This is a genomic window from Mesorhizobium sp. 01N446 (assembly GCF_056399285.1).
The window spans coordinates 57,672-113,992 of sequence record NZ_JBFTRA010000013.1 but is presented as its reverse complement, the minus strand read 5'-3'; the positions used below and the strand labels follow the sequence as shown (position 1 = coordinate 113,992).

Annotated in this window: 54 protein-coding genes and 1 tRNA gene (1 of these 55 only partly in view); 26 read left to right on the top strand and 29 right to left on the bottom strand. The window is 62.1% G+C overall.

Annotated features, from left to right (window positions below; all coding sequences use genetic code 11):
• Positions 1–1,180: the 3' portion of an ABC transporter transmembrane domain-containing protein gene (locus AC1DPX_RS32190; protein ID WP_477241863.1), read on the top strand. The gene continues 65 nt to the left of window position 1, outside the view; 1,180 of the gene's 1,245 nt are visible here — the last part of the coding sequence; its start codon lies off the left edge, out of view; its stop codon occupies positions 1,178–1,180.
• Entirely contained in the window at positions 1,177–2,811 is a 1,635-nt protein-coding gene (locus AC1DPX_RS32185) for an ATP-binding cassette domain-containing protein (RefSeq protein ID WP_477241861.1), read from the top strand. The genes AC1DPX_RS32190 and AC1DPX_RS32185 overlap by 4 nt, the downstream gene beginning before the upstream one ends.
• Here AC1DPX_RS32185 and AC1DPX_RS32180 read toward each other — a convergent pair.
• On the bottom strand, positions 2,793–3,254 hold the full coding sequence (locus AC1DPX_RS32180; RefSeq protein WP_477241859.1) for a 4'-phosphopantetheinyl transferase family protein: 462 nt from the start codon (positions 3,252–3,254) through the stop codon (positions 2,793–2,795). The genes AC1DPX_RS32185 and AC1DPX_RS32180 overlap by 19 nt on opposite strands.
• Before the next feature lie 58 nt (positions 3,255–3,312).
• On the opposite strand from AC1DPX_RS32180, the gene AC1DPX_RS32175 reads away from it, so the two are divergent.
• The 4 genes from AC1DPX_RS32175 (at position 3,313) to AC1DPX_RS32160 (ending at position 6,179) form a co-directional block, all read left to right on the top strand.
• Positions 3,313–3,441: a baeRF12 domain-containing protein gene (locus tag AC1DPX_RS32175; RefSeq protein WP_477241899.1), complete on the top strand. Its 129-nt coding sequence runs from the start codon at positions 3,313–3,315 to the stop codon at positions 3,439–3,441.
• Positions 3,442–3,692: 251 nt separating this feature from the next.
• Complete coding sequence (locus AC1DPX_RS32170; RefSeq protein ID WP_477241857.1) at positions 3,693–4,430, top strand: phosphatase PAP2 family protein; 738 nt, start codon at positions 3,693–3,695, stop codon at positions 4,428–4,430.
• 5 nt (positions 4,431–4,435) lie between these two features.
• Complete coding sequence (locus AC1DPX_RS32165) at positions 4,436–5,344, top strand: diacylglycerol/lipid kinase family protein (protein ID WP_477241855.1); 909 nt, start codon at positions 4,436–4,438, stop codon at positions 5,342–5,344.
• Positions 5,345–5,369: 25 nt separating this feature from the next.
• Positions 5,370–6,179 (top strand): metallophosphoesterase family protein, encoded by an 810-nt coding sequence (locus AC1DPX_RS32160; RefSeq protein WP_202356066.1) that lies wholly within the window; start codon positions 5,370–5,372, stop codon positions 6,177–6,179.
• A 49-nt stretch (positions 6,180–6,228) separates the two neighbouring features.
• On the opposite strand, the gene AC1DPX_RS32155 is transcribed toward AC1DPX_RS32160, so the two are convergent.
• From AC1DPX_RS32155 to AC1DPX_RS32145, 3 genes are all read right to left on the bottom strand, one after another.
• On the bottom strand, positions 6,229–7,629 hold the full coding sequence (locus AC1DPX_RS32155) for a phospholipase D-like domain-containing protein (RefSeq protein WP_477241853.1): 1,401 nt from the start codon (positions 7,627–7,629) through the stop codon (positions 6,229–6,231).
• Between the two features lie 126 nt (positions 7,630–7,755).
• Positions 7,756–8,100 carry a low affinity iron permease family protein gene (locus AC1DPX_RS32150; protein ID WP_202356068.1) on the bottom strand — a complete coding sequence of 115 codons (345 nt, stop codon included), beginning with the start codon at positions 8,098–8,100 and terminating at the stop codon, positions 7,756–7,758.
• 73 nt (positions 8,101–8,173) lie between these two features.
• Positions 8,174–8,413, bottom strand: a complete 240-nt coding sequence (locus tag AC1DPX_RS32145) for a hypothetical protein (protein ID WP_477241851.1) — start codon at positions 8,411–8,413, stop codon at positions 8,174–8,176.
• A 299-nt stretch (positions 8,414–8,712) separates the two neighbouring features.
• Here AC1DPX_RS32145 and AC1DPX_RS32140 point away from each other — a divergent pair, with 299 nt between their 5' ends.
• Both AC1DPX_RS32140 and AC1DPX_RS32135 read left to right on the top strand, forming a co-directional pair.
• Positions 8,713–9,012: a DUF1236 domain-containing protein gene (locus tag AC1DPX_RS32140; RefSeq protein WP_477241849.1), complete on the top strand. Its 300-nt coding sequence runs from the start codon at positions 8,713–8,715 to the stop codon at positions 9,010–9,012.
• Positions 9,013–9,278: 266 nt separating this feature from the next.
• On the top strand, positions 9,279–9,482 hold the full coding sequence (locus tag AC1DPX_RS32135) for a hypothetical protein (RefSeq protein ID WP_477241847.1): 204 nt from the start codon (positions 9,279–9,281) through the stop codon (positions 9,480–9,482).
• A 58-nt stretch (positions 9,483–9,540) separates the two neighbouring features.
• On the opposite strand, the gene AC1DPX_RS32130 is transcribed toward AC1DPX_RS32135, so the two are convergent.
• Together AC1DPX_RS32130 and AC1DPX_RS32125 are read right to left on the bottom strand one after the other, a co-directional pair.
• Positions 9,541–9,750, bottom strand: coding sequence for a hypothetical protein (locus AC1DPX_RS32130; protein ID WP_202356072.1), 210 nt, complete (start codon positions 9,748–9,750; stop codon positions 9,541–9,543).
• 218 nt (positions 9,751–9,968) lie between these two features.
• Positions 9,969–10,244 (bottom strand): hypothetical protein, encoded by a 276-nt coding sequence (locus AC1DPX_RS32125; RefSeq protein WP_477241845.1) that lies wholly within the window; start codon positions 10,242–10,244, stop codon positions 9,969–9,971.
• A 235-nt stretch (positions 10,245–10,479) separates the two neighbouring features.
• On the opposite strand from AC1DPX_RS32125, the gene AC1DPX_RS32120 reads away from it, so the two are divergent.
• Entirely contained in the window at positions 10,480–10,716 is a 237-nt protein-coding gene (locus tag AC1DPX_RS32120; RefSeq protein WP_477241843.1) for a hypothetical protein, read from the top strand.
• 93 nt (positions 10,717–10,809) lie between these two features.
• Here AC1DPX_RS32120 and AC1DPX_RS32115 read toward each other — a convergent pair whose 3' ends face one another.
• The 3 genes from AC1DPX_RS32115 to AC1DPX_RS32105 form a co-directional block, all read right to left on the bottom strand.
• Complete coding sequence (locus AC1DPX_RS32115; RefSeq protein ID WP_477241841.1) at positions 10,810–10,971, bottom strand: hypothetical protein; 162 nt, start codon at positions 10,969–10,971, stop codon at positions 10,810–10,812.
• A gap of 159 nt (positions 10,972–11,130) precedes the next feature.
• Entirely contained in the window at positions 11,131–11,637 is a 507-nt protein-coding gene (locus AC1DPX_RS32110) for a DUF6894 family protein (RefSeq protein ID WP_477241839.1), read from the bottom strand.
• Positions 11,638–11,692: 55 nt separating this feature from the next.
• Positions 11,693–11,977, bottom strand: a complete 285-nt coding sequence (locus tag AC1DPX_RS32105; RefSeq protein WP_477241837.1) for a PRC-barrel domain containing protein — start codon at positions 11,975–11,977, stop codon at positions 11,693–11,695.
• A gap of 232 nt (positions 11,978–12,209) precedes the next feature.
• Between AC1DPX_RS32105 and AC1DPX_RS32100 the strand changes: the two genes are divergently transcribed.
• Positions 12,210–12,392 carry a hypothetical protein gene (locus AC1DPX_RS32100; protein WP_202356076.1) on the top strand — a complete coding sequence of 61 codons (183 nt, stop codon included), beginning with the start codon at positions 12,210–12,212 and terminating at the stop codon, positions 12,390–12,392.
• Between the two features lie 78 nt (positions 12,393–12,470).
• Here the strand turns inward: AC1DPX_RS32100 and AC1DPX_RS32095 are convergent, their stop codons facing one another.
• On the bottom strand, positions 12,471–12,743 hold the full coding sequence (locus tag AC1DPX_RS32095; protein WP_477241835.1) for a hypothetical protein: 273 nt from the start codon (positions 12,741–12,743) through the stop codon (positions 12,471–12,473).
• Between the two features lie 333 nt (positions 12,744–13,076).
• On the opposite strand from AC1DPX_RS32095, the gene AC1DPX_RS32090 reads away from it, so the two are divergent.
• The gene (locus AC1DPX_RS32090) at positions 13,077–14,093 is read left to right on the top strand and encodes a YihY/virulence factor BrkB family protein (RefSeq protein ID WP_477241897.1); all 1,017 of its coding nucleotides are present in this window, start codon (positions 13,077–13,079) and stop codon (positions 14,091–14,093) included.
• A 519-nt stretch (positions 14,094–14,612) separates the two neighbouring features.
• Here AC1DPX_RS32090 and AC1DPX_RS32085 read toward each other — a convergent pair.
• Positions 14,613–14,741, bottom strand: coding sequence for a hypothetical protein (locus tag AC1DPX_RS32085; RefSeq protein ID WP_477241833.1), 129 nt, complete (start codon positions 14,739–14,741; stop codon positions 14,613–14,615).
• 587 nt (positions 14,742–15,328) lie between these two features.
• Positions 15,329–15,664, bottom strand: a complete 336-nt coding sequence (locus tag AC1DPX_RS32080) for a hypothetical protein (protein ID WP_244730556.1) — start codon at positions 15,662–15,664, stop codon at positions 15,329–15,331.
• Between the two features lie 133 nt (positions 15,665–15,797).
• On the opposite strand from AC1DPX_RS32080, the gene AC1DPX_RS32075 reads away from it, so the two are divergent.
• From AC1DPX_RS32075 to AC1DPX_RS32065, 3 genes are all read left to right on the top strand, one after another.
• Positions 15,798–15,962: a hypothetical protein gene (locus AC1DPX_RS32075; protein ID WP_477241831.1), complete on the top strand. Its 165-nt coding sequence runs from the start codon at positions 15,798–15,800 to the stop codon at positions 15,960–15,962.
• A gap of 824 nt (positions 15,963–16,786) precedes the next feature.
• Positions 16,787–17,086: a DUF982 domain-containing protein gene (locus AC1DPX_RS32070; RefSeq protein WP_477241829.1), complete on the top strand. Its 300-nt coding sequence runs from the start codon at positions 16,787–16,789 to the stop codon at positions 17,084–17,086.
• Between the two features lie 23 nt (positions 17,087–17,109).
• Entirely contained in the window at positions 17,110–17,394 is a 285-nt protein-coding gene (locus AC1DPX_RS32065; RefSeq protein ID WP_477241827.1) for a DUF982 domain-containing protein, read from the top strand.
• A 575-nt stretch (positions 17,395–17,969) separates the two neighbouring features.
• Here the strand turns inward: AC1DPX_RS32065 and AC1DPX_RS32060 are convergent.
• The 3 genes from AC1DPX_RS32060 to AC1DPX_RS32050 form a co-directional block, all read right to left on the bottom strand.
• Positions 17,970–18,545 carry an alpha/beta fold hydrolase gene (locus AC1DPX_RS32060; RefSeq protein ID WP_477241825.1) on the bottom strand — a complete coding sequence of 192 codons (576 nt, stop codon included), beginning with the start codon at positions 18,543–18,545 and terminating at the stop codon, positions 17,970–17,972.
• A 214-nt stretch (positions 18,546–18,759) separates the two neighbouring features.
• Positions 18,760–18,836 (bottom strand) — tRNA-His (locus tag AC1DPX_RS32055).
• A gap of 353 nt (positions 18,837–19,189) precedes the next feature.
• Positions 19,190–19,648, bottom strand: coding sequence for a phasin (locus AC1DPX_RS32050; protein WP_477241823.1), 459 nt, complete (start codon positions 19,646–19,648; stop codon positions 19,190–19,192).
• 250 nt (positions 19,649–19,898) lie between these two features.
• On the opposite strand from AC1DPX_RS32050, the gene AC1DPX_RS32045 reads away from it, so the two are divergent.
• Positions 19,899–23,933, top strand: coding sequence for a PAS domain S-box protein (locus AC1DPX_RS32045; RefSeq protein ID WP_477241821.1), 4,035 nt, complete (start codon positions 19,899–19,901; stop codon positions 23,931–23,933).
• 246 nt (positions 23,934–24,179) lie between these two features.
• Here the strand turns inward: AC1DPX_RS32045 and AC1DPX_RS32040 are convergent, their stop codons facing one another.
• Entirely contained in the window at positions 24,180–26,138 is a 1,959-nt protein-coding gene (locus tag AC1DPX_RS32040) for an acetoacetate--CoA ligase (protein ID WP_477241819.1), read from the bottom strand.
• Positions 26,139–26,335: 197 nt separating this feature from the next.
• Between AC1DPX_RS32040 and AC1DPX_RS32035 the strand changes: the two genes are divergently transcribed.
• Positions 26,336–28,189 carry an AsmA family protein gene (locus AC1DPX_RS32035; protein WP_477241817.1) on the top strand — a complete coding sequence of 618 codons (1,854 nt, stop codon included), beginning with the start codon at positions 26,336–26,338 and terminating at the stop codon, positions 28,187–28,189.
• Positions 28,190–28,201: 12 nt separating this feature from the next.
• Here the strand turns inward: AC1DPX_RS32035 and AC1DPX_RS32030 are convergent, their stop codons facing one another.
• From AC1DPX_RS32030 to AC1DPX_RS32005, 6 genes are all read right to left on the bottom strand, one after another.
• A complete protein-coding gene (locus AC1DPX_RS32030; protein WP_019860323.1) occupies positions 28,202–29,020 on the bottom strand; it encodes an ABC transporter permease in 819 nt (272 codons plus the stop codon).
• Positions 29,017–29,985, bottom strand: a complete 969-nt coding sequence (locus AC1DPX_RS32025) for an ABC transporter permease subunit (RefSeq protein ID WP_202356086.1) — start codon at positions 29,983–29,985, stop codon at positions 29,017–29,019. The genes AC1DPX_RS32030 and AC1DPX_RS32025 overlap by 4 nt, the downstream gene beginning before the upstream one ends.
• Positions 29,986–29,994: 9 nt before the next feature.
• Positions 29,995–31,137, bottom strand: coding sequence for an ABC transporter ATP-binding protein (locus AC1DPX_RS32020; protein ID WP_477241815.1), 1,143 nt, complete (start codon positions 31,135–31,137; stop codon positions 29,995–29,997).
• Positions 31,138–31,219: 82 nt separating this feature from the next.
• Complete coding sequence (locus tag AC1DPX_RS32015) at positions 31,220–32,317, bottom strand: polyamine ABC transporter substrate-binding protein (RefSeq protein WP_202356088.1); 1,098 nt, start codon at positions 32,315–32,317, stop codon at positions 31,220–31,222.
• 326 nt (positions 32,318–32,643) lie between these two features.
• On the bottom strand, positions 32,644–33,597 hold the full coding sequence (locus tag AC1DPX_RS32010) for a DMT family transporter (RefSeq protein WP_202356089.1): 954 nt from the start codon (positions 33,595–33,597) through the stop codon (positions 32,644–32,646).
• 136 nt (positions 33,598–33,733) lie between these two features.
• Entirely contained in the window at positions 33,734–35,182 is a 1,449-nt protein-coding gene (locus AC1DPX_RS32005) for a helix-turn-helix domain-containing protein (protein ID WP_202356090.1), read from the bottom strand.
• Between the two features lie 237 nt (positions 35,183–35,419).
• On the opposite strand from AC1DPX_RS32005, the gene aceA reads away from it, so the two are divergent.
• From aceA to AC1DPX_RS31990, 3 genes are all read left to right on the top strand, one after another.
• Positions 35,420–36,709 carry an isocitrate lyase gene (aceA, locus tag AC1DPX_RS32000; protein WP_202356091.1) on the top strand — a complete coding sequence of 430 codons (1,290 nt, stop codon included), beginning with the start codon at positions 35,420–35,422 and terminating at the stop codon, positions 36,707–36,709.
• Positions 36,710–36,766: 57 nt separating this feature from the next.
• Positions 36,767–37,009: an SMc00767 family acetate metabolism repressor gene (locus tag AC1DPX_RS31995; RefSeq protein ID WP_006202762.1), complete on the top strand. Its 243-nt coding sequence runs from the start codon at positions 36,767–36,769 to the stop codon at positions 37,007–37,009.
• A gap of 241 nt (positions 37,010–37,250) precedes the next feature.
• Positions 37,251–37,694, top strand: coding sequence for a response regulator (locus AC1DPX_RS31990; RefSeq protein WP_477241813.1), 444 nt, complete (start codon positions 37,251–37,253; stop codon positions 37,692–37,694).
• An 89-nt stretch (positions 37,695–37,783) separates the two neighbouring features.
• On the opposite strand, the gene AC1DPX_RS31985 is transcribed toward AC1DPX_RS31990, so the two are convergent.
• Positions 37,784–38,500, bottom strand: a complete 717-nt coding sequence (locus AC1DPX_RS31985; RefSeq protein ID WP_477241811.1) for an HAD family hydrolase — start codon at positions 38,498–38,500, stop codon at positions 37,784–37,786.
• Between the two features lie 142 nt (positions 38,501–38,642).
• On the opposite strand from AC1DPX_RS31985, the gene AC1DPX_RS31980 reads away from it, so the two are divergent.
• The 4 genes from AC1DPX_RS31980 to AC1DPX_RS31965 all read left to right on the top strand — a co-directional run bounded on the left by AC1DPX_RS31980 (position 38,643) and on the right by AC1DPX_RS31965 (position 43,114).
• Complete coding sequence (locus AC1DPX_RS31980; RefSeq protein ID WP_202356094.1) at positions 38,643–40,079, top strand: glutamine synthetase family protein; 1,437 nt, start codon at positions 38,643–38,645, stop codon at positions 40,077–40,079.
• Positions 40,080–40,134: 55 nt separating this feature from the next.
• Positions 40,135–40,503 (top strand): four helix bundle protein, encoded by a 369-nt coding sequence (locus AC1DPX_RS31975; RefSeq protein WP_477241809.1) that lies wholly within the window; start codon positions 40,135–40,137, stop codon positions 40,501–40,503.
• A gap of 97 nt (positions 40,504–40,600) precedes the next feature.
• Positions 40,601–41,887, top strand: a complete 1,287-nt coding sequence (locus tag AC1DPX_RS31970) for an NAD(P)/FAD-dependent oxidoreductase (protein ID WP_202359539.1) — start codon at positions 40,601–40,603, stop codon at positions 41,885–41,887.
• Between the two features lie 357 nt (positions 41,888–42,244).
• Positions 42,245–43,114 carry an SH3 domain-containing protein gene (locus AC1DPX_RS31965; protein WP_477241807.1) on the top strand — a complete coding sequence of 290 codons (870 nt, stop codon included), beginning with the start codon at positions 42,245–42,247 and terminating at the stop codon, positions 43,112–43,114.
• Positions 43,115–43,131: 17 nt separating this feature from the next.
• On the opposite strand, the gene AC1DPX_RS31960 is transcribed toward AC1DPX_RS31965, so the two are convergent.
• Positions 43,132–43,878 (bottom strand): SDR family oxidoreductase, encoded by a 747-nt coding sequence (locus AC1DPX_RS31960; protein WP_202359540.1) that lies wholly within the window; start codon positions 43,876–43,878, stop codon positions 43,132–43,134.
• 297 nt (positions 43,879–44,175) lie between these two features.
• On the opposite strand from AC1DPX_RS31960, the gene zwf reads away from it, so the two are divergent.
• The 3 genes from zwf (at position 44,176) to edd (ending at position 48,237) form a co-directional block, all read left to right on the top strand.
• The gene (zwf, locus tag AC1DPX_RS31955) at positions 44,176–45,645 is read left to right on the top strand and encodes a glucose-6-phosphate dehydrogenase (protein ID WP_202356097.1); all 1,470 of its coding nucleotides are present in this window, start codon (positions 44,176–44,178) and stop codon (positions 45,643–45,645) included.
• Positions 45,627–46,343 carry a 6-phosphogluconolactonase gene (gene pgl / locus AC1DPX_RS31950; protein ID WP_477241805.1) on the top strand — a complete coding sequence of 239 codons (717 nt, stop codon included), beginning with the start codon at positions 45,627–45,629 and terminating at the stop codon, positions 46,341–46,343. The genes zwf and pgl overlap by 19 nt, the downstream gene beginning before the upstream one ends.
• A 70-nt stretch (positions 46,344–46,413) precedes the next feature.
• Positions 46,414–48,237: a phosphogluconate dehydratase gene (edd, locus tag AC1DPX_RS31945; RefSeq protein ID WP_477241803.1), complete on the top strand. Its 1,824-nt coding sequence runs from the start codon at positions 46,414–46,416 to the stop codon at positions 48,235–48,237.
• Positions 48,238–48,297: 60 nt separating this feature from the next.
• Here edd and AC1DPX_RS31940 read toward each other — a convergent pair whose 3' ends face one another.
• The 5 genes from AC1DPX_RS31940 to AC1DPX_RS31920 form a co-directional block, all read right to left on the bottom strand.
• Positions 48,298–49,965 (bottom strand): vWA domain-containing protein, encoded by a 1,668-nt coding sequence (locus AC1DPX_RS31940; RefSeq protein WP_477241801.1) that lies wholly within the window; start codon positions 49,963–49,965, stop codon positions 48,298–48,300.
• Positions 49,966–50,051: 86 nt separating this feature from the next.
• Positions 50,052–51,446: a TPR end-of-group domain-containing protein gene (locus tag AC1DPX_RS31935; protein WP_477241799.1), complete on the bottom strand. Its 1,395-nt coding sequence runs from the start codon at positions 51,444–51,446 to the stop codon at positions 50,052–50,054.
• A gap of 193 nt (positions 51,447–51,639) precedes the next feature.
• Positions 51,640–52,638 carry a GlxA family transcriptional regulator gene (locus AC1DPX_RS31930; RefSeq protein WP_446721225.1) on the bottom strand — a complete coding sequence of 333 codons (999 nt, stop codon included), beginning with the start codon at positions 52,636–52,638 and terminating at the stop codon, positions 51,640–51,642.
• A gap of 28 nt (positions 52,639–52,666) precedes the next feature.
• Positions 52,667–53,566: a bifunctional methylenetetrahydrofolate dehydrogenase/methenyltetrahydrofolate cyclohydrolase FolD gene (gene folD, locus AC1DPX_RS31925; RefSeq protein ID WP_477241797.1), complete on the bottom strand. Its 900-nt coding sequence runs from the start codon at positions 53,564–53,566 to the stop codon at positions 52,667–52,669.
• A gap of 183 nt (positions 53,567–53,749) precedes the next feature.
• Positions 53,750–56,266, bottom strand: coding sequence for a GumC family protein (locus AC1DPX_RS31920; RefSeq protein ID WP_477241795.1), 2,517 nt, complete (start codon positions 56,264–56,266; stop codon positions 53,750–53,752).
• Positions 56,267–56,321: the final 55 nt, after the last annotated feature.

Below are 56,321 nucleotides of genomic sequence, written 5' to 3'. Positions count from 1 at the left end.
CTCGGTCATGCTGGGGCTCGGCCCACTGGTTGCCGCGGCAGCAATCATGGCGGTCTCTTGGCAAGCTGCGTTGGTACTTGTGGTTCTAACGCCGGTGATGATTGTCTTCTTTATCCTGATCGGCCGTGCGATCCGGATCGGCGCCGAGGCACAGGAGAAGGCCTTCGGCCGCCTCGCAGCACAATTCGCCGATCGAATCCGGGCGTTGCCGACAATTTTGGGAAACCATGCACTGCCGCGTGAGAGCCGCAAGCTCGCGACGCGGATGGACGCCTATACATCGGGCACGATGAGCGTCCTCAGGGTCGCCTTCCTCAACGCTGGCATCATCGACCTCTTCGCGTCGCTTTCGATCGCGATCCTTGCCGTATTTCTCGGCCTCGGACATCTCAAGCTGATGAGTGTTCCCGGCTTTGCCGGGCTGCAACTCTGGCAAAGCCTGTTCATACTCATGATCGCGCCCGAATATTTCGCTCCGTTCCGCCGTTATGCCGAGCAGTATCACGCCAAGTCGGAGGGGTTCGCAGCCGCCACGGCGCTCGACACGCTTGTTCTGGCAGCGCGTCCGCAGTTCGCGGACTTCGAAGCGGCTATCTTGACCCGCGAACTGCTTGGCGAAGCATCGCTCCTGCCTCGGACGGGGCTGGTGGCCATCACCGGGGCGAGCGGATCAGGCAAATCTACCTTGCTGCGCCACGTTGCCGGGCTCCGTTCAGCACTGCCGGATCAAACGGAGCGCGACCAGCCTGGCATCGCGTGGTGCTCGACCGAGATCTATGTACCCGAAGGCACCCTTGGCGACGCCATCGGCTGGGAAGCTGGACCGTGTTCCCGGACCCGCTTGTTCCTGGCTGCGGGCAGTGTCGGCCTCCTCGACGACGCGCTTCTGCCTGGAGGGATCGATGCATCGATCAAGGCCGGCGGCGAAAACCTTTCAGGCGGACAACGCGTGCGTATCGGACTGGCGCGAGCGCTGCTCTCGGGCCGCGACATCTTCGCCGACGAGCCGACCGCCAAGCTTGATCCCGCAAATGCCGCGATGGTCCGCCGCGCGCTCGCCGATGCGGCGCAGACCCGCCTGGTTCTCGTCGCAACGCATGACAGGGCCCTGGCCATGCTTGCTGGCAACACGATCGACGTTGGATGGCACAACCGGCAGGCACAGGAGAAGGTCGCGTGAAAGACAACGTTTCCTCGATCGTCAACCTGCCGCAGGCAAGCATCCGGCAGACCGCGCCATGGCGCCTCGCCCTTGTGTTCGCATTTGCGGCCCTGGCGGGAGGGATCTTGCTGACGAGCGTTTCCGTATGGCTTTTGGGCGCTGTCGCTCTGGCTGGAATGACACCCGCCGCTTTGACGTTCAGCTTTCAAATGCCCGCCGCATTCATACGGCTGTTCGCCCTGACCCGAACGGCGGCCAAATATGGCGAGCGTGTTGTCGGGCATCGGGCGGCGCTGACGGATCAGAACGTGCGCCGATCGGCGCTTTTCGCCGCGATGGCCGCCGCCCCGTCCGTTCGCAGGGCCAGTTGGCAACTTGGCAACCAGGATCGCCTTGCCGACTTTCTCGACGATGTCGAGGACGTGGACTACGCACGCCTGCGCGTCAGCCTGCCGTCGGTGACCCTTTGTGTTGCCCTTCTCTTGCTTCTGGCAACAACTCTTTGGATGACCCCGTTGGCAGGCGTCGCTATTTTGATCCTCTTCGCGGCGAGCGCCGCCGCGGCCGTTTACCTCGCCAGCCGGATTGAAGCCGATCAGGCTGCACTGCGCCTAAGCCGGCGGCACGCCTCGCGCCTGCTTGGCGCCGCGATGCAGGCCGTGGTTCCGTTACAAGGCGAAAGGCGCTGGGACGCTATGCTTGGCGAGCCGTTCGGCGGCTATACCGATGCGCAGAACCGCGCGCTGATGCTTCGCCGCCGCCAGGCGCTGTTGGACATGCTGGCCAGTTGCGTGGCGCCATGCGCCATGCTGAGCGTTCTGGCATGCGCGTGGCTGGCGGGCCTGCGCGGCGCGGCTCTGTTGCCACCGGCGCTCCTGGCATTCGCCTGGCTTGCCGTCGGGGACTCTCTCCAGGGCGCATCGAGGATTCTGATTGCCTTTGTACGCGCGAAGGCAGCGAAGGCCGCGCTGGCGAAATGGCCCACCGCTCCGGACGCACCGCCACGTCGATATGCCCAGGATCGCATTTCCACGCTTTCCCTGGACGGCTTGCCGCGCTGTGCTCCAGATGGCCGACGGATTGGACGGCCTCTCGCCGCAGTATTCAAAGCGGGCAGGCCGACAGCCCTGCATGGCCCCAGCGGCTGCGGCAAGACCTCCCTGCTCAAGCAGATCGCCGGCTGGCTGGATGCCGGTGATGGACGCATCGCAGCAGATGGCGTGGGGCTCCGGTTGGAAGCACGCCGGTCCATGACTTGCTTTTGCCCGCACGACGCGACCGTTTTGGCCGACACGGTGCGCGAGAACCTGTTTGCCCCAAACGCCACCGACGAAGAATTGTGGGCTGCGTTGAACGCGGTGGAACTGGAGGGCAGGATCAGCGCAGCCGGCGGCTTGGACAGCTGGCTCACGCAAGGCGAGCTGTCGCTCGGCGAGGCGCAAAGGCTGAACCTCGCCCGCGCCTGGCTTTCCGACAAGCCTATCGTGCTGTTGGATGAACCGACCGAACATCTTGATGCCGAACAGGGCGAACGCATCCTCAGCATCTTGCTGCATCGGCTGCGGCAACGCATCGTGATCCTGTCGAGCCACGAGCCATGCGGAATGGCTTCGGGGGGTCTCGTCTTTCGTCACATTGCGCAAGGGTGAGCTGGACGATGGTGCAATCGCCACTGCCGGCCAGTAACCGCGGCGTCTTCAACGTCGTCAACGTCATAGAAATCGAGGAAAAGACCATCCAAAGGGAATGAAGCTTTGTAAACGGCCTCCTTTAAAACAAACAGGCAGCGGGCATAAAGTGGAGACATGCCAAGGCGACTGCGTTCGCCATTTGTCGTCACGATGTCGATGAGATCTTTGGGCAAGGTTTCTGCTGGCTCGATATCAATACCGAGCGTCAAAGATCTGCTTTTCGGTGAAACGGCCGCCACTGCTGTTTTTCGATCATGCGCCAATGAACCCACAATTTCTCTGGGCCAGATTGGTGGTCCACCCGTTGACTTGTTGATCGCTTCGCAGGCCTGGCCCAACTCTTGGAGCAATGATCGGGCAACGATTCGAGCAGCACCACTTTGTCTGCGAACTGTGTTCACCGAATTGCTATAAGAAACCGCCTCCGAGGGGAGGAGGGCGTCCTCCTCCCCTGCGCATATAGGTCGACGGCCAACGAGTAAATCAGACTACCACCAGAAACTTTCGGCCGTGCTCGTGGGCGAAATCCCCAAGGATCTTACAGGGCATTCAGCGCAAGAAATAGAGAAGGTGGTTGCCGCCGCGTAGTTGGATGGGTGCTTCCTGGTCTTTTTGCCTGCAGGCGACATGCCAGGCACCCTCCTTGTATATTTTGAGATTTGCACGGGTGTGTCTCGATACACCCGTGCCCCAGGGAAGGCGTTAGCCAGCCGGTACGCCCCCAAGTCACAAGATTGACGTCAGGTCTAAGCCGGTCGACCATACTGCGTGGACCGCACTATGATTGGGGAACCCGGTTCTTGCGAAGCCGTTGTGGACTGTAGATCGAGGTCCTGCGCTTGAGCGAACCAGCCCCAGATATCGAGCTAAGGCCCTGCCCTCCCCCGCCGACTGGGATTAGCGGTGCATCCGCTCAAGACAGATACAGCCTTGTCGCGGTGATGCTTGTGGCATGCCTCGTTCTCGGCTTTGGGGTGCTCGCCGAGGAGGTCCTGGAAGGCGATACGACCAAATTTGATCTGGCGATCATGTCGACCCTTCGCGCTGCCGATCCCGCCAACCCGATCGGTCCGCCATGGCTACAGGAAGCAGCCAGGGATGTGACCTCAGTCGGAAGCGTGGTGTTTCTTGGATTCGTGTTGGTGGCAGGGGTTGTCTATCTTCTTCTCATTCACAAGCGGGCTCTCGCCATTTGGATGGGGGTGGCGGTGACCGGCGGCGAACTGCTTGGCACCATCCTGAAATTGAGCTTCAACCGGCCCAGGCCGGAAATCCCTCATGTCACGCGGGTATTCACCGCAAGCTTCCCGAGCGGCCATGCAATGCTCTCGGCGATCACGTTCCTGACCGTGGGCGCCCTCCTTTCGCACGCAAATCAGGATCGGCGTCTCAAACTGTATTTCATGGCGCTCGCTGTGTTTCTGACGGTGGCCGTTGGCGTAAGCCGGGTCTATCTCGCGGTCCACTATCCCACGGATGTCTTGGCCGGCTGGTGCATTGGTTCAGGCTGGGCGATCCTGTGCTGGATAGTCGCTTTATGGTTTCAGGAAAGGCCGAAGCGGGGGCCAAGGACTTGAAGGTCATGGCACTCATCAACAAAAGAGCCGGCGCTGCGGCGCGCAAGGGCGACATCGAGAGAGCCGTACGGGATGGGTTCGCCGAACGTGGCGTCGAGGCGGATGTGCGATTGGTGGAAGGGCGAGAGGTTGGAGAACTCGCCCGGCGCTTCGTTGCTGACAACAAGTCGACTTCCGGCGATCAATCAATATTGGTAGTGGGCGGTGGCGACGGCACTCTCGGCAGCGCGGCCTCGGCGCTGGCGGGGACGGATGTGGTGCTAGGTATTCTTCCGCTCGGCACGCTAAACCACTTTGCCAAGGATTTGGGTGTGCCGCTCAACCTGACTGCGGCGATCGGTACAATCGCGACGGGCAAGCCTGTCGCAGTCGATGTCGCCGAGGTCAACGGCCGAGTCTTTCTCAACAACTCATCGATCGGCATCTATCCCTTCTTTGTAGCAAAGCGTTCAGCCGAGCAGCGGCACCGCGGGTTCGGCAAGCTTGCCGCCATCGGTCCCGCCCTGATGAGAACGTTGAGATCCGCCTCCTGGCAGGCTGTCCACGTCGCTGCCCAGGGCACCCGCGAGAGATTGCGGACCCCTTGCGTATTTGTCGGCAACAATTTCTACGACATCGCCGATCTTGGCCGTCGCGGCAGCCTCACGTCAAAAGAACTGTGTGTCTATGTCGTCAAGCAGCAGTCCTGGTTTGGACTCGCACTGCTTCCGTTCAAAATCGCGTTCGGCATGATCGACTCCGCCCGAGATCTGGAAATCTATCGGGCTGGTTCACTTCAAATCACATCGCATCGCCACGCCATGCTGGTTTCTCTGGATGGCGAAGCCGTCAGTATGGCCATGCCCCTGAACTTTCGGATTCGACCAGCGGCCTTGCACGTCCTTGCACCTGCCAAAAGAGACCAGAACCGGTGACCGTCGCTGAAAGCGGAGAACTTCAGTGAAAACCCTGGTCCACCTTTCGGATTTGCACTTCGGAAAGACAGAGAGCCGGCTTGTGGAGGCGATTGCGACGGAGGTTCTTGCGGTCGACTCCGATTTGCTCGTCGTGTCAGGAGATCTGACGCAGCGCGCCCGGAAAGAGGAGTTCCTGCAGGCGCGGGCATTCCTTGATTCCCTTCCTGGCCCCCGCATCGTGGTGCCAGGCAATCACGACGTGCCGCTCTGGAATCTCTTCGCGCGTGCCATGACGCCTCTGTCGCGTTACAGGCGCTACATCGAGGCGGACACCGACCCGTTCTATGCCGACGGCGAAATCGCCGTGGTCGGGATCAACACGGCACGATCCCTGACAATAAAGGACGGCAGGATCAACGTCCGCCAGCTCGAGGCGGCGACGGAAAAATTCGCACATATGTCCGATGACGTTACCCGGATAGTGGTCACGCATCATCCTTTCGAAGGGCTGGACCTGGAAAACGACGACGGCATCGTGGGTCGGGCTGATCTGGCAATGGACGCCTTCTCGCGCAGCGGCGTAGACGTAATATTGTCTGGCCACCAGCATCTTCACCGCGCTGGTTCGAGCGCACGGCGCTACCTTATCGACGGCTATGCGGCACTGCTTATTCAAGCGGGAACGGCGGTTTCGTCGCGGGTACGCCAAGCTGCAAATTCGTTTAACATCATTCGCGTCGAGCAGCCGAGGATCTCCATCGAATGTCGGGCATGGCAGCCTTCGCAGTCCGGGTTCGAAACCTCAGCCAGTTATTCCTTTCGGCAAGGTCCAGGCGGGTGGGAACCTGCTTGAATGGCGGTTGTGGAGAGCGTCAACATTCCCAGAATCCGCCGACATACGGCTAAAGCTGAGATTCGATGGGGAGGTGCCTGACCAAGGCGGCCAGTATGCGGCGGGACCATGCTGCCTCGGGTTCGCGAGTGTAGGTTTGCGGCCTGCCTTCATCGCTGCCATGCCAGCGAAGAACCTCGTTCTTCAATTCGAGCCGGTAGCTCGCTTCCGGCGCTATCTCCGATTTGAACCTGTGCCGCAGTTCCGCGACCAGATTCTCGTGTTCAAAAAGCACGCCCATTTCCGAATTCAGGGATACGGACCGCGGATCGAAGTTGAAGGATCCGACGAAACCGATCCTGTCGTCGACGCTGAACGCTTTGGTGTGCAGGCTGGCGCCCTTGGATCCAAATACGGAAATCTTGGGCTGCCGGCTAAAGGGTTGGAGCTCGAAAAGCTGCACGCCCATTCTCAGCAAGCGCTTGCGATAGTTGGCGTATGCCCCGTGGACCGCGGCGACATCGGTCGCGGCCAAGGAGTTGGTCAAAACAGAAACCTGCACTCCATCGTCGACGAGGTCGCCGAGGATTTTTGAACCCTTCTTGCCGGGGATAAAATACGGGGACACGATTTCCACCCGCTTGCGCGCCGACTGAATGATTGGAAGCAACTCCTTCATCAGCCAACCGCGCGGTCTCCAGCCTCGGACCTTTTCCGGAGGGTCGGAGATCACGCGCACGCGCTCGACCCAATGTACGTTGCTGCTCGCCGCTATGAACTCGGCGATGGAGCCCTTGTCCCTGATACCGCTCAGAAGCGTCGATTCGGTTTTCTCCTCGCTTCCGTCGAAATACGAGGCATGCGAGCCTGGAGCGGATGCGCCGAGTTCAGCTATTGGCTTGGCGTCCTGGCATACCCAGAACGTTTGGAAGATCTGTGCGGTTTGCTGGACGGCGGGACCGAGAAGCAGCATGTCGAGGTCACGGAAATTCGTCTCCGCCGCGTCAAAATACGCATCGCCGATATTGCGCCCACCGACAATGGCGATGTTGTCGTCGGCAATCCACGCCTTGTTGTGCATCCGCCTTGTCAGTGCAAAAAGCCGCAAGAGGACTTCCGCCCCGCGCATGAGGCCGCGCGCTCTGATGCCGCTCGGGTTGAACAATTTGAGTTCGATGTTTGGATGGTTGCTCAGCGCCAAATAGGCGGCATCGCTCTTGCGCGGATTGACGTCGTCGAGCAGCATTCTGACCCGCACGCCTCGCTGGGCCGCCCGGACAACTTCCTGCAAAAGCAAGCGCCCCGTGTGGTCGTCATGCCAGAGATAGTACATGAGATCGAGAGTGCGAGCCGCGCCCCTTGCCGCTAAAACACGCGCGGCGAACGCATCGTAATTGTCCGAAATCAGCAGCAGGCCGCTCTTACCTGCTTTGATTTTATCGGCCGATGTTTGCGTAATCGAGACGTCCATGGATTGACCAGTTTCGGAGGAGAACGAGGCGCCGTTTCATTACGTCAAGAACCCGCGAGCGCTGATCTGGTTGCACGGGTGCTTTGAGCATGCTGAGGGCGCACGGACAGTTCGCCCGTATGGTAATCAGGTGGCTCGCTCATTTCGTTGCGCTGCTTCTTGTTCGAGCAACGCAATCTTTTCGCGGATTTCCTCCGGCTCGGCATGTTCCAGGCCGACAACGTCGTTTCTGGTCTCGTCCAGTGAAACGATGATCTCATCAAGCTTGGCGTGGATGGCGGCGGTATCGCGATAGCCCTGTATCAGGACAACACCGGTGATCACAATGGCGGCCACCGAAAGGGCATAGGTGACCGCGTTGGTCAGTCCGAATGGCACCAGCGCGGTGCACAACACCATTGCGACCATCATGACGTAGAAGCCCGGCGGGCGGGAAAGGAAGTCCGCCGCCACAAAAAGGATGCGGTTCATTCCAGCGTTCCCATAATTGCGCGGTCGGGGGCTCGATCTCGCGCCGAACGCCGCCGAGGATACAACCACATCATCATATCTTGGCCAGAGCGAATGCGGCTATTAGCGCGGTGAGACCGACGCAAATGGGCACAGCCAGGAGGAAACCGGCCTCTATGAAGCGAGTCTTTTTGTCTTTGAACATCCACCCGTCGCTGGCCAAATTGAAGTCGACGGGTTCGCTCGCCGCCAATGCAGCGAGCGAACCGTTATCAGCGCAGGAAGGGACATAGCTGCGCGGATTTTGAAGTGTGGGGTATCCAGATTCAGCCAAGGGATAATCCAACCATGAGCAGGGCTATCGCCAAAAAGAAGACTGGCGCCAGCAACCACCGCGCTTGACCAACACTTCTGTCCATAAATTCGTTCCTCCGGTTCCTTCGCTGGCAACTTCCAGGACATCCTACCGTTCCAAGCTGAGTGGCCGGCAAGACCCTTGCGCAATTCGACCGGACTTTGGTCCGACCGCTTCGCCCGACTGAAGTCCACCCAAGGGAACGATTGCACCCACGCCAAGTTGGCAGCTGAGCTTCGACATCACCGATCGGAGCCAATCTAACGAGGAGCAAGACTATGAAATTGCATCTGTCTGCCGCAGCCGCGGCATTTCTTCTGCTCGCAGGGGCCGGCGTTGCGGCGGCCGAGGACATCATCATTCAGCCGGAGCAGGAAACGGTTATTCGTGAATATGTGAAGAAGCAGCCGCTTGCTTCTGTGAAGGTTCCCGGTGTCGAACTCAACATCGGCACGGCGCTGCCCGACACGGTCGAACTCCACGAAGTTCCGAACGTCAACTACCGCTATGTCGTGATCGACAACCGGACGGTTCTGGTCGATCCAAGCAGCCACAAGATCATCAAAGTCTACGACTGACCGGCCTTGCCGGCCAAAACCCGTCGCCTCTGCCGGCGACGGGTTTTCATTGAAACGGGAGCTCACATGACCGCGAGATCTCGCAAAATCCGATGCCTTGGAAATGCGCGTTGAAACCTTCGGACCAAGTTCGCGGACGCGAACATTACCGGCGACGACCTGATCGCCGCTTCTTTTCTCAATGACGATTAGCTCATTCCTGGCCATTGGCCTAAGGTGGTCCAGCCGGCTGCGTCTATAGCGTCGGAGTGGAACAAGGAAACGCCATGACTTCGACAGCAGCGCTGATCTGGTATCTGGTGATTGCCGGCCCGCAGGGCGGCATGGCGGTGTTGCCGAGCACTTTCGACAAGCGCGAACAATGCACGGCCGCCATTGCCGAATACCAGAAGCAGCCAACCCCGCCGGGCTGGACCCTGCAGTGCATCCCCAGCGCTTCCCCATTCACCAACAATGGATCCGCCGAATAGCGGGAAGCGCAGCCAAAGGCCCGGCAGAGCTATCACCTCCTCTGGCGCAACCTCCTCCTTACGCCTTCGGCTCGACCGCCGCCCCTAGAAGGTGGATATGTTCGGTCGCAATTTTGAGCAGGGTTTCCGCGGTCTCTTGCGCTGTCCATCCCTGAGCCTCCGATTCAGCCACCAAGGCCGCGAACGCCGCTTCCAGGGCCACCTCACAGTTGACCGCCCGATCCGGACTTCCTTCCGGCAATATCGGTGGTTGAATGGTCTGGGACATGCGCGATCTCTTCCAAAAAAGGGGGAAGCCCGCGCCCTTAGTGAAGAACGCGGGCCGATCAAGGTTTCTGGCCCGATCTTCAGCAAGTAGCGCGAGGGAGCGTTGCCTGCCGCAATCACCAACCCTCGGAAGTCACATATGTTCCAGATCAACGAATCGAAAGTCGCACGCATCGACCACGGTCGGTCCAGCGACTTAAAATCGATTCGGACTCGGGTTCACTTGCGAAAATCAGGCGAGGGATGCTCAATGGCATTGAGGATAGTGCGTCCCAAGAATCCTGCGTAGAAGCGTGCCGCAAAAAACGTCTTGCCACGCAAGTGTTTCACCAAAGGGTTTGCCCCCGCCTGTGTTTGCCTTGTCGCTCGCGCGCGACGATAGCCCGAACTGCCTCGGCCGACCAGGATGATCCTGTCGCAGCATGAGCCGACATGGCCCTCGCCCGTCTCCCATATCAATTCGCTCTTCAGGATGCCGAAGCCAGGATCGGTCACCTCAGGGCGCCTACCTTCCCGTGGATTGCTTCCAGAGCAACTCACGCACCGCTCTCGAATCGCAGCAAAGCCAGCGCCCATATTGGTAGATCAACTTTCAAATAGCCGTTCGGGTATGTCAAAGTGAAATGACAGGCCGGGCGAACCGTCGCATAGCGGGGTGGTCAGCGGCCAAATGATGGGCTCCGCTGCTTGGGAGCGACGATCGCACTCTCGCCCGTAGTGGAGGCGCCTGATGCTTGACCGACCTATTCGCTTACATAACGAGGGCTTTTACCCTAACGACCTCGAGACGCTGAAGGTGGCCTTCGACGCCCTTTGTGTTGAATTCAATGTTCTTCCCGACACAGCTGGCGCGCAAGGGCTTGCAGCCGAACTGATAAGGCTCTTTCAGACCGGCATGACGAGTGAAGATATGCTGATGATCGCAGTGCGTGGCCGTTGGCAAGACGAATGGAAGATTGCTGGTTAGAGCTTTCCCCTCTCGTGAATGCCGACATCCGGCTAGCTTGCCGGCAAGGAGGCGACAGAATGGAATTCGTACATGTGGCTACCGAACTTATTGCTAGTCCCGCTTAAGTATCCTGGCCTCGCGGACGAGCGAAGAATGATCGTAACCGACTATTGAAATGAGGTAACGTACCTGCGGCTCTGAAATACCGGTCTCGTCAGCGACCTTGCGCACAAACTCGGCCCTTGGGTCGAATATTTTTGGCAATTCGGTCATCAACAGCTTCCTTTGTTTCACCTGAGCACTCCTAACGCGCAACGCGCGCGGGACAAAAAGTGAAGGCCGGAGCAAAAGCCCTCAAATCCTCAGATCACCAGACTAAGCTGCGCATAGGTCTGCTCGGTATCGACGATGCGCTTCTTGGTGGCCAATGCGTTAGTGGCTGGCCTTGCGAGCGGCCTCGGCCTCGAGGACATCCACCGTATAGACAAGTTCACCCTTTTCGTCCGAGACCCGCACCAGCCAGCCGGACAGTGCATCGGTCCCGGGCTCCAGATCGACCAAGAGATCGACTGCGCAGCGGATTGCTTCGGCCCGTGCAGCTTCGAGGCTTGGCATACGGGAGGGAGGTATCCGCCGACTGGTTTCGCCGTCGCGATAGTCGAAGAGATAAACATCGCCCCCCGTGTCGCTTGCCGAGGTCACCGCGACTTCGTCGAAGTTGCCATTGCTGGTCGCGTCATACTCGTTGGCGGCAAGACCGAATGTGGCGGTTTGGACGAGAATGGCCTTTGCGCGGGTCATAGCAAATTCTTCGTCTCCATCGACATTAGCCATATCCACGGTAACGCATTCACTGCCCTCGCCGCAAAAAACCACGCGCAGGATCGCTTGGCCGTTCAACGCGGTGGCATTCAAGACTTGAGTCCGAACGATTTCCATTTAGGGGCTCCTAGCGTCGGTGATGGCGGGGCCGGCCCGAAGCCGGCCACCAGTTTCAGTCCAGATGTTCAGGCATGTCTTCCAGCTGATGCCTGGTCCAAGTCGTTACGGCGTGGATGTCACCGTCTGCGTCACGCATGAAGTCCAGCTGGTTGGCGGCGACAGCCACCGGCTTGGCGCCGATTCCGAGAAAGCCGCCGACATCGATGACAATCTGACTGCCGTGCAGATGAGAGACGGTGCCAATTTCTTCGTCGTCAGCGCCATAAATGGTCGCGCGGTCAAGAAACTCCGGTGTCAGTTCATTGCCGGCAAGCCGCGTGTGACTGGTATGGTCCATTGGTGCATCTCCTCAGTGCGTGGGTCAGTCCCAATCTATGAACAGGCTAAGGGTTCCAAATCGAGGAAGACCGTTCACCGTGACCAACTTCAAAAACCCGGAGGTCAAATCAATGATGGCCGTGACGCCGCCAGTCGATGCAACCGCTACCGGAACCAAACGAGAGCGATCAAGTTAGCCTTCTGCGCACAATCAACGCATCAGCGTCTTAGGGCGCGAACAGGAGTAAGACATGGGCGTTCTCAGCAAATTCTTCTCTGGCCTGGGTCGCAAGGCGCCAGCCGACAAATCGAGTGGAGACATGCGCAAGGCAACGGGCGCCGGCCCAGCGATCGCTGCTCATTCCAAGGACGCCAAGACGTCGGCAGCGACCGGTCAAAATCCAGCGGCGGCCAAGAAGAAATCAGCCAGCTGACGCCGACGCTTTACACGTCCTGTCACAGGCTTCAACAAATGCCCGCAATGGAAATGCCCAGTCGATCCGCCGCGGCTCTCACTGATCAATCGCCTCCGCAATATATTCCTTGAGATCGCCGATTTCGTCCTGGATGTCCTCGGCGGCGATCCCCTCCTGTTTTGCATCGGCAATGCATTCTTTGGCAAGTTCTTCGACGGTATCATCGCCAGGCGAAAACGTCGTCGCCTTTTCAATGACGTGCTCCTCAATCCATTCACCGACAAAATGAGCCGTTCGGTTGACGATCTGGTCGGTATCTTCCGCGAGCACCGCCTCCGATGTTAGCTCGGCTTCGCTCAACGCCTTCATCTCTTCATCCTCTGGTAGGCACTTCGCCAAACGTCGATGTGTCTGAAAAGGATGCGCGCCTACCGAAAAATCGTTGTGCAGCCAAACGACATGGTCGCTCTTTCAGGAATAGCGGGAACAGCTTTGCTGTTTAAGACGTTGAGGGGACACGAGCCCGGGCATGAGGAGGCGAATTGGTGGAAACGCTCGACCGCAACCCAACCCCGGGTCAAGGGAGGGACGCACCGGCGACACACTCTAAAGTCCTTGTCGCATGTGGCGGCCAGTGAGACCAGAGCATTGACTTCGGGAGCGAACCGGGCTCAGCAGCCACCCGGAAAAGAGGCCTCGTTGATCGATGGAGAGGCCGCCAGTCGCGCTGCATCGACAACGGAAGACAGCAAGGCCGCTCTGAGATCGGAAGATGGCGATCGCGGCCGCGACGCGGCCTGGCCGTCCCAGATCCCCGCGCTTGGCTGGAAAGATATTTTCTGGCGCTTGTGGGAAGAATTTAACAAGGACCGGGTTCTGCTCGTCGCGGCCGGTGCCACGTTCTACTTGCTGCTGGCGCTGTTCCCGGCTTTGGCCGCGTTCATTTCAATTTATGGCTTTGTCGCGGACCCGGTTACGGTTGCGGACCATGTCGCGTATCTCGGCGGATTGCTTCCGTCAGGGGGGCTGGACCTCATTCGTGGTCAACTGCAAGCCCTGGCCAGCCAGAAACCCGGTGCTCTCGGCATAGGCTTCTTCATCGGCCTTGGTATCGCGCTGTGGAGTTCCAACAGCGGCATGAAGGCCCTCTTTGATGCCATGAACATCGCCTATGAGGAACGCGAAAAACGCAGCTTCATAACGCTCAACCTCATGTCGATCCTGTTCACAGTTGGAGCGCTGCTGATCGGCATCGTGCTGTTGCTCACGGTGGGCGTCGTTCCGGCACTTTTGGGCTATTTCTATCTTGACGCGTGGACGGAAACGCTCGTCGCGGTATCTCGGTGGCCGATCCTGGTCGGAGCGATGCTGACCGGAATTTCCTTGCTCTATCGCTTCGGACCGAGCCGCGAGCGAGCCAAGTGGCGCTGGCTGAGTTGGGGCGCGTTGATTGCGACGGTGGCATGGATCGCAGCGTCTTGGCTGTTCTCGTTCTATCTGCAGCATTTCGCCAACTACAACGCCACCTACGGGTCGCTAGGGGCTGTTGTCGGTTTGATGATGTGGACATGGATTTCCGTCATCATCCTCATTGCTGGCGCAGCCATCAATGCCGAGATGGAGCATCAGACAGCCGTGGACTCGACTACAGGCCCTCCCCTGCCCATGGGCAAGCGAGGTGCTGTGGTAGCGGACACGTTGGGCAAAACCGCAGACTGACTATCGAACGAACAGGCACTGTGAGCGAGGGTGCGTAGTCGGGTCCTGTCAGCGCGCCTGGCTAGATGTTTCTACTTTGCGTCCTATGCGGCTTTGCTCTTGCGTGATTTTGCATGTGCTGGTCTTGGTTGCGAGCGGGATCGTGCGTTGAAGGAACCGTGCTCATGTCGCGACAAGCTCTGCGGCAGGGTTAGGTTCCGCCTTACTCAACCTCGATAGTCTTTCGGGCTGGCTTCCTCGCGGCTGCTCGACGACGGCTGAGGAGAGCCGGGTTATCAACCGGTGGTTCAGCCAGAAGGCGCTGTGCTCTAAGCCGCTCCGTCTTGGCAATTCTGGCTACGCGCTCGGCCTCGATCGCCAGTTTCGATTCACGATCTGCACGCTCGATTCGTTCCTTATCGATCCGACGTTGGGTCAAAGAGAGCCTCCCTGTGCTAACAGACCAAATGAATGCCGACCCGACAAAAATGTTCCGTCTTTCTGGAATGGATCATCGCCCGTTGCACGCCGTTGATTCGATCACCGCAGACTCGTCGAGTTCGGCTTCCAGTTGATGGCCGACAGGCCCGTTTTTGGCTCCGCCGGGTGCAGAGAGTCGTCAAAACCCTGCAGCCATGCCTCAGCCAACACCTTCCAGTAGTCCGGCAAGGCGTGTTCCTTGCCTTCCGTGCGCGCCTGTGCGCCATACGTCGAGGCGGCTTGCGCACAGCGTCGCCGATGAAGGCCTAGCTAACGGCCGGCGCGATCGGCCCTCAGGGCAAAGCCTTCAACCAGTTCGTCGATGGGCCGCTGCGGCATTTGCTGTCGCGCCACTTGGAAACTATCCCTGCTAGGCCGGCCTTGCCGAGCAGCCGGAAAACACTTCGGCTTCGCCTGGCAGCGCTCGCTGAACTGAATCCGGCTGCCAGGCTCGATCATGCCGGCCGGCAAACGCGGATCACCCCGATATGGGGAGCCRTGGTTTTGGGGTTTTTGCACCGCGGAAGAGGCGCGCGCGACCCGTTGGCGAAGGCGCGTCGGAAAAATGCTGATTGGCGAAGAGGAGGTTTGCCGGCTGTTTGGATCAGGAAGGTTACGGCGTAATCGCGCCTTGAGCATGCTCAAGACAGAAGAACCCGCCACGGAAGCCCCTGGCGGTTTCTATGAAGGCTGATCCACCCAACCGTCGCGAGGAAGCGCCTGGCCGAGATCAAATTCTGGATGCTCTATAGGTTCAAATCAGTTGAGGAGGCGCCTCACTTAGCCGTGAAAAATGTGAGCAAGACTTTACCTTTTTCCCCGAGCAAGCAGACAAAGCGGTCTGGCGCTCCGGTTTTGCCGCCTCGAGCGATGTAGGCTTCGCCCAGAACAACCGTCTTGACAGGGACGTTCTCGACAGTCGTGTCGGCTTTGCTCAGCGCGACGCTTTCCATGTCGATAACCAGGTCGCTGATGTTCTTGTCCGTCTCCTGAAGAGCGACCAAGCCGGTCGACTTGCAGGCACCGAGCGCCGGATCGTCGGGTGTCTGCGCAAGGCAGCTTCCGGTCAGCAACCCCATAATTACGGACGACGCGAACATATTGTGAATCATATTGGTTCTCCAAAGGACGAGCCACCTTGCGAGTAGCCCTGCCACCACGAAGCAATGGCGTCGGGAGAAAAGTCACAGTCTCGAAATTCGTTCCTAGCGGGGAGGAGATAAACGTGGGCCGGCAGGATTTTGAGTGTTGGGATCGATCAACCAGCACTTCTTCGCCGCAATGCGCGCGCTGGCAGCCTCCTCGGAAAGCATTCAAGAGAGGCTGGTCGAAGTAAATGTGAACATTCTGAATGTCACGATCGACAAATTCGTCGGCGAACGCGAACTCAAAATTTGCAAAATTGCTTGACCTTCTGGCTGTTGATCAAGACGATTTGGAGACGGTCGCAGTAGAGAACGCGGCGCACATGTCGGACTTCGAAGCTGTGAAAGTCGCCGATCTGATCTACGATTTCTGTTGCGAGATCACCTAACCGCGGTGGCTGGCTAGCAGGCTCACTCCATACGCCAGATGTTCGACCAATGCGCCAACGGAAAAGCCCGCCGCCGAGCAAGCGACGACGGGCTCTGCTCGCTCGCTCGGTCGAGGGAGAACCGAGCAGACAACGAACCTCATGGGCGCGAGTTGGTTCCAGACAACCGATGGACAATAGCGGTACCTGCGGAATTGCGGGCCATGGCTTCTTCGTCATCCGGCCAACAAATGCCCCAGCCGATCACAGCGAGCAGCACCCCTCCTAGCAGCATGCCAAGGACAGGCTTCCCTATTGCCGCTTGCGCTCTGTCGTTAATCATGTACCTCATCGTCAGAATTGGTGGCCATCTCGGGGATGCGCGGGCAAGGTTTCCCCTGGTCAAGCGACCGCGCCGCTGAAAAGTCGGCCGCCGCCTGCACCAACCATTGATACAAAGGTATGTTCCAGAAATAAAAACCCGCCGCTCTGAGGGAGAGCAGCGGGCCAGGGTCATGGAGTGCTGGGATCAACCAGCATGGGTCAACGAGCGGTGGAAGTGTTGGTTGCGAAGGAAGCCGAAGGTTGACGGCGATTTTTCATCAGCACTTTCCGACCGGTCTTGACGGTCAAAATCGCGAGACCCATATCGCCGTCGGCGCTGACCGTTCGTGGCGCGCCTATATCAAAAATCAATTGTTCGTTCGACTTGGAGGATCCTATGAACGATCGGATGTTTGACAGCCCTGTCTTCGTGAAGAGCGGCGGGAACCTGATCCAGGAAATTGCTTGCCTCGAGGACGCCCTGGAATTTCTCTACGATTGGCCGAAAGAACGGCGGGGAGTTATCTACCAGACCGCCCTTCGCGCCTGTCAGCGCGCATTCGACGCCGGTTATCCGCTCTCAGGCGCTCGCGAAGCATTTCGCGGTTTCGCTAGGTCGGCCAAAATCCATGAAGAAAACACCGTGCCTTGGGCGACGGCTGGAAACCGGAGCCAGAGCGGCGGATTGGTCGCTTAGGCTAGCGAGGGAGGCAGATCGCGATGCTATCAAAACCTTTTGAAAAACCGGTTCGCGTCTGGGTTGGATTGGGTTTCCCCCGCCAACTCAACACAGTCGCCGACGCCTATCAATTCGCAGTGGAGTGGTGCGGCAATAGCCCGGAACAGAAAGCGGCTATTCGAGCCTGCAAAGCCGCGTTGGTCGGTGATGTCGACCCTGAGACTGCACGAGGCGTTTTTACAGCCTTCGCGCGGAAGAAAGACATCCTGATGGAAGATGGGGTCACGCCCCCGTCCCTCGGAAGATGGACGCCCAGCCACGTCTAAAGGCCACGAAAGGCGGTTGCCACGACGAGCGGCCGCCTTTCCCTGATCTTTCATTTTCAAGAGAACGTTAATGGCAAACGAAGCCACAGTTAGATCCCCCGCCCATGAGGTAAACGCAACTCCGTATGACGCTGATTGCCAGGATGCTCTAGCTTCCCATGTCGACGAGCTGATAAGCCGCGCTGAAGCAGCCGGTTGGAACCGAACTCGTGTAGCTTCAGCACTAATGTACTTGGGTGCCAAGCGGCTTACTTCGACCTAACAAGTCGATCGCTCCACTTAAGCGGTCGTTTGGAGGGGCCGGAGGGTCAACGTTTCCTAAGGCAATCAATACGTTACCGCATGGTTCGCCAACCCATTTCCTTCGTATTCTCGTATGGTCGGGCGAACCTAAGAACGACGAACGAGATTAACTACTGGCTTCGAGATGCCGACGCTGTGGCTGCGGGTCGCCAAGAACTTCCTCCTACTGAATAACGGACGCGATCAAACAACTAGTTCGACCCGGCCGCGCCGACCGTGTCTTGATGGCGTTGACCAAATCCGGCTTGCCACATCGGGATCACCTTTACCGTTCAGGCATGGCTCTCGATGAAACTTAGAACGGCCCTGTTGAAGCCTTCCGGCCGCTCCCAATAGGCCGAATGTCCACAATCGGATACGAGAACCTTCTCAGCGCCGGCAACGCGGCTGTGGAGGAGACGCATCATCGACGGCGGCATATAGAGACCGGCGTCACCGGTCATGATGAGCACAGGAAGCTTCCAGGCCGCCAGATGATCCCACACCACCTTGTTCTGGTAACCCTGCACTTTCATGTCACCAACCTTGGCTTTGTGCTCAAGCTCATTCCAAAGGGCGCGACCTGCCGTATCGATGTGCCGATAGGAAGGACCAAGCTCCTTGAAATCGCCCGGCATCGCGTCGAAACCCTCTAGCCATAACAGTTTATAGATGGCGCGATAGTCGTCATTGGTGATGCCCACAATCGTATTTGCAAGCACCAGAGACCGGACCCGGTCTTCATGAGAGACAGTAAAGTCGGTCGCGATCATGCCGCCTGCCGCGGTGCCAACGAGATGAAATTTGCCGAGGCCGAGATGATCCACAAGCTTGAGCAGATCTTGCGAACCAGTACCAGGCTTGGCCATTCGCTGCTGAGCTCGCGGTCACCATGCCGGATCGCGCACAAAGAGACCCGGTGCAGCCATCGCCCCAGCCAACAGAGCGCCTACCACCACGCCAGCTGAGACTGAACCCACACCAAAGAAATAGAGAAGAAGCAGGGAGGCCAAAACAGCGCAGGATTCGCAGCTACTATCGCGAAATTCTGCAGCAAAATCAATATCTTATCGGAAAAATTGATGGTACCGTTGGCTGGGATCGAACCAGCGACCTCCGGATCCACAATCCGGCGCTCTAACCAGCTGAGCTACAACGGCACATTTGCCTGAGCGGAATCGGTGCGGAAATTCGTTCCACTTGATCCGCTCTGTCGTTCGGCGATGCGTCCATACGGGCTTATGGATTTTAATTCAAGGCCTTTGCGAAGCAAAGGCCACTTGCCCACATCTCGCCGCATCGCGCGATATCACCGGGCAAAGAAAAAGGCCGGCGGGAGGAGGTGCCGGCCTTTTCCTGTTACGAGCCAGCGGGAGGAGGAGCTGGCTGGTCACCCCGGGAGCAGAGGGAGGAGGTTCCACTCGCCGGGTATTCCTTGATGGCCATCATCATACGCCTGATCGTTTTTAAGAAAATGCGACCTTTTGTTGCATCTTCAGATCATGCGCAAATATTAGGCAGCCTTGATGTCCTTGATCGCCTTCTCGAAGGCGGTCTTGATCGGCTTGGAGACGTCTTCGGCCGCCTTGGAGGCAACAGCCTGGAAGTCCTTGGCCTGCTCGACCGTCAACTCGACGCGCTTGCGCAGGAAAGCGGTCTGCAGCTCGACGACTTCCGACAGCGACTTGGCGCCGATCAGGGCTTCGAGATGCGAGAAGCCGGCTTCGGCATTGGCGCGCAGCGCCGCGATGGTCTTGAGCGACAGGTCGCTGGAAACAGTCTTGGCGGTTTCGTAGGTCGACTCCAGAGCCTTCTGGGTCTCCTCGGCGCCGGTCTTGAGCTTTGCATAGGCCTCTTTCGACTGCTCAACGCCCTTCTCGGCGAATGCGCGAATCTGGTCAGTGGCCTTGGAAGCATCGAAGCTCGGGAATTCAACGTTTTCGATCGTGTCGGCAGTCTTGGTCCTGGACATTTTCCATCCTTTTCAGCGGCAGCGGCTTTGACGGAAAGCCGTCTCGTTCAGTTATGATGGCAATATAAAGGCAAATTTTGTGCATTGCAATATCTTTGTTGCAGTGCACCATAAATTTCTTTTCGGCCGTTAACCAAAAGCCCAGAAACCAGCCTTTGCACGTTCTGGCTTGTGGACCTTCGCGGCTGCGGCTTTTATTAACAAAGCGTTAACTGCAAATTTCGCCGCTCCGTTAGGGTTCGCCAAGCGCATGCCGTCCGAATATTCCTTCCTCGACGTTGCCGTGCTCGACGCGGTGCGCCAGCGCTTTGCCGCCGGCGACGCGCTCGCGATCCTGTCGGTGGACCTGGAGCAGGTGATCTGGGCCAATGGGCCGGGCGCCGCCCTGTTCGGCTACCCCGACATCGAAGCGATCATCGGCGCCTCGGCACAGTTGCCATTGATCGCCCGCCGCCAGATCATGGCGACCAGCGGTTTTCCCGAGATCGGCAGCGATCGCGGCATTACCGTCAGGCTGGCGACGGGCATGACCAGCCGCACCATCGGCTTCCAAGCAAGTGCGGTGACGCTGCCCGACGGCGAGAAGGCGATCATGCTTGCCGTGCCAGCGGCCCAGACTGGCTCGCGCGGCGCCGCCGAGATCGCCAGTCGGGCGATCAGCGGCTTCACCGAGGACGGCCATTTCATCGCCTTCATCGATGCGGTGGGTAATGTCGAGGCGGCGTCGGACGGCTTTTCGAAGCTCGGCATCCTGCCCGCGACGCTGGCCGCTCTGGTGGCTGATGTGGCCGCCGAGGGCGAGCGCATCGTCAAGCGCCTCGTTCCGGGCGGCAACACCTCCTACCCGGCCGGTCTCGCGCGGCTGACGCCGGAGCGGCATCTTCTGGTGGTGATCGATGAGGATCAGCTCGAGGACAACGCCGCTGCTTCAGGGGCGTCGGCAGACAGTCCCTCGGCAGCAACGGAAAACCCCGCCAACGAGATTGACCATGCAACAGCGGCAGAAGGCGCCGCGCAATCCGATCCTCACCAGGACAATCAGCCAACGGCGGATGTTTCGCAGGCGGAGCCTGTCGAACGGTCGCCCGGCACTGCCGAAATCGAGCAGGAGCCCGCCTCTTCCGAGTCTGTGGCCGAAGACAGGCCGGAACGGGCAGCACAAGAGGTTTCGGAGCCAACCGGCCCGGCGCCGGTTGCCGCCGACAACGATCAGCCGGCCGCAAGGGGCACACCGGCACAGCACGATCACTGGTACTTTAACGCCGGTGAGGATGACGCGCGACCCGCGCCTGCCGCGCCGGAAGCGAAAAATGCGGCCCAAGCGGCCGGCGCCGAGGCTTCGGTGGGCAGCGCGACGCCGGACGAGGCCGCCTCCCCGGCTGCATCGACCGCGACCCAAGCTCGCACGATAGACCGCTCGGCGGCGCCGCTGCGCTTCGTCTGGCGCACCGACGCAGAAGGCAAATTCAGCGCGCTGTCGCCGGAATTCGCCGACATTGTCGGCAAGCCGGCCGCCGACGTGATCGGCCGGCGCTTCAGGGATGTCGCGGCGGCCTTCGGCCTTGACGCGTCCGGAGAGATCGCCGGCCTGCTGGAGCGGCGCGACACCTGGTCCGGCCGCTCCGTACTTTGGCCTGTCGTCGGCACCGACCTGAAGATTCCCGTCGACCTGGCGGCTTTGCCTGTCTATGGCCGCAGCCGCGCCTTCGAGGGTTTTCGCGGCTTCGGCGTCGCGCGCGCCAGTGATGCGGTCGTCGATCCAGAAGCGATCGGCATGGCCCTGGTGCCCAATGGCCGGGCTCCGGACCCGGAAGCCGTCGAGCCTGCCGCTGAAGAGCCTAAAGCGAAAGAGCCGAAGACCGAGGAACCAGATGCGGCGGACCCGTTCAAGGGCGAGGTGCCGGCGCTGACCATCGTTCCGAAACAGGAGCGGCGCTTTGCCGACAAGGTCATCCGCCTGGCCGAACACCGGCAGCCGGCCAACGACAAGGGGTTGTCGACGCTGGAACGCAGCGCCTTCCGCGAGATCGGCGAGCGGCTGAAGAAAGACAGTGCGCCGGCCGAGCCGCCGGAAGCGGAGAAGCCCGGTACCGAAAGCCTACCGGTGGTCGAGACACCGGCTGAGTCCGCGGCTGAAACAGCAGCCGAGGCGCCGGTCGCGAAGACGGAAGCTCCGATCGAGCCCGCTGGCGAGATTGCGTCGACGCCCGATGCTGTCCCGGATCAGGAGCCGGCAAAGGCCGGCGAAATCCCGGTTGCAGAGCCAGACAACGACGCGGTGCCGGCCGAGCCATCCGAAACCGATGCCGAGGACCAGGCGGATCTCGCACGGCTCGACGGCGCCCATCCGGACGACGCGGTTCACGAGGAGGAGAGTGACACGCGGGCTGCTGCGACAGGCTCGCTGCTCAGCTACGCCGACCGCGAAGACGAGCCAGGCCCCGTTGCGGACAATGACGAGCCCACGGCCTCTCAACCGGAGCCTGTGGAACCGGAAGCTGCCGAGCCCGCCTCGATCGACGATGAACCGGCAGCTGCAGACGCCGGACATCTCGCGGCCGATGACGACAGCATGACGTCGGCCGATTTCCGCGATGCCGAGGACAATGAAGACTGGGTCGAAGGCGAGAAGGCCGTAGCCTCTAACGGGCGGGCCGCCGCGTTCAGCCACGAAATCGCCGGCACAGCCGACGCTGTCGAGAGCCCGGCTGGACGGCCGCGTCTGCAAGTGCCGCCGCTCAAGACCGAAGGGATCGTGCCGTCGGCCTTTTCGATCGGCGACGAAGGCAAGGCTCCGGACACTTCGCTGCTCGGCAAGCTGCCGGTGCCGCTGCTCATCCATTCGGGCGACCAGCTGCACTATGCCAATGAGGAATTCCTCGACCTGACCGGTTACGACACGCTCGAGGATCTTGAGGATGCCGGCGGCCTGGGTGCGCTGTTTGCCGATCCCTACGCTGATGATGGCGCCGCCGACGGCAGCGACCGGGCGCTGCGGCTGAAGACCCGCGATGGCCAGGAATTTCCCATCGACGCCATCCTGCGCTCCGTTCCCTGGCGCGACGGCAAGGCGCTGATGCTGGTCGTGCGCCGTTCCGGCGAGGATGACGCGCCCGCCGCCCTGCACGTGGTCGGCGAAGAGCCGACACAGCCCGACATTTCCGAGCTCAAGGCGCGCATTGCCGAGATGCGTACCATCATCGACACCGCTACCGATGGCGTCGTGCTGATCGGCAGCGACGGCACCATCCGCTCGATCAGCCGGCCGGCCGAAGCGCTGTTCGGTTTCGACAGCGACGAGGTGACCGGCAAGCCGTTCGCCTCGCTGTTTGCCATCGAAAGCCAACGCGCGGCGCGCGACTATCTCGCCGGCCTGTCCGAACCCGGCGTGGCGAGCGTCATGAATGACGGCCGCGAGGTGATCGGGCGCGAGGCGCAGGGGCGCTTCATCCCGTTGTTCATGACCATCGGCCGGCTGCCCAACGACAGCGGCTTCTGTGCCGTCGTGCGCGACATCACGCAGTGGAAGCGAGCGGAAGAGGATTTGACGCAGGCACGCGCGGTGGCCGAACGGGCGTCCTCGCAAAAGACTGATTTCCTGGCCCGCATCAGCCACGAGATCCGCACGCCGCTCAATGCCATCATCGGCTTTTCCGAATTGATGGTCGACGAAAAGTTCGGGCCGGTCGCCAATGACCGCTACCGCGACTATCTCAGAGACATCAACCGCTCGGGCAACCATGTGCTCGATCTGGTCAACGACCTGCTCGACATCTCGAAGATCGAGGCCGGCCAGCAGGAAATGGCCTATGAGGCGGTGTCGCTCAACGACACGCTGGCCGAGACCGTGGCGATGATGCAGCCGCAGGCCAACCGCGAACGCGTCATCATCCGTTCCAGCTTCGCCTCGCGGCTGCCGGAAGTGGTGGCCGACCTGCGCTCCGTGCGCCAGATCGCGCTCAACATCCTGTCCAACGCCATCCGCTACACTCAGGCCGGCGGCCAGGTGATCGTTTCGACGGCCTATGAGACTTCAGGCGACGTCGTCATGCGGGTGCGCGACACCGGTATCGGCATGAGCCAGGCCGAGATCGAACAGGCGCTGAAGCCGTTCAAGCAGATCAACGCGCTGAAGCGCGGGCGTGGCGACGGCACCGGCCTTGGCTTGCCGCTGACCAAGGCTATGGTGGAAGCAAACCGCGCCCGCTTCACCATCAATTCGACGCCCGGCGAAGGCACGCTGGTCGAGGTCGCCTTCCCGTCGACGCGCGTGCTGGCGGAATAGCAAGCCCAAAAGAAAAGGCGCCCAAAGGGCGCCTTAAGAGATGGGATTGCTGTCACAACGGGGGCTTGAGCGAATTCAGATCCTCCGGGGGCTGAGGAACGGGATTTCTCCCTCAAGTTACATGCGACTATCGGGGCCGGGCCTTAACAAGTCCTTACCGGACCGCTGAAAAATTTACGAATGTGTACCACTCGTGAAATCTAGGTAAATTCCCGCGACATGGTTCGTTAACCATGCCGGTCGGGATCACTCGGCAAGCTGCGGCAGGTTCCTGAACAGCTCCAGCGCTTCCGGGTTGGCGAGCGCTTCCTTGTTCTTGATGGCGCGGCCATGCACCACGTCGCGCACGGCGAGCTCTGTGATCTTGCCCGACTTGGTGCGCGGAATGTCCGACACGGCGACGATCCTGGCCGGCACGTGGCGGGGGCTGGCGCCACTGCGGATCTTGGCGCGGATGCGTTTTTCCAGGTCCTCGTCCAGTTTGACGCCCGCGGCCAGCCGCACGAACAGCACGACGCGCACGTCATTGTCGAAATCCTGGCCGATGCACAGCGCCTCCAGGATTTCCGGCATCTGCTCGACCTGGTTGTAGATCTCCGCCGTGCCGATGCGCACGCCGCCCGGATTGAGCGTGGCATCCGAACGGCCATGGATGATCATGCCGCCATGCACGGTCCATTCGGCGAAATCGCCATGGCACCAGACATTGTCGAAACGCTCGAAATAGGCGGCCTGGTATTTCTTGCCGTCGGGGTCGTTCCAGAAGCCGATCGGCATCGATGGAAACGCCTTGGTGCAGACCAGTTCACCCTTCTCCTGCCGGATCGGCTTGCCGTCATCGTCCCAGACATCGACAGCCAGGCCGAGGCCCGGTCCCTGGATCTCGCCGGTCCAGACCGCTTGGGTCGGCACGCCGAGCACGAAGCAGGAGACGATGTCGGTGCCACCGGAAACCGAGGCCAGATGCACGTCCTTCTTGATGCCGTCATAGACGAAGCGGAAATCCTCGGGCGAGAGCGGCGAGCCGGTGGAGGCGATCGCCCGGACATCAGACAGATCATGGCTGCGGATCGGCTTGAGGCCGGCCTTGCGCACGGAATCGATGAACTTGGCCGAAGTGCCGAAGAAGGTCATCTTCTCGGCATCGGCGAAGTCGAACAGCACATTGCCGTCGGGGTAGAAAGGCGAGCCGTCGTAGAGCAGAAGTGTCGCCCCGGAAGCCAGGCCCGACACCAGCCAGTTCCACATCATCCACCCGCATGTGGTGAAGTAGAAGAAGCGGTCGCCGTCAGCGAGCCCGGCATGCAGCCGGTGTTCCTTGACATGCTGGATCAGCGTGCCGCCGGCCGAATGGACGATACATTTGGGGATGCCGGTGGTTCCTGATGAAAACAGGATGTAGAGCGGATGTGAAAACGGCAGCCGCTCGAAGCCGACGGCTTTTTCCACGAAAGGCGACAGCGCCTCTTCCATCGCCATCGCCTTGTCGATGGTTGCGGCCACATCGGCCGAGGTGCCGAGATAATCGACAAGCAGGACCTTGCGGACACTGCCGAGCTTGGCCGCGACCGCGGCGACCTTGTCGGCGACCTCGATCGCCTTGCCATTGTACCAATAGCCGTCTGGCGCGATGAAGATGACGGGTTCGATCTGGCCGAACCGGTCGAGCACGCCCTGTTCGCCGAAATCGGGGGAGCAGGATGACCACACCGCGCCGATGGAGGCGGCGGCAAGCATGGCGGCGACGGTCTCGGGCATGTTCGGCATCATCGCGGCAATGCGGTCGCCCTTCCTGACCTTGAGCGACAGGAAAAGCTGCTGCAGGCGCGACACCAGGCCATGCAGCTGGTTCCACGACAGCCGTCGCTCCACCTTGTCCTCGCCGCGAAAGACGATCGCCTCGCCGGCACCGGTCTTCTTCAACAGGTTCTCGGCGAAATTCAGCGTTGCGTCGGGGAAGAAGGAGGCGCCCGGCATCTCGTCGCCATCGGCCAGCAGGCGCTCGCCCTTGTCGCCGACGATGCCGGAAAAGTCCCAAACCAGGCTCCAGAACGCCTCGCGATCCTCGACCGACCAGCGGTGCAACTCGGCGTAGGAGGCGAATGTGGCGCCGGCTTTCGCCTCAGCCGCCTTCAGGAAAGCCGTCAATGGCGAAGCGTCGATCCGGTCTTGCGTCGGGGTCCAGAGCGGTACTTCGGCAGCCATGATCGATCCTCCCACGGTCGTCATCGCTTATGCATATCGCAGCGCAGCAGAGCAAGATTTTGTTGGGCGCAAGCGGCCAGGTGTGCGCAAATGCCATCGCCGGGCCATAAAGACTTGAAATGCCTCAGTCCTAAGTCGTAGTGACGGCTGGGGTTACACACCGGGCGATTAATCGGAACGCAAGCAGACAGGGCGAGATGCCATCATCCTTGATCCGCCGCGGAGTATGGGCGATCGGCGCTGCCGTGATCGTTATCGCTCTTGTGGTCGCCACGCTGCCGCTGATCGCCTCGACGCGCATCGTGCGCGACCGCATCGCCTGGGAAATGAGCGCCTGGAGCGGCTTCCGGGTCGCCATCGAAGGCTCGCCGCGCATCGAGGTCTGGCCGAAATTCCGGGCGATCCTGAGCGATGTGACGCTGTCGAAATGGACGGACACCGACGCACCACCGGTCGTCGAAGCCGAACGGGTCGAAATCGACCTCTCGGCCATGGCGGCCTTGCAGGGCGACGTGGTGTTTTCCACGGCGCGACTGGTGCGGCCGACGATCCGGGTCCAGCGCACGGCGGACGGCCTGTTCCTGCCCACCGCGCCGACGGGCGGGCGCATCGCGCGCTCCATCGACACGGCGCGCGGCGTGGTCAGCGCCGACCCCGCCAAGCCCGACCTCGACAAGCTGCCGGCAGATGCCTTCGGCACGGTTGAGTTCAGGGACGGACGCATGGTGGCTTCCGTCAACGGCAAGGACGTGGAGATCCTGAGTAGCCTCAGCGGTCAGGCCACCTGGGCGGCGATGAACAGCAATGCGACGCTGTCTGCAACCGGGATCTGGCGCGGCGAAAGCGTCGCCCTCGATGCCGCCTCGCAGAAGCCGCTGGTGCTGTTTGCCGGGGGCATGGCACCACTCACTCTGTCTTTCAAGGCAGCCCCCGCCACCTTCTCCTTCGACGGCACGGCCAGCATGTCCGACAACGCCTATTTCGACGGCCAGGTGAAATTCGCGGCACCGTCGCTGCGCCGCGTGCTGGAATGGTCGCAGGCCGGCATCGCACCGAGTGCCGCGATCGGCTCGGTCAGCATTTCGAGCAAGGTCACGGCGTCGGCCGGACGCGTCAAATTCGAGAACACCGCGCTGACGCTGGACAACAATCCGGGCATGGGCGCACTCGACCTGTCGCTTGGCGACGCCCAACCCGTGATCTCGGGCACGCTTGCCTTCGACACGCTCGATCTCAGGTCCTTCCTGTCGGCCTTTACCCCGCTGGGGCCGGCAAGCGGGGGCGGACCAGGTGACGTGGAGGCAAGTTTCGCCGACCGGGTCAATCTCGATCTCAGGCTGTCGGCGGCGCATGCGACGGCCGGCGCGATCCAGCTTGCTGATGTCGCCGCCACCGCCCAGGTCAAGGACGGTCTTTCGGTCTTCGACATCTCCGACGCCTCGGCCTTTGGCGGCAACATCCAGACCAGCCTTCGTTTCGACCGAAAGCCCGAGGGCACACAGGTCGAGATCCGGCTGCTTGCGTCTGACGTCGATGGCGGCGCGTTCGGCACGGCGGCCGGCATGACCCGGCTCGTGCCGGTCGGCACGGGCACCGTTTCCGTCATCCTCAAGGGGCCGGGCAGGACCTGGGATTCGATCTTTGAAAACGCCGACGGTTCGGTCTCGGCGACCTTCGGCCCCGGCGCGCTCAGCAAGTTCAACCTGCCGGCCTTCCTCAAGCATACCGAACAGGGCGGCTTCTTCGCGCTCGACGATGTCTCCGACGGCACCCTGCCGATCGATGGCGCCGAAGTGAAGGCGACCATTTCGCGAGGCGTGGCAAGGCTGGACAAGGCCGAGGCCAATTCAGCGAAGTACAAGATCTGGCTTTCCGGCATCGCCTCCTATGCGGGGCGTGGGCTGGCACTGTCCGGCGGCGTCATCCAGCCGGACCAGGCGGCCGCACAGAAGACCGGCCAGCAAGGCCCCAACCAGTCTTCCTTCTTCGTCGGCGGAACCTGGAGCACGCCGTTCATTTCGCCGATAAGCCGCGGCGTTTCGGGCGAATAGCTCGCGATCTCCTCAGCCGCGCTGCGCGGCCTGTTCGTCGAGTTGGCGCTGCACTTCGCGCCGCTTGTTGGCGATCGATGCGATGATGACGCCGACAGCGACGACGGCGATCAGGATGGTGCAGGCGGCATTGATCTCCGGCGTCACGCCGAGACGGACCTGGCTGTAGATCTTCATCGGCAGCGTCGTCGCCCCCGGCCCGGAGGTGAAGGAGGCGATGACCAGATCGTCGAGCGACAGCGTGAAGGCCAGCATCCAGCCGGACACGATCGCCGGCAGGATGACCGGCAGCGTGATCTGGAAAAAGGTCTTGGCCGGCGTTGCGCCGAGATCCATCGCCGCTTCCTCCAGCGACCGGTCGAAGGAAACCAGGCGCGACTGCACGACGACCGCCACGAAGCACATCGTCAGCGTGATGTGGGCGAGCGTCACCGTGAAGAAGCCGCGGTCGAGCCCGACGGCGACGAACAGCAGCAGCAGCGACAGGCCGGTGATGACTTCCGGCATGACGAGCGGCGCGAAGACCATGCCGGAAAACAGCACCCTGCCCCGGAACCGCGTGTAGCGCGTCAGGGTTAGCGCCGCGAGTGTACCGAGCACCGTCGCCACGGTGGCCGAAATGACGCCGACGCGCGCCGTGACCCAGGTGGCGTCCATCAGACCCTGATTGTGGAACAGCGACACGTACCATTTGGTCGAGAAGCCGCCCCAGACAGTGACGAGCTTGGATTCGTTGAAGGAGAAGACGATGAGCAGCACGATCGGCAGGTACAGGAAGGCAAAGCCAAGCACGATCGAGGTGACGTTGAAACGGCTCCAGGTGGCGTTCATTTACCCTGCTCCTGGGCACGCGCCTGTGCCTGCTGGAAAAGCATGATCGGCACGGTGAGCAGCAGAAGCAGGATGACGGCTACCGCCGACGATACCGGCCAGTCGCGGTTGGCGAAGAACTCGTTCCACAGCGTCTTGCCGATCATCAGCGTGGACGAGCCGCCGAGCAGATCGGGGATGACGAACTCACCGACGGCCGGGATGAACACCAGCAGGCAGCCGGCAATGACGCCCGGCAGCGACAGCGGGAAGGTGATCTTCCAGAAAGCCGATGTCGGCGGGCAGCCCAGATCCTTGGCCGCCTCGATCAGCGAGTAATCCATCTTTTCCAGCGACGAATAGAGCGGCAGCACCATGAACGGCAGATAGGAATAGACGATGCCGATGAAGATCGCCGTATAAGTGTTGAGGATGACCAGCGGCTGGTTGATGATGTGCAGCGACAAAAGCAGTTGGTTCAGCAAGCCCTCGGGCTTGAGGATGCCAATCCAGGCATAGACGCGGATCAGGAACGACGTCCAGAACGGCAGGATGACCAGCATCAGCAATGTCGGACGGATGGTCGCCGGCGCGCGTGACATGCCGTAGGCGATGGGGTAGCCGACGATCAGCGTCAGCACGGTCGAGATCGCGGCAATGATGACACTCGTCACATAGGCCTTGAAATAGAGTGCGTCCTGCGTCAGCCAGACATAGTTGTCGAAGTTGAGGTCGCGAAACCCGGCGAAGAAGCCGGAGACGCCGTCGCTGAAATCGAGCACCGGCGTGTAGGGCGGCATGGCGATCGCCGTCTGCGACAATGAAATCTTGAAGACGATGACGAAGGGGATGAGGAAGAAGAACAGCAGCCAGAGGTAGGGGACGATGATGACGAGCCGGTTGACGAAGCCGGCCCCCAGGCGCGTCAGGAACGGCTTGGCGGCGGTCGGTGGCGCGGCGGCAGCGGTGACGGCGATGTTGGACATCTCAGCCCCCTACCGTGCCAGCACGACGCCGGCGTCGGGCCGGAAGGACACCCAGGCACGGTCGTTCCAGGTCAGCGGATCCTCGGTCACGCGCGCCGCGTTCAAGGCGCTTGCCCGCACGATCTGCCCGTCGTCGAGCCTGATGTGGTAGACGGTCATGTCGCCGAGATAGGCAACGTCATAGACCTCGCCTTCCAGCGCGTTGACGGCATCGGCCGGCTTCTTCGACGACACCTTGATCTTCTCCGGCCTGATGGCGAAGACGATATCGGCATTGGCCGCGGCGGCCGCACCGCCATTCTCGACGACGATCTGGGCTCCACTCGATCCGGTGATGCGGGTGGTGTTGGCCGACCGCTCGGCGACCTTGCCCTCGAACATGTTCACGTTGCCGACGAAATGGGCGACGAAGCGCGAGGCCGGGGCCTCGTAGACTTCCGCGGGCGTCGCCACCTGCATGACCTCGCCCTTGTCCATGATGGCGATGCGATCGGCCATGGTCATCGCTTCTTCCTGGTCGTGGGTGACGACCACGAAGGTGAGACCGAGCTCCTGCTGAAGATCCATCAGTTCGAACTGGGTTTCCTCGCGCAGCTTCTTGTCGAGCGCGCCGAGCGGCTCGTCGAGCAGCAGCACTTTCGGCCGCTTGGCGACCGAGCGGGCGAGCGCGACGCGCTGGCGCTGGCCGCCAGAGAGCTGGTGCGGCTTGCGCTTGGCGAACTGCTCCAGCTTGACCAGCTTCAGCATCTCGGCGACGCGCTTTTCGATATCGGGCTTTGGCATGCCTTCCTGCTTGAGGCCGAAGGCAATGTTGTTTTCGACCGTCATATGCGGGAACAGCGCATAGGACTGGAACATCATGTTGACCGGCCGGCGATAGGGCGGGATGCCGCGCAAATCCTGACCGTCGAGCAGGATGCGGCCGGCCGTCGGTTCCTCGAAACCGGCAAGCATCCGCAGCAGCGTCGACTTTCCGCAACCCGAGGCGCCGAGCAAGGCGAAGAACTCGCGCTCGAAAATGGTCAGCGACAGATTGTTGACGGCGGTGAAGTCACCGAACTTCTTGGTGACGTTGTCGAACTGGATGTATGGCTTGGCGTTCGGGTCGTTCCATGGCGCGAAGTCCCTGCGGATGCTGCCAAGCGATTTCATATCCCCACTCCGTGCTGTTTCCTGCTTCATGCCCCAAAAAGACGCGACCCCGGCTTTTGTTCGCCGAGGTCGCTTCAGATCCTTATTGGCCGGTGACGATCTTGGTCCAGGTGCGCGTGATGACGCGCTGGGTCTTGGGATCGTAAGGAGAGACCGTGTAGAGCTTCTGCAAGGTCGCGTCGTCCGGATAGACGGCCGGGTCGCCCAGCAGTGCCTTGTCGACGAACTGCTGCGAGGCCTTGTTGCCGTTGGCGTAGAGCACGGCGTTCGACGATTTGGCGATCACTTCCGGCGTCATCATGTAGTTCAGGAATTCATGCGCTTCGGCGACATGCGGCGCATCGGCGGGAATCGCCATCTGGTCGAACCACATCTGCGCGCCTTCCTTCGGCACGGAATAGCCGATCTCCACCCCCTGCTTGGCGTCGTTGGCACGGTTGCGCGCCTGGAAGACGTCACCCGACCAGCCGACCGCCAGGCAGATGTCGCCATTGGCGAGCGCATTGATGTATTCGGACGAGTGGAACTTCCGGATGAAGGGGCGAACCTTCATCAAAGCTTCCTCGGCCTTGGCGATATCGTCGGGCGAGGTGCTGTTCGGGTCGAGGCCGACATATTTCAGCGCTGCCGGAATGATGTCGGCAGGCGAATCCAGCACATAGACGCCGCAATCCTTCAGCTTGGCCAAGCTTTCGGGGTTGAAGAACACGTCCCAGCTGTCGATCTTGTCGGTGCCGAGCGCTGCCTGCACCTTCTTGATGTTGTAGCCGATGCCGACCGTGCCCCACATGTAGTTGATCGAATACTCATTGCCCGGGTCGTATTTGGCGGTCCTTTGCGAAACCGTGTCCCACATGTTGGAGAGGTTCGGCAGTTTCGACTTGTCGAGCTTCTGGAACACGCCGGCCTGGATCTGGCGTGCCAGGAAATTGCCGCTCGGCACGACGACGTCATAGCCGCTGCCGCCGGCGAGCAGCTTGGTCTCGAGGATTTCGTTGGAATCGAACGTGTCGTAGACGACCTTGATGCCGGTCTTCTTGGTGAAGTCGTCGATGATCGTCGGGTCGATATAATCGGACCAGTTGAAGACATTGACGACGCGGTCCTCGGCATGCCCGGCAGGCGTGAACAATGTCAGAAATACCGAGGTCGCCGAAAGCCAGAGCGCTTTGCGGATCATGCTATTCTCCTTTGGTGAGTGTTCCATCGCCGGCTCGTCGCGACATGCGCGCGGCCGGGCATTTGTTTCAGACTATTGAGCTTTCCAGGGGACAACAAGCGCCGATTGGCGCGCCGGTTGCGGCCGCGCGATCGTCTGGATCTGGAAGGAAGCACGGCGTCGTCAGAAGCTTTCGCCGCCGCGCGGACAGGAATACAGAAATATGGTCCGGTCTCGATCTGACCGGCGGGGAGACTTGGCAAGATACGCCTGTCTTGTTGTTGCCGTGGCCCCAGCCTGCCCGGGCGGCAGCAACATTGTCAATGGCAAAGCTTCAGCGGCCGGCATCAATTCGGCGATGGCACCCCGGTGACCCCTGCCCGCCGCGGCCGTGCCTGGCGCTTGAACTCGAGCCCGATATGGACGAGCAGCGCCGTGACCACCACCGCGCCGCCGATGATGGTGCGCCCGGACGGCACCTCGGAATGGACGAGCCAGACCCATATCGGCCCAAGGATCGGCTCGAATGTGCCGAGCAGTGCCGCGATGGCCGCCGGGATCAGCCGCGCGCCGGTGGCGAAGAACGCGAGACCGATGCCGAGATTGACCACGCCGAAGGCGAAAAGAAAGCCCATGTCGGCGGCCGACACCGTGAAGGTCGATGCCTGCGAGGCGGCAAAGCCCGCGGCCAGGAGCGTGCCGAGACAGGTCGCCGGCGTCATCCGCACGCTGGCGAAGCGTCTTGTGATGACGGTGGCGATCGAGAACATCAAGGCGATCAGCAGCGCCAGCCCGTCACCTATGGGCGAGACGGCGCCATCAAGCGATTCCGACACCATGATGGCAACGCCGGCAATGACGGCGGCGATCGCCACCCAAGTCACGACACCGACCCGTTCGCGAAACAAGGCCCAGGCCAGCAGCGCCGCCAGAAGTGGTACGCCCGCCTGCATAAGCAAGATGTTTGCGACGGTGGTGTAGGCAAGCGCCACGACGAAGGCGGTCGACGCGATGGCGAAACAGAACCCCACGGCAAGGCCAGGCAAGCCCATGTCGCGAAACGATCTCAGCATGCCGCGCCAGCCGTCGCGCCAGGTCATGAACAGGAGCAGGAAGGCGGCGGCCCAGACGGAGCGCCAGAAAATGACCGTCCAGCTGTCGCCGACGGTGATGAAGCGGGCGATGGTGCCGCCGAAACTCCACATCAGCGCCGACAGGAAGACCAGAAGCATGCCGATGCGTTCCTCGCGCGGCGAGGCGGTCGATACAGCAAGGCCTGCTGATGATGCTGCGTCTGTCATGGGCGCGAGTGTCGAGCTTTTGTGGACGGGACGATGCGCAAGGGGCGACAAAGAACTGCTCCGTTCGCGTAACGCAAAGGCTTGGAGAGCGGGTGATCCAGACACCGGCGACGATTGTGGCACCTTTGCCGCCGCGCTACTGGAAGTCGAAAGCGCTCAGGCCCGTCACCATCTCGTCGAGGCCGAGCGGACGTGTCACCGGCGGTTCGGCGCGCGCCAGGCAGCCGACGCGCTCGCAAAGCCGGCAGGCGGGTCCTACCGGCGTGGCCGTCGGAGCGCCCAGTCCAGCCTTACCACCGCCCGCCGCGCCGGGCAGAGCGGCGCCATAGACGATGTCGTCGCGAAAGCCGATATCGCAACCGATGAGCAGCGCGGTGCGGCGCGGACGCTCCGAGAACGCACCTTGCGGCCCTTCCAGTGTGCGGGCGACGCACAGGAACTCGGCGCCATCGGGCATTTCCACCGCTTCGACGAAAACTTGGCCCGGCTGGGAGAAGGCGGCATGCACGGGCAGCTTGGGACAACCGCCGCCGAAGCGGCTGTGCGGAAAGCCCTGGCTGCCGGCCCTGCGAAATCGGTTCCCGGCATTGTCGACCTCCAGCATGAAGAAGGGCACGCCCGACGCGCCTTGCCGCTGCAGCATGGTCAGCCGGTTCGCCGCCTGCTCGAAGGAAACGCCGAAGCGCGAGCGCAGGACGTCGATGTCGTAGCGGGCGCGGATGGCGGCCGCATGAAAGGCCTGGTAGGGCATCATCAGCGCATGCGCGGCATAGCGGCCGAGCTCGAAGCGGGCAAGGCGGCGGGCTTCATCGGTGGTCAGCTTGAGCGCCTGGATCTCGCCGGCGACTGCGACCGTCATGCGGATCAGGCAGGCCTCCATCGCCACCTCGCGCAGCTGGTCGAACGGCGACAGCCGCTCGGACAGGAACAGGCGCTGCGAATGGCGGTCGTAGCGGCGACGCCAGTTGGGCATGGTGGCGACCGGCAGCACCTTGACCACGATGCCGTATTCGCGCTTTAGCCAGGCTTTCAGCGCACCGAACAGATCGTCGCCGGGATCGAGCACCGAGGTGAAGGCCTCGGCCTCTTCCTCAAGTGTCGAAAAATGGTTTGGCCGCCGCTCGAAGGTCTCATGCACCTCGTCGATCGGCAGCCGGGCGCCGGACAGCGCGGTGGCGCGGCCCTCGCGCGCCAGGAGTTCGTTGAGGTCCGACAGCCGCTCGGCCTGCTCGCGATAGGCGCGGAACAGTTTTATCACCGCGGCGGACGCATTGGGCGCCGCTTCGGCAAGCTCGATGAGCTCCTGGTCCCCAGGCAATTCGCCGACCAGCAGCGGATCGGTGAACACTTCCTTCAAGGCCGCGACCGACCCTCTCGCCTCGCCCTGCAACTCATGAGGGTCGACCTTGTAGACAGAAGCCAGCTTGAGGATGAGCTGCACCGTCAGCGGCCGCTGGTTGCGCTCGATCAGGTTGAGATAGGACGGCGAGATGCCGAGCCCCTCGGCCATCGCCGTCTGGGTCAGGCCCTTGGCGTTGCGGATGCGGCGGATGCGCGGCCCGGCGAAAATCTTCTGCTCAGCCATCGACTGCCCTTGACAGGAATTTACATGACATTCGCGACAATCCCGTCGCCCGCATCTTTACAATCATGACAAGTTTACAGCAGCGCTCTGTCAAACACAACACAGGTTTTCCCTTATCTCCGGCCTCATTGGTTGATTTTTCTGGCTGATTTTGCGCCGCAATGTAAATTCAGTCACATTCCAAGGCGCCAGGAGAATGGCGCGCGGGCAAAGCACAGCAATCCTTCGGAGTGACTCATGACTGATTTTTACAATCTCGTTCCCTCGGCGCCGGAAGGCCGCTTCGACGGCATCGAACGTCCCTATTCGCCGGAGGATGTGAAGCGGCTGCGCGGCTCGGTGCAGATCCGCCAGAGTCTCGCCGAAATGGGTGCCAACCGGCTGTGGAAGCTCATCCACGAGGAGGATTTCGTCAACGCGCTCGGCGCCATGTCCGGCAATCAGGCGATGCAGCAGGTGCGCGCCGGACTGAAGGCGATCTATTTGTCGGGCTGGCAGGTCGCCGCCGATGCCAACACCGCCTCGGCGATGTATCCCGACCAGTCGCTTTATCCGGCCAATGCGGCGCCGGAACTGGTCAAGCGCATCAACCGGACGCTGCAGCGTGCCGACCAGATCGAGACCTCCGAAGGCAACGGGCTTTCGGTCGAAACCTGGTTCGCGCCGATTGTCGCCGACGCGGAAGCCGGCTTCGGCGGGCCGCTCAATGCCTTCGAGATCATGAAGGCGTTCATCGAGGCGGGCGCCGCTGGCGTGCATTACGAGGACCAGCTGGCGTCGGAAAAGAAGTGCGGCCATCTCGGCGGCAAGGTGCTGATCCCGACCGCCGCGCATATCCGCAACCTCAACGCCGCGCGGCTGGCAGCCGACGTGATGGGCACGCCGACACTCGTCGTGGCGCGCACCGACGCCGAAGCCGCGAAGCTTCTGACATCCGATATCGACGAGCGCGACCAGCCCTTCGTCGACTACGATGCCGGGCGCACGGTGGAAGGCTTCTACCAGGTCAGGAACGGTATCGAGCCCTGCATCGCGCGGGCCGTCGCCTATGCCCCTCACGCGGACCTGATCTGGTGCGAGACCTCGAAGCCGGACCTGGCGCAGGCCAAGAAATTCGCCGAGGGCGTGCGCAAGCACCATCCGGGCAAGCTGCTCGCCTACAATTGCTCGCCCTCGTTCAACTGGAAAAAGAACCTCGACGACGCCACGATCGCCAAATTCCAGAGGGAACTCGGCGCCATGGGGTACAAGTTCCAGTTCATCACGCTCGCCGGCTTCCACCAGCTCAACTACGGCATGTTCGAACTGGCGCGTGGCTACAAGGAACGGCAGATGGCGGCCTATTCCGAGTTGCAGGAGGCCGAGTTCGCGGCGGAAGCCAATGGCTACACCGCGACCAAGCACCAGCGCGAGGTCGGCACCGGCTATTTCGACGCCGTTTCGATGGCAATCACCGGCGGCAAGTCGTCTACCACCGCCATGCATGAATCGACCGAGCATGCGCAATTCAGGCCGGCCGCCGAATAGCGGGTCAGAAAACACCGAGGAAACGCCCAACAGGGCTTCACACACAGGAGAAGACCAATGGCATCGATAAGCCGCGTCAAGGAACGGGCCGAAGAACAATCGACCACGATGAGCGTCGACCAGCAGGCGACGATCCGCATGCTGGCCAACGATCTGCACAGGCTCAACCAGTCGGTGATGAAGGCGGTCGAGGCGGGCGTCTCGGTGGAACTGGTTCGCTCGGCGAGGCACCATGGCGGCGACGGCAATTGGGGCGATCTGCTGATCCCGGTGATCGTCACACAACAGAGCCATGGCTGACCGGAAATCGTTGCAACCCAACCTTCACCTGCGCAGCGTATGCGCAGGTGAATTTTATTTTTATGCAACCAATTCGTGGACAGGTCAGTACAGTACTGTTGCTTGACTCCACTGTCGCAGGAGGCGTTTTCGGATGCCTTTTATTTCACCTTGACATGGGGTGCGATCTCACGCCAATTGTCGCCCAGATTCAACTCTGCATTGAAATAGGGGCGAGCTTCTTGGCCGACTTGGGTGCCCAGTGAGTAACGAGGGCGAGACCGCAAAACATCCGAATCTGGTGACCCAGGATTCAAGCACCGAGACGATACGCAATCCCTCGCAGGTGCTTGTTGTCGGGAAATCGCCGATCAATCGCGTGGTGGTGTCGAAGATCGTCGAACGATCCGGGCTCAAGCCGATCTCGGAATCGCCCGATATGGCGGCGAAGACCTTGCGGACAATGGTGCCAGGCGTGATCGTGCTGGATGGCGGCGCGGACAACAAGGACTGCGACACGCTGATGTCCGGCATCGAAACGTTGCGGCGGGCTTCGGGACAATCGTTTCCGCCCGTGATCCTGCTTTCGACCAAGACCGGAACGCCGGAGAGCCTGGGCCTGTCGAACGTGATCGACGTGGTCGTCGCCAAGCCGATCACGCCCGAGCGGCTGCAACCGGTGATCGATCGCCTGATCAGCCGCTGAAGCGCGTCAGCTGACGCCTTTCAGGACCTCGTTCCATGCATGTCGACCTCCCAAAACCGCGGTCGGTTTTGAGCGACATGCAAACGCGATCAACTTCCCCGAGTGATGTTTTGCACCAGCTCGGGCAATTGCCCGAGATCGGATATCTGGCGGAACCGCGGCTCGGCGTGCGGCGCTTCGACATGCTCGAGCACCCAGGTCAGTTCGTGCGGCACATGGACGCCCCAGCCGCCGGCCTCGATGGCCGGCACGACGTCCGATTTCAGCGAATTGCCGACCATCATGCTCTTTGCAGGGCCGTCGCCGTGGCGGCTGAAAAGACGGGAATAGGTCGCTGCATTCTTGTCGCTGACGATCTCGACCGCGTCGAACAGGTCGCCAAGGCCCGATCCGGCCAGCTTGCGCTCCTGGTCGAAGAGGTCGCCCTTGGTGATCAGCACGAGCCGGTATGCACCGGCAAGTTTCTCCACCGTCTCGCGCACATGCGGCAAGACCTCGATCGGGTGGCCCAGCATTTCGCGGCCGGCCTCGAGGATCTCCGCTATGACCGAAGCCGGTACGCGCCCGTCGGTGACCTCGATCGCCGTTTCGATCATCGACAGGGTGAACCCCTTGATGCCGAAGCCGTAGACGGCAAGGTTGCGCCGTTCGGCCTCGAGCAATCGCGCCGAAGTCTGTTGCTCCTCGCCATGATCGGCAAGCATGGCGGCAAAACGCTTCTCCGTCATGCGGAAGAACTGTTCGTTCTGCCAAAGCGTGTCGTCGGCGTCGAAGCCAATGGTCGTCAGTTCGTTGTTGTTTCGCATCGATGCCTTCCGGGTTGCGAGCCGCCCGAACCTAAGCCGGCCGGCGTGATTTTCAACCGGAACGGGGAATGCCGGCAGCGCCTCCCTTCCCTTCCACAGTGGGGCACGGCTATACTCGGAAATCCGCAACCCAATCTGGTGAATGATGCCGCCTGCAAAAAAGGAAGTCCGTCCGTCGAGCCGCGGAGGACGGGCGCGTACGCCTGCCTTCGTGAAAAACCTGCGTGGTGTGAAGAACTGGAAGGAAGTCAGCGACTGGCTGGAATGGCGCGGCATCGAGGACATTGAATGCATCACGCCCGATCAGGCGGGCGTGGCGCGCGGCAAGATGATGCCGTCGAAGAAATTCACCTCCAACACCTCGCTGGCGCTGCCTTCGGCCGTCTTCATGACGACGATTTCCGGTGGCTATCCCGAAGACGGCAACGGCTTCCACTATCCGGAAGACGACGGCGACCTCAAGCTGATGCCGGACCTGTCGACGCTGACAGTGGTGCCCTGGGAAGAAGACCCGACGGCCGCCGTCATCTGCGACCTCGTCCACCAGGACGGACGCTCGGTCGAATTCACGCCGCGCAATGTGTTGAAGCGCGTGCTTGCCGCCTATGACAAGCTCGGGCTGAAGCCGGTGGTGGCGCCCGAGATCGAATTCTACCTGGTGCGCAAGAATCCGGACCCGGACTATCCGCTTACCCCGCCCGTCGGCCGCTCGGGCCGCGCGATCGGCGGCGGCGCCGGCTATTCGATCGCCGGCGTCAACGAGTTCGACGAACTGATCGACGACATCTACCATTTCTCCGAAAGCCAGGGCCTGGAGATCGACACGCTCATCCATGAAGAGGGCGCCGGCCAGCTCGAGATCAATCTGCGCCACGGCGACCCGATCGAGCTTGCCGACCAGGTGTTCATGTTCAAGCGCACCATCCGCGAGGCGGCGCTGAAACACGAAATCTACGCCACCTTCATGGCCAAGCCGATCCAGGGCCAGCCGGGTTCGGCCATGCATATCCACCAGTCGATCATCGACAAGAAGACCGGCAAGAATATCTTCTCGGCCGAGGACGGCTCGGAGACCGAGGCGTTCTTCCATTTCATCGGCGGCATGCAAAAGCACGTGCCGAATGCGCTGGTGATGTTTGCGCCCTATGTCAATTCCTACCGCCGGCTGACACAGGCGGCCTCGGCTCCGGTCAACAACAAATGGGGCTATGACAACCGCACCACGGCGTTCCGCGTGCCGCGTTCGGATCCGGCGGCGCGGCGCGTCGAAAACCGCATCCCGTCCTCCGACGCCAATCCCTATCTCGCGCTGGCGGCTTCGCTTGCCTGCGGGCTGATCGGCATCACCAGGAAGATCAAGGCCGAGCCGCCGGTGCTGACCACCGCCAATGCCCACGAGATCGACCTGCCGCGCAGCCTGCTCGAGGCCGTCGACCTGTTCGAGGGCGACGAGGAACTCTGCGCGCTGCTGGGCAAGTCGTTCGCCGCCACCTATGCGGCGATCAAGCGGGCGGAATTCGAGACCTTCATGGAAGTGATCAGCCCGTGGGAGCGGGAGTATTTGTTGCTGAATGTTTAGGGGAATAAGGGAGTAAGGCAGTAGGGCAGTAGGGCAGTAGGGCAGTAGGGCGAGGATGGCGGCCAAGATTGAATCGTACAGAGATTTGATTGTCTGGCAGCAAGCTATGGATCTGGCGGTTTCGATCTACGAAACAACCAGAGCCTGGCCAAAGGATGAGCGCTACGGGCTGACGGCTCAGGTACGTTGTGCAGCCACCTCCGTTCCCGCCAACATTGCCGAGGGTTACGGGCGAGAAAGCCGAGCCTCTTATCAGCAATTTCTCAGGATCGCGCAGGGATCTCTCAAAGAGTTGGAGACTCATCTGCTGATCGCGCAGCGCGTCGGAATCGCCTCTCATGAGGCAGCCGAACCACTGATGAGCCGGAGTGAGAGCGTCGGAACCCTCTTGCGACTTCTCATCCGGAAATTGTCTCCTGAATAGTCCTACCTACTGCCCTACTGCCCTACTGCCCTACTGCCCTACTCCCCTACTCCCCTACTGCCCTACTCCCCTACTCCCCTACTCCCCTATGAGCACCATGCCCTATCAATCCCCCATTTCCCCCGGCCGCTCGTGGTATGAAGACACGGCGGGGCCTAGACCAGAATATCCGGCGCTGGATGGCGACCGAACCTGCGACGTTGTCATCATCGGCGGCGGCTTTACCGGTCTGTCGGCCGCAACGCATCTCGCCAAGGCGGGAACCAATGTCGTTTTGATCGAAGCATACCGTTTCGGTGACGGCGCATCGGGCCGCAATGGCGGCCAGCTCGGCACCGGCCAGCGCGCCTGGGCCGAGGACCTGGAGGCCGAATACGGGCTGTCGCGCGCCAGGGCGCTGTTCGATCTTGCCGAGGAGGCGAAGGCGCATCTCATCGAATTCGCCGCCGCCAACCAGATCGATATCGACTACATGCCGGGCCAGCTCTCGGTGGCGCACAAGCCGCGCTATGTCGACGACTACAAGGCGCATGCCGAGATCATGGCCAGCCGTTTCTCCTATCCGCACATCTCGTTCATGGATGCGAAGGAGACCGCGGAGCGGCTGGGCTCGACCGCCTATTTCGGCGGCACGCGCGACACCGGCACCGGCCATATCCATCCGATGAAGCTGGTGATCGGCACGGCGCGGGTGGCGGCCCAGGCCGGCGCGCAGCTGTTCGAAGGTACGCCATCGACGGGCATCGTTTCCACTGGCGGCAAGGTCAGGGTTTCCACGCCAAGAGGCACCGTGACCGCGCAGAAATGCCTGATCGCGGTCAACGCCTATGGCGGCACGCTCGAACCGGTGAGTGCCGCGCACATCATGCCGATCGGCTCCTTCATCGGTGCGACCGTACCTTTGGGGACGGATTCGAACGTGCTGCCCGGCGGCGAGTCGGTCGATGATTCCCGCTTCGTGGTGCGTTATTTCCGCAAATCGAGGGACGGCCGGCTGCTGTTCGGCGGACGCGAGGTCTATGGCGTCAACGACCCCAAGGACATCCACATCCATATCCGCCGCCAGATCGTGGAGCTCTATCCGGCGCTGAAAGATATCGAGATCACCCATGGCTGGGGCGGCTATGTCGGCATCACCGTGCCGAGGAAGCCGTTCGTGCGCGAAGTGATGCCGAATGTGATCTCGGCCGGCGGTTATTCCGGCCACGGCGTCATGCTGTCGAACTTCTTCGGCAAGCTCTATGCAGAGACCGTTGCCGGCAATCGCGACCGGCTGAAACTGATCGAGGACTTGAAAATTCCGCCATTTCCCGGCGGCCGGCGTTTCCGCACGCCGCTGCTTTTCCTGGCGCTCAACTGGTTCGCGCTGCGCGACCGGATCTAGGGCATATCGGGGCAAAAATGCCCCCGGTTAGGGGAACTATACGGGCCAGAAAGCGAGTCGCATGACCTGTTTCGACGCGACGCGCCTCGTGCTGGATCCAATCGCCATCACGATCTGATGTAATATTGTAATATTCATTGCCCTGGCGGCACATTGCGGAAATGCCGGTAAAGGCGCAGAATCCGCTATAATGGCGTACTGATGCCACAATCAGGGGCGAAAGGTTCGCGCTTCTGGGCGACTATTCGGGGATTGCTGCGGGCTTGCCCGTGTTGATTTTTGGGACCGATGCCGATCAGATGCCGGACTTCCGGCAACGATCGAAAGAACATTGGCCCGCTTATGGAGGTGGCGAGAGTGAGAGAGCCCTTCAGTTTCGGTGTTCCGGAACGTCGGCGCTTTGCCATGCAGTTTGGATACGACATGCGGCCGTCCTTCTGGCAGGAAGTCCGTTCGAACTCGCATCTGGTGATTGCAGCGGTCGGCACCGCCGCGCTGCTCGGCGTGGCCGCGGTGGCGCTCTGGCTGGCATTGCCAACAAGCGAGCGGCAAGCAGCCGCCAGCCAGGAACAGAGCATTCCGACCATTCCGGTGAAAACGACGAAGATCGTGCCTGCCGGAACCACTGTGGCCGCGGCGACCGTGCCGCAGCCCGCCCGCAAGTCCGACCAGGTCTCACCGACGACCGTGGCGGCGGTGAAAGCCAATATACAAGCGCTTGCCGCCAATAACCCCCGTTGGACCGAGGCCCAGCCGAAGCCCGCTTCGGCGGCATCCGATCAGGCGGCCACCCCTGACCAGGCTGAACCGGCGCCGGACAAACCGGCCACCGCCGCGGCATTCGCACAATCGGCGACCGATACGGACGCTACTGCCGAACTTGCCAAGGTTGCCGCGCCGGCACCGTCGGCAGGCAGCAGTCCGGATGGAGCGAAGACCGCCGCCATCCCGCAAGTGCAGCCGCAAGCGCCCGAACAGCAGCCGGCGGCGAGCGATGACGATGGCAGCAACGCCAAGGCCAAGCATCGCAAAGTGGCGGCGGCCGGCAATGGGCGCATCCTGAGGGCAGTGACCATGCGCAGCGGCCCGAAGAAGAACGCAGCCGCCATCGGCACCGTGCCGGCAAGGACGTCGGTGCAGGTGATGAACTGCAAGCAATGGTGCCAGATCGTCTACAACGGCAAGACCGGCTGGATCTACAAGAGCTACATCAAGGCCGGCGGCTGATGCCTCTCTGATGCGCTTCAGATGCAGCGGCCGCCATCGACCTCCAGCGCCACGCCGGTGATGAAGGCGGCTTCATCCGAAGCCAGCCAGAGTGCGGCATTGGCGATGTCGAGCGGGGTCGAAAGCCGGCCGAGCGGGATCGAGGCGCGGAATGTCTCGCGAATCTGAGGCGTATCAGCGCCCATGAATTTCTCCAGCATGCCGGTTTCGCCGGCGACCGGGCAGAGGCAGTTGACGCGGATGTTCTTGGGCGCGAGCTCGACCGCCATCGACTTGGTGGCGGTGATCGCCCAACCTTTCGAGGCATTGTACCAGGTGAGGCCGGGCCGTGGCCTGAGCCCCGCGGTGGAGGCCGTGGTCAGGATGACGCCGCCGCCTTGCCGCTCCATGATCGGCACCACGGCAAGGGCCGCGTGATAGATCGCCTTCATGTTGACGGCGGTGATCAGGTCGAAAGTCTCTTCGTCGACCTTGAGCATGTCGCCGTTGCGGTGGGTGTAGCCGGCATTGTTGACCATGATGTCGATGCGGCCGAAGGCGCTTTTGGCGGCATAGACCATCTCGTCGAATTCGGAGCGCAGCGAGACATCTGTCTGCGTCCAGATCGCCGCCTCGCCGATCTCGCCGGCGACGCGCTCCGCCCCCTTGGCGTTGAGATCGGCGACAACGACCTTGGCGCCCTCTTCGGCAAAACGCTTGGCCATGCCTTCACCGAAGCCCGATGCCGCGCCGGTGATGATGGCGACCTTGTTTTCCAGACGCATGCTTTTCCCGCTCATCGATATCTTCCGGAATCAGGCGGCGGACCGCCATGGCCCATGCCGCGACAGACAATTTCTCCCTTAGCTTTCGTCACATTCACGTTCTATGCTGCACCTGCGAAAGCTTCCGGAGTCTTCGTTCACCGACAAGCCTCCGGCAAGCGCCAGTGTCAAGCGCACATGTGGACCCAATCAATATCCAGCGATTGGTCCTCGATGTGACACCATGGCACTGGAAAATTTAAATCGATTAGAATATATCAGCCGCGTACTCGCGACCGGCGTCAAAGCGGACAGACCATGACCAGCCAGATCATTCCCGTCGACCCTTTCGACTTCATCATTTTCGGCGGCACCGGCGACCTGTCGGAACGCAAGCTTCTGCCGTCGCTCTATTATCGCCAGCGCGACCATCAATTCTCCGAGCCGACGCGCATCATCGGCACATCGCGCTCGAAAATGAGCGACGAGGAATTCCGGGCCTTCGCCAGCCAGGCGATCTCCGATCACGTCAAGCCGGCCGACATCGACGCCAAGGAGCTGAAAACCTTCCTGGCGCGGCTTTCCTATGTCTCGGCCGATGCGACGAGCGGCGCCGGCTTCGACAAGTTGAAGAAGGCGATCGGCGAGAGCGAGAACATCCGCGCCTTCTACCTGGCGGTGGCGCCGGCGCTGTTCGGCGATATCTCGCACAAGCTCAAAGAACACAAGCTGATCACGCCGAACTCGCGCATCGTGCTGGAGAAGCCGATCGGTCGCGACCTTGCCTCGGCGCGGGCGCTCAACGATCTGGTCGGCGACGACTTCCACGAAAGCCAGATCTTCCGCATCGACCACTATCTCGGCAAGGAGACGGTGCAGAACCTGATGGCGCTGCGCTTTGCCAATGCGCTCTATGAGCCGCTGTGGAATTCCGCCCATATAGACCACGTACAGATCACGGTCGCCGAGACCGTCGGCCTGGAAGACCGCGTCACCTACTACGACAAGGCCGGCGCGCTGCGCGACATGGTGCAGAACCACATGCTGCAGCTGCTCTGCCTCGTCGCCATGGAGGCGCCGTCGTCGATGGACGCCGACGCCGTGCGCGACGAGAAGCTGAAAGTGCTGCGGGCGCTGAAACGCATCAACGGCAACGAAGCGCCGAAGCACACAGTGCGCGGCCAGTACCGCGCCGGCGCATCCGCCGGAGGGCCGGTCAAAGGCTATGTCGAGGAGCTCGGCAAGGACAGCAACACCGAGACCTTCGTCGCCATCAAGGCCGAGATCGGCACCTGGCGCTGGGCGGGCGTGCCGTTCTACCTCAGGACCGGCAAGCGGCTGGCGACCCGGGTTTCGGAAATCGTCATCGAGTTCAAGCCGATCCCGCATTCGATCTTCGGCGACAGCGCCGGGCCGATCTTCGCCAACCAGCTGGTCATCCGCCTGCAGCCCGACGAAGGCGTCAAGCAGTTCATCATGATCAAGGATCCAGGTCCGGGCGGCATGCGGCTGCGCCAGATCTCGCTTGACATGAGCTTCGCGCAATCCTTCGACGGCCGCGCGCCGGACGCCTATGAACGGCTGATCATGGACGTCATCCGCGGCAACCAGACGCTGTTCATGCGCCGCGACGAGGTCGAGGCGGCGTGGAAATGGATCGACCCGATCCAGAATGCCTGGGAAGGCGCCAAGCAGGAAGCACAGGGCTATACGGCGGGCACTTGGGGGCCGTCGGCCTCGATAGCACTGATCGAACGTGACGGGCGGACATGGCACGAGAGCAATTGAACGGCGCCAGCTACAACTGGAACGCTTTCCCCGACCGGCCGCAACTGGCCGCGGCGCTGGCCGGCCGCGTGGCCGACCGCCTGGTGAAGGCGATCGCCGAGCGCGGCACGGCGGTGCTCGCCGTCTCCGGCGGCACCACGCCGGCAAAATTCTTCGCTGCCCTCTCAACGGCGCCGATCGCCTGGGACAAGGTGATCGTGACGCTGGTCGACGAGCGTTTCGTGCCGGCCTCCTCGCCGCGCTCCAATGCCGGGCTGGTGGCCGCCAATCTCTTGCAGAATGCGGCCAAAGCGGCGCGCTTCGTGCCGCTCTACCATGAGGCGTCAGGCATCGAGGATGCGGCGGCATCGGACGATGCCGCACTGCGCTCCCTGCCCTGGCCGCTCGATGTCGTGGTGCTCGGCATGGGGCCGGACGGCCACACCGCCTCGTTCTTTCCCGACGCCGACGATCTGGCCAAGCTGCTCGATCCGGCCTCGGACAGGATCATCCTGCCGGTTCACGCGGCCAGTGCGGGCGAGCCGCGGCTGACCCTGACGCTGGCGCGCATCATCGATGCAGGCTTCATCGCGCTGCACATAGAGGGCGAGGACAAGCGCACCGCCTTCGACGGCGCGGTCGCGCCCGGCCCGCGAAAGCCGATCCGTGCCGTGCTCGACGCCGCTCACAGGCCCGTAGAGGTTTTCTGGGCGCCTTGATTTTACGTTTAGTGGTCCCGGCAATTGCGGGAGGATGTTTCCGGGACCTCGCTTGAAAGGACCGACCGCCATGACCGCAAGACGCGACATCGAAGCCATCACGGAACGCATCCGCCAACGTTCGAAGGCGGGCCGCGAGCGCTATCTCGGCCGTATCGCCGAAGCGTCGAACCAGACCGCCAACCGGTCGGTGCTGTCCTGCGGCAACCTCGCCCACGGCTTTGCGGTGTGCAGCCCCTCGGAAAAGCTGGCGCTCGGCGCCGACAAGGTGCCCAATCTCGGCATCATCACCTCCTACAACGACATGCTGTCGGCGCATCAGCCCTTCGAGACCTACCCTGCCCTGATCAAGGAAGCCGCGCGCGAGGCCGGCGGCATCGCCCAGGTGGCCGGTGGCGTGCCGGCGATGTGCGACGGCGTCACGCAGGGCCAGCCCGGCATGGAACTGTCGCTGTTTTCGCGCGACGTGATCGCCATGTCGGCAGCGGTCGGCCTGTCGCATAACATGTTCGACGCCGCCGTCTTTCTCGGCGTCTGCGACAAGATCGTACCGGGACTGGTGATCGCGGCGCTCACCTTCGGCCATCTGCCGGCGGTGTTCATTCCGGCCGGACCGATGACGACCGGGCTGCCCAACGACGAGAAGGCCAAGGTTCGCCAGCTCTATGCCGAGGGCAAGGCGGGGCGCGCCGAATTGCTGGAGGCCGAGTCCAAATCCTACCATGGGCCGGGCACCTGCACCTTCTACGGCACGGCGAACTCCAACCAGATGCTGATGGAGATCATGGGCCTGCACACGCCGGGCGCCTCCTTCGTCAATCCCGGCACGCCGCTGCGTGATGCGCTGACCCGCGAGGCGACGAAGCGGGCGCTGGCGATCACCGCGCTCGGCAATGCCTATACGCCGGTCGGGCGGATGATCGACGAGCGTTCGATCGTCAACGGCGTCGTCGGGCTGCATGCCACCGGCGGCTCGACCAACCACACCATCCACCTCATCGCCATGGCGGCGGCAGCCGGCATCGCGCTGACCTGGCAGGACATTTCCGACCTCTCGGAAGCTGTGCCGCTCCTGGCCCGCGTCTATCCGAACGGGCTTGCCGATGTGAACCATTTCCATGCCGCCGGGGGGCTCGGCTTCCTGATCCGCGAACTGCTCGACGAGGGCGTCCTGCACGAGGACGTGCAGACGGTGTGGGGTGAAGGCTTGCGCCCCTATGCGGTTGAGGCCAAGCTCGGCGCCGATGGCTCCGTGGTGCGCGAGGCCTCGCCGCAGGCCAGCGGCGACGAAAAGGTGCTGGCGCCGTTCCACAAGGCCTTCCAGCCGACAGGCGGCCTGAAGGTGCTGGCCGGCAATCTCGGCCACGCCGTCATCAAGACCTCCGCCGTCAAGCCGGAACGGCGCATCATCGAGGCGCCGGCCAAGGTGTTCGACAGCCAGCAGGGCCTGAACGAGGCGTTCAAGGCGGGCACACTGACCGGTGATTTCATCGCCGTCATCCGCTTCCAGGGCCCCAAGGCCAACGGCATGCCGGAATTGCACAAGCTGACCACCGTGCTCGGCATCCTGCAGGACCGCGGCCAGCGCGTCGCACTGGTCACCGACGGACGCATGTCCGGCGCCTCCGGCAAGGTGCCGGCGGCGATCCATGTGACGCCGGAGGCGGTCGAGGACGGACCGATCGCCAGGATCCATGACGGCGACATCATCCGCCTCGACGCCGATGCAGGAACGCTGGAGGTGCTGGTGCCGGGAACCGAATTCGCGCTGCGCCGCACCGCCGAAGCCGATCTCATCGGCAACGAATTCGGCTTCGGCCGCGAGCTTTTCGCCGGCTTCCGGCAGTTGGTGGGCCGCGCCGACCATGGCGCCAGCGCTTTCGGGACGGCCTGAGTTTTCTGGTCAAATAAAAAGGGCGGCCTTGAGCCGCCCTTTTTGCGTGTCCTGCTGGAGCTACTCTACCTTGAGCTCGCTCCGCTCGCCGGCCTTGACCGTGAAAGGCGTTTCCTTGTCGGCCTTGTCGGTGGTGAAATTGGTCACGAGCACGTAGTCGCCCGCCGCCAGCGTGGTCTGCATCTTTTCCCCGTAGGCGTAAGTGACCTGCTTGCGCTCGCCCTGGATGTTCTTCTTGGCCTCGAAGATCTTGAAGCCGTCGGCGCCCGGCGCGTCGACAGCCAGCACGCCCGCGTTCAGCGTCACGTTGACATCGGTCATCTGCCCGACCGTGACGCTGAAAGGCTGTTCGGCGGTCACGGCCTGCACATCGACGCCGATCACATAGTCGCCCGGAGGCAGATCGAACTGGCTGTCCGGGCCGTAGGCGTAAGTCACCTGATCACGGGTGCCGTCGAGCTTCTTGGCGGCCTTGTACACTTTCCAACCCACATCGGTTTCGGCCTTCTCGCCGCCCTGGGTGTAGAAGGCGTTGGCCTTGGCCTTGCCGACGCCGACGATGATGTCCTTGTCGACGACCTGGCCGGCGGCAAGCTGCATGGTCTCGCTTGCCTCGCCGGCTCCCAGCTTCACGGTGACCTTGGTCTCGCCGGCCGGGACGACGTACTTGACCTCGCCGTAGTTGCTGTCCGAGGTGCCGCCGGGATAGGCGATGCTGATCTGCGCATTGCGGTCGACTTCGGCCCCCGGCGCCGGTCGGGCATGGATCGAGAGTTCGGCGGCGTTCAAATTGAGTGCGAGTTCGGTTGCCTTGTCCGCCGTCAGCGTGACCTTCTGCTGCGCCTTGGCGGCACCACTCGAGGCGACGACGATGTAGTTGCCAGCGAGAACGTGGAATTTGACAGCGTTGTAGCCGTCGTTGACATGGTCTCCACCGACACCCTTGGCATCGTCCGGAAAGACTTCATAGTAGACGTCGATCTTCGGTACCTCGCCGCCCTCTTTCAAGAATGCCTGGGGAATGAGGTTGTAGTCGACCTCGGCCGCTTTCGGTGCAGGCGCGGGAGCCGGTGCTGGTTCGGGAGCCGGGGCCGGAGCTGGTGCCGGTGCAGCGACGGTTTCGACCAGCGCTTCCTGCAGCGCCTTCTCGTCGGAGGCCTGGATGTACTTGCCGCCGGTGTTTTCAGCCAGGCACGCGATCTGCTTGCCCTCGTCGGCCGTCAATCCAAAGCCGACGACGTCGGCGGTGAAGTCGACGCCGGATGCCTCGAGTTCCTTGCCCAGCGCGCACGGGTCGCCGCCGCAGGTCTCGAGCCCATCGGTGATGAGGACGACGGTTGCCTTGTCCTCGGTGTATTTCAGCGCTTCGGCCGCCTGCTTGACGGCCGCCGTCAACGGCGTCTTGCCGAGGAATTTCAGACTGTCGGCGGCATCCGTGATGGCGCTTGCCGAGCCCGCCTGGGGCGGCACGATCAGCTGAATGTCCTCGCAGCTGCCTTTTTCGCGGTGGCCGTAGGCCATGAAGCCGATCTCATCGTCGGCGGGAACCGATTGAAGCACGGTCCTCAGCGATTCCCTGGCGATTTCGAGCTTGGGCTTTCCGTCGATCTGCGCCCACATCGAGCCGGAAGCGTCGAGAATGATGATGACCTTGTTTGCGGCAAAGCCGAACGTCGTCATCGACAAAAGGAGGATCGCCGCAGCGATGCTCCGTGACAATCCCACCATCAAAATCTCCTGAGTAGCCGCCCCGCCTGCGACCCAAAACTATTTGAGCGCGTGTCGGGACACAAGCCCGGACGCAGCCATGTGGCTCAGGCGCCAACCGGCGGGGCCGGCCTGAAGCCTACATGCTCGACGATGACGCGATATCGGGCATCGGCCCGCAACCCCTTGAAGGCTCGCTCGATGCGGATGCCCAGCATATCGTCCTCCTTGCGTCGCATCGCCTCTTCGAGGTAGCGGATCGCCTCGTCGTTGCGCCCCAGCATCGCCGCGGTGCACGCCACCTTGTAGGCGGGCTCCAGGTTCCTTTCATATTGGCGGATCTGCTCGGCATACATGGCCGACAACAGTCCCTCGCCGCCGGCTTCGCGCAAACCTTTCTCGGCGGCGTCGGCAATGGCCATGCGGGCGCCGTTGTTGGCGATCCCGGCGGCGCGCCGGTATTCACGCAGGAAATCGGTGAAGCGGCCCTGATCGAGATAGATGGTGGCCAGATATTCAGGCGGAGACCGCAAGTTCGGTTCGGCCTTGGCCAGCTGCTGCAGGATCATCACGGCATCATCGACCCGGCCGGCATAAAACAGGATGAGCGCTTTGTTGGCGATGATGGCCCGGGATTCCGGGTTCAGCGCCTGGGCTTTGCCTATCTCCGCCAAGGGGGTGGCGGTCTCGCCCGTCACCATCAGGGTCAGAGCGTACCAATGGTGGGTCTGCGCGGCATTAGGATCGAGCCGGATGGCACGCTCGAACAACTCCCTCGATCGCTGGAAATCCTTCGTCCAGTAGAAGGTGGTGAAGGCAAGGGCGGCATAGGCGCCGGCATTGTCGGGGTCGAGCGAGATCGCTCGTTCGGCGGCGGCGACGGCGCGTGGATAGGCCTCGTTGGCCGGCATCAGCGTGAACTGGCTGATCGTGTTGTAGGCCTCGGCCAGTTTGACATAGGCATCGGCATAATTCGGGTCGAGCGTCGTCGCCTCGGTCAGCAGCTGGATCGCATGGGTGAAGCCGTCGGCCTGTCGGGTGCCGAGATGATAGACGGCGTCGAGGTAGAGATCCTGGGCCCGGGAATCCGGGCGGTAGATGATCCGTGCCGGGGATGGATCGACATGCTGCATGGCCAGCGTGCCGGCGACCGCAAGCAACACCAATCCAACCACACCGAAGGCCAGAGCCGAGATTTGGGGCCATTTCGAAAATCCGGCCGAAGCGGCTGGGGCGGTCGTTTGCGCAATCGCAGCCAAGGGCGGCGCGACCGGTTCTTCGGCCAAGGACTCGACATCGTCGGATGCGACCGGCTCACCGCCCCGCAGCCAGGTTTCGAGCTCGTCCGTATAGGCAAACACCAGGCTCCTGGCGCCGCCGGAAATGCGGTGCACGGGCAGCCCGCGCTGTTGCTCCCAGCGCCGCACCGTGCGCTCGTCGCGTCCGAAGAACGCGGCGATTTCCTTCCAGTCGCGAAGGCGACGGTCGCGCTTGCTCGTCAAGGCCATTGTCCCCTAATGCCCGTATCTGCCCGCATTCGCCTGATGCCGCCAACATCAGGCCGGACTAGCATCGCCGTCGACATCAGAGCTTCGATGCCAGCCGACGGCTCCTGCCGGCGGACAGCATTGCTTGGCCTATTGCAGGTTTCAACCCGGCGAAAAGGTGGGGGCGTTTGCGCCGCTTCCAGGCGGCTCAGTAGGTGGTGCGGCGCTCTTCCGAGGGCGGACGGCCAAACTGCAGCCGATAGCTCTGGGCGAAATAGGAATGCGAAGTGAAGCCGGTCGCGATCGCCACGTCGAGGATCGGCATGTTGGTCTGGCGCAGCAATTCGCGCGCCCGCTCCAGCCGCAGCCGCATGTAGTAGCGGCCGGGCGTGACATTGAGGTGGCGCAGGAACAGGCGCTCCACCTGGCGCACCGAAAGACCGGCCGATTTGGCGAGTTGCACCGCCGAGAGCGGTTCGTCGAGATGGTCGGCCATCAGTTCGACGATGCGCCTGAGCTTCTCCGACTTGCCGGTCAGGTCGCGTTCCGGCCCGACGCGCTGGCGGTCGCCCGCCGAGCGGATGCGCTCATGCTGGAACTGGTTGGCGACGCCATTGGCAAGGTTCGAGCCAAAATCGCCGCGCACGATCTCCAGCATCAGGTCGATCGAGGTGGTGCCGCCGGCGCAGGTGTAGCGTTTGCGGTCGATCTCGAAGACATTGCCGGTGCAGTTGATGTCGGGGAAGCGCTCCATGAAGCCGGCGCGGTTTTCCCAATGGATGGTGCAGCGGTAACCGTCGAGCTGGCCGGCCTCGGCCAGCAGATAGGACCCGACCGACAGCGCGCCAAGCGCGTTGCCGCGGCGGCCCCAGCTGCGTAGGGCCGCCAGAACCTTGCTCTTGCCGGGAAATTCGGTCGTCAGGCCGACCGAGACGAAGAGAATGTCGACAGGCGGCAGGTCGGCGACGCTGTAGTCGATCTTGAGCGGCAGGCCATTGGACGCCATCACCGGATCGCCATCGGCCGACACCGTCGTCCAGCCATAGAAATCGCGGCCGAGCAGGCGGTTCGCCGAACGGAACGTGTCGATCGCGGCGGCCAGCGAGAACATGGAAAACTTGTCGACCAGCAGAAAGGCGAACTGCCGGCCACCTTGAACGGGATCAGTCACGACCGGCCGTTCCGGGGAAATGGTGGGGTTCGGCAAAACTGGCGCTTTCAGGGTCAACCCGGGCTCAGAAGGAGGGCCGCTTCAATCCGGCCGCAAGGTAGGCAGAAGCTAACGTATTGGCCATCAGCATGGCAATGGTCATCGGCCCGACACCGCCGGGCACCGGCGTGATGGCGCCGGCTGCCTTGGCCGCCTCGGCATAGGCGACATCGCCGACCAGGCGCGACTTGCCCTCGCCCTTCTCGGGCGCCGGAATGCGGTTGATGCCGACGTCAATGACGGTGGCGCCGGGCTTCACCCAATCCCCCTTGATCATTTCCGGCCGGCCGACAGCGGCGACAAGAATGTCGGCGGTGCGGGCAAGCGCCGGCAGGTCCTTGGTGCGGCTGTGGGCGATGGTGACGGTGCAGTTGGCGGCCAGCAGCAGATTGGCCATCGGCTTGCCGACGATGTTGGAGCGGCCGACGACGACGGCGTTGAGGCCGGACAGGTCCTTGCCGCGCACGCGCTCGATCAGGAGCATCGAGCCGGCTGGCGTGCAGGGAACGAAGGCGGTGTCGAGTTCGCCCGTGCCGAGCTTGCCGACATTGATGAAATGGAAGCCGTCGACATCCTTCTCCGGCGCGATCGTCTGGATGATCTTGCCGGCATCGATATGGGCAGGCAGCGGCAGCTGCACCAGGATGCCGTTGACAGCAGGATCGGCATTGAGCTCGCCGATGATCTTGAGCAGCGCTTCTTCAGAAGTCTCGGCCGGCAACGTGTGCTGGAGCGAATGAAAGCCGCATTCCTTGGCCGTGCGCGACTTGGACGCGACATAGACCTGGCTCGCCGGATCCTCGCCGACGATGACCACGGCGAGACCGGGCTTGGCCTTGCCCTTGGCGACCAGCTCAGCGGTCAGCGCCTTGACCTTCCGCACCACATCCTCGGCAACGCTCTTTCCGTCAATCACTTCGGCCATGAACCATCCTCAACCCTGTTTCGCCCGACGCCGCTTTCGAGACCGCAATGTCCTGGCGCCGGCAACATGCAGCGCGGCATTGTCACGAAAATTCCGGCACGCAATCCCGTCAAAGCGCCGTCCCATGCCGTTTACGCGAAAACCAGGATGGTTTTGTTCGGCCTCGTCGACGTATCTTGTGGCTCAGAAGTAGCGGCGGCGGGCGCGGCTCTCGGTGAGTTCGCGCACCGCCTCGCGGAATTCGCGCAGGCTGGCGCGGATTTCCTCGATCGGCGCCTGTTCGGCGGTTTCCTCAACCGGCGAAGGCTCCGCCAGCGGCTGGGTTGAATAGGCCGGTGACTGCGGCGGCGCGGGCTGCGGCGGGTACGGCATATGCCCGGCATAGGGCGCCGTGCCCTGGGCATCGGGGCTGCCTGCCGTCGGCGCCTGCCATGGCGGCGGATAGAGCGGCTGCAGCGGCATTATCGGCGACCGCGACGGCGGCCCCATCGGCTGGGAATAGGCGGCATCGAAGCCTGGCGGGAAAGGCGGCCGCGAATAGTCCGACGACCGCGGCATGAAGGCGGACTCCGGGTTTGGGAAGCCGGAGGGCATGGCAGCATCGGCCGGCCGCACATTGCCGCCGAAGGCTGCGAATTCGCTGTCATCGTCCGCCTCAGTGAATGGCTTGCGGGATACGGCGTTGCGCAGTCTCGCCATCAGCCCGGCGATACGCCCGGGCCGTTCGGCGGGGACGGCCTCGGCCTGTGCCAAGGACGGCGGCGGTGCAGGCGGCGGGGGTGGCGCCGGCGGCACCGGTGCTGCCGGAATTGGTGGCGCGGGTGGCGGCGGCGCTGCCCTGAATGCCTGCTCTTCCACAGGCGCCTTGCGGTCACGGCGCGAGCGCGATGTCGCTGTCTCACGCAAGCTTGCATAGGCGCCACGCATGGCGCCCAGACCAACACCGGAGGCAAAGCCCAGGAGCAGGCCGGCAAGCGCCATCACGGCCCGCGATGGACCGTTCGGCTCAAGCGGAACGGAGGGCGGCGAGATGACGGTCATATTGGCGGTATTGATACCCTTCTGCTCGCCAATTTCCTTGGCGCGCAGCAGATATTGTTCATAGACCGAGCGCTTGGCCGCGGCGTCGCGCTCCAGTTCGCGCATCGAAACGAGGTCGCTGTTGACGTCGCCGCTACGGACCTTCATCTGCGCCAGTTGCGACGCCAAGTCCTGTTGGACCTGGATCGAGCGTTTCAGGTCAACCTGCAGCGACGAGGCGATGCGGCTGAGTTCCGCGGCAATGCGATCGCGCGCCCCGGCAATCTGCGCGTTGAGCGCCTGGAGTTCGGGATGACGCGGACCCAGCCGGACCGCCGCGCGATCCGCCTCCTGCTTGAGCGTGGCATATTGGGCGCGCAGATCGCTCATCGTGTTGGAATTGATTTCTTCCGGCAACGTACCGCCGAGCACCGAATTGACATTGATCGAGCGGGCAGAGGCAGCGCGGGCGTTCAGCTCCGCAGTGCGGGCACGAGCAACGGACAGTTGCTCGTTGACCTTGAGCATTTGATCATCGCTGATCAGGTGGCCCTGCGCGTCGACAAGGTCGTGCGTGGCCCTGAAATCCTCGACCTTGCGCTCGGCCGTCTCGACGCTTTTGCGCATCTCCTCGAGTTTCGCCGTCAATTCGTTGTTGGCCCGGCCGGYGGTGAGGGATTGAAATTCACCCGAGGTCTGCAGAAAGACATCCGTCATCGTTTCCGCGATCAGCGCCGATTTCTGGGCGTTCTGCGTGGTGACGCCGATCACGATCGTGGAGGTCTTGCCCGCGCGCTCTACCGAAAGGCTTTCGGCCAGATTGCCGACGGCAAGCGACAGGCGACGCGGTTCATCGCCACCGCCCGGTCCGTCGTGGCGCAACAGGATCGAGCGGATCAGTGACATGACACCCAGACCGCCCGTGCCTTGGCCATTGAACTCCGGGTCGTCGGCAAGATTGAGCTTGTTGACGACCTTGCCCAGCACCGTGCCCGAGGTCAGCAATCTGATCTGGTTTTCGACATTGACGAGTGTCGCGTCGGGAACAACCGCCATCTGGGTGAGATCACGGTCCGAGAGTTTCAGGTCGCGCGGATCGACGACCAATTCGGTCATCGATTCATACTTCTTCGGCGTCGACAGCGCGATCGCGATGCCGAGCCCAGCACCGATCAGTGTGGTCGTGATGATCAGCAATTTCGACCTGGCAATGCCGCGCACCACCTGCATCGGATCGATCAGCGGCTTCCACTGCTGATCGTCTGCGCGATCGCCGGAGGATGCATCCGCTCCGCCCTGACGGCGGGATCCAGAGGTGTCATCCGGGCGAGTGCTGAGGGAAGATTCTTCAAAAGACTGCCTTGAGTACGGCTTGGCCGGCGGCAGATCGCCGGTGTCGGCGTCCGCCTGTGAGCGCCAGGTGTCGTCCCGTGCAGCCGCTTCCGGCGGCTCGTCCGGCGATAACCGCCCTGCCCCGGCGGCGGACTGCGTTGGGTTCGCCCGCGCCTCACGCTGCGAGCGGGCAAGGCGGTGGCGCGTGGCGGCATCCTCGCGCCATGCCGAATCCGCGCGATCGCCTATCGAGACCAGGGATGCGTCATCCTCACCGCGCATGGCCTGGCCGAGCGCCAGCAAGGAACGCTCGCGCCTCCAGTCCTCACGGTTTTCCCTGTCGACCATGTTCTTGGAGCTTCACTCTTTGGCCGCTGGGCAGCGGCGGTCGGCTATTCGTTAA

What these genes read in the sequence shown, in the direction of transcription:
- AC1DPX_RS32165 (WP_477241855.1), top strand. Translation starts at nt 4,436, where the DNA reads ATGGCACTCATCAACAAAAGAGCCGGCGCTGCGGCGCGCAAGGGCGAC.
- AC1DPX_RS32155 (WP_477241853.1), bottom strand. Translation starts at nt 7,629, where the DNA reads ATGGACGTCTCGATTACGCAAACATCGGCCGATAAAATCAAAGCAGGT.
- AC1DPX_RS32150 (WP_202356068.1), bottom strand. Translation starts at nt 8,100, where the DNA reads ATGAACCGCATCCTTTTTGTGGCGGCGGACTTCCTTTCCCGCCCGCCG.
- AC1DPX_RS32140 (WP_477241849.1), top strand. Translation starts at nt 8,713, where the DNA reads ATGAAATTGCATCTGTCTGCCGCAGCCGCGGCATTTCTTCTGCTCGCA.
- AC1DPX_RS32135 (WP_477241847.1), top strand. Translation starts at nt 9,279, where the DNA reads ATGACTTCGACAGCAGCGCTGATCTGGTATCTGGTGATTGCCGGCCCG.
- AC1DPX_RS32130 (WP_202356072.1), bottom strand. Translation starts at nt 9,750, where the DNA reads ATGTCCCAGACCATTCAACCACCGATATTGCCGGAAGGAAGTCCGGAT.
- AC1DPX_RS32120 (WP_477241843.1), top strand. Translation starts at nt 10,480, where the DNA reads ATGCTTGACCGACCTATTCGCTTACATAACGAGGGCTTTTACCCTAAC.
- AC1DPX_RS32115 (WP_477241841.1), bottom strand. Translation starts at nt 10,971, where the DNA reads ATGACCGAATTGCCAAAAATATTCGACCCAAGGGCCGAGTTTGTGCGC.
- AC1DPX_RS32110 (WP_477241839.1), bottom strand. Translation starts at nt 11,637, where the DNA reads ATGGAAATCGTTCGGACTCAAGTCTTGAATGCCACCGCGTTGAACGGC.
- AC1DPX_RS32105 (WP_477241837.1), bottom strand. Translation starts at nt 11,977, where the DNA reads ATGGACCATACCAGTCACACGCGGCTTGCCGGCAATGAACTGACACCG.
- AC1DPX_RS32100 (WP_202356076.1), top strand. Translation starts at nt 12,210, where the DNA reads ATGGGCGTTCTCAGCAAATTCTTCTCTGGCCTGGGTCGCAAGGCGCCA.
- AC1DPX_RS32095 (WP_477241835.1), bottom strand. Translation starts at nt 12,743, where the DNA reads ATGAAGGCGTTGAGCGAAGCCGAGCTAACATCGGAGGCGGTGCTCGCG.
- AC1DPX_RS32080 (WP_244730556.1), bottom strand. Translation starts at nt 15,664, where the DNA reads ATGATTCACAATATGTTCGCGTCGTCCGTAATTATGGGGTTGCTGACC.
- AC1DPX_RS32070 (WP_477241829.1), top strand. Translation starts at nt 16,787, where the DNA reads ATGAACGATCGGATGTTTGACAGCCCTGTCTTCGTGAAGAGCGGCGGG.
- AC1DPX_RS32065 (WP_477241827.1), top strand. Translation starts at nt 17,110, where the DNA reads ATGCTATCAAAACCTTTTGAAAAACCGGTTCGCGTCTGGGTTGGATTG.
- AC1DPX_RS32060 (WP_477241825.1), bottom strand. Translation starts at nt 18,545, where the DNA reads ATGGCCAAGCCTGGTACTGGTTCGCAAGATCTGCTCAAGCTTGTGGAT.
- AC1DPX_RS32050 (WP_477241823.1), bottom strand. Translation starts at nt 19,648, where the DNA reads ATGTCCAGGACCAAGACTGCCGACACGATCGAAAACGTTGAATTCCCG.
- AC1DPX_RS32045 (WP_477241821.1), top strand. Translation starts at nt 19,899, where the DNA reads ATGCCGTCCGAATATTCCTTCCTCGACGTTGCCGTGCTCGACGCGGTG.
- AC1DPX_RS32040 (WP_477241819.1), bottom strand. Translation starts at nt 26,138, where the DNA reads ATGGCTGCCGAAGTACCGCTCTGGACCCCGACGCAAGACCGGATCGAC.
- AC1DPX_RS32035 (WP_477241817.1), top strand. Translation starts at nt 26,336, where the DNA reads ATGCCATCATCCTTGATCCGCCGCGGAGTATGGGCGATCGGCGCTGCC.
- AC1DPX_RS32030 (WP_019860323.1), bottom strand. Translation starts at nt 29,020, where the DNA reads ATGAACGCCACCTGGAGCCGTTTCAACGTCACCTCGATCGTGCTTGGC.
- AC1DPX_RS32025 (WP_202356086.1), bottom strand. Translation starts at nt 29,985, where the DNA reads ATGTCCAACATCGCCGTCACCGCTGCCGCCGCGCCACCGACCGCCGCC.
- AC1DPX_RS32020 (WP_477241815.1), bottom strand. Translation starts at nt 31,137, where the DNA reads ATGAAATCGCTTGGCAGCATCCGCAGGGACTTCGCGCCATGGAACGAC.
- AC1DPX_RS32015 (WP_202356088.1), bottom strand. Translation starts at nt 32,317, where the DNA reads ATGATCCGCAAAGCGCTCTGGCTTTCGGCGACCTCGGTATTTCTGACA.
- AC1DPX_RS32010 (WP_202356089.1), bottom strand. Translation starts at nt 33,597, where the DNA reads ATGACAGACGCAGCATCATCAGCAGGCCTTGCTGTATCGACCGCCTCG.
- AC1DPX_RS32005 (WP_202356090.1), bottom strand. Translation starts at nt 35,182, where the DNA reads ATGGCTGAGCAGAAGATTTTCGCCGGGCCGCGCATCCGCCGCATCCGC.
- aceA (WP_202356091.1), top strand. Translation starts at nt 35,420, where the DNA reads ATGACTGATTTTTACAATCTCGTTCCCTCGGCGCCGGAAGGCCGCTTC.
- AC1DPX_RS31995 (WP_006202762.1), top strand. Translation starts at nt 36,767, where the DNA reads ATGGCATCGATAAGCCGCGTCAAGGAACGGGCCGAAGAACAATCGACC.
- AC1DPX_RS31985 (WP_477241811.1), bottom strand. Translation starts at nt 38,500, where the DNA reads ATGCGAAACAACAACGAACTGACGACCATTGGCTTCGACGCCGACGAC.
- AC1DPX_RS31980 (WP_202356094.1), top strand. Translation starts at nt 38,643, where the DNA reads ATGATGCCGCCTGCAAAAAAGGAAGTCCGTCCGTCGAGCCGCGGAGGA.
- AC1DPX_RS31975 (WP_477241809.1), top strand. Translation starts at nt 40,135, where the DNA reads ATGGCGGCCAAGATTGAATCGTACAGAGATTTGATTGTCTGGCAGCAA.
- AC1DPX_RS31970 (WP_202359539.1), top strand. Translation starts at nt 40,601, where the DNA reads ATGCCCTATCAATCCCCCATTTCCCCCGGCCGCTCGTGGTATGAAGAC.
- AC1DPX_RS31960 (WP_202359540.1), bottom strand. Translation starts at nt 43,878, where the DNA reads ATGCGTCTGGAAAACAAGGTCGCCATCATCACCGGCGCGGCATCGGGC.
- zwf (WP_202356097.1), top strand. Translation starts at nt 44,176, where the DNA reads ATGACCAGCCAGATCATTCCCGTCGACCCTTTCGACTTCATCATTTTC.
- pgl (WP_477241805.1), top strand. Translation starts at nt 45,627, where the DNA reads ATGGCACGAGAGCAATTGAACGGCGCCAGCTACAACTGGAACGCTTTC.
- edd (WP_477241803.1), top strand. Translation starts at nt 46,414, where the DNA reads ATGACCGCAAGACGCGACATCGAAGCCATCACGGAACGCATCCGCCAA.
- AC1DPX_RS31940 (WP_477241801.1), bottom strand. Translation starts at nt 49,965, where the DNA reads ATGGTGGGATTGTCACGGAGCATCGCTGCGGCGATCCTCCTTTTGTCG.
- folD (WP_477241797.1), bottom strand. Translation starts at nt 53,566, where the DNA reads ATGGCCGAAGTGATTGACGGAAAGAGCGTTGCCGAGGATGTGGTGCGG.